The following is a 57,671-nucleotide window of genomic DNA, read 5'->3' as shown; positions in this document are numbered from 1 at the left end:
GGCTGCTGTGGCGTGTCGCTGCCGAAAGAACAACAACAGGAACTCAGGCGCCTGAAAGAAGGCGCCCAGGCAAAAAGAGCTGTCAAATGACAGCTCTTTTTAAGTACCGATGCTAAACGTACGTTCATGATACGATAAGTTTCTGAAAAAAACGTTATCAGGAGAACCTGGAAACAGGAATTGACAGGAAAGAACTGATACGATACACTAAACGTGATATAACGCACGACGGGGACACCACCTAGGGTGTCAGACGTCGTGCGTTTTTGATTTATCTGTGAGGTGTATTCGATGCATATTATACTCAATGGAAAACCTGATACCTGTGAAGAAACGAGTTTGTCAGCCCTGAAAGCGGCCCGCGGGTCGGGACGGGAAATTACCATCGTCAATGGATTTGCTACCAGTGAGGATCTGTCCCTTCAGGAAGGCGATGAAATTTACTTTATTCCCAAAGACCGGCTGCCACCTAAAGATGCGCTGGAAGCCATGATGTGCTCCCGGCATACGCCCCGGGTCCATCACAAAGTACGTGCCGGACATGTCGCAATATGCGGCCTGGGAGGCCTTGGTTCCAATGCTGCCATTTATCTGGCCCGTACTGGTGTCGGCCATCTCCATCTGCTCGATTTCGATACCGTCGATGCCAGCAACCTGAACCGCCAGTCCTATATGATCCGTGATTTGGGAGCCTATAAGACCGATGCCCTGGAAAGGCAGATACGGGATATCAACCCGTTCATCGATGTCCGGACGGACTGCGTGCGTCTCACCGAAGAAAACGCTCCCCGCCTTCTACAGGATGACTGGATCATCTGCGAAGCTTTTGACAATCCTGATGCCAAGACCATGCTGGTCCACACCATATTGGAACAATGCCCGGACAAATACATCGTTTCTGCATCGGGAATGGCAGGCTATGGAGACAGCAACGATATACAGACGAAAAAAATTACCAGCCACTTTTATATCTGTGGCGACCAGGCCCGCAATGCCCGGCCCGGAAGGGGCCTCATGGCTCCCCGTGTCGCCATCTGTGCAGCCCACGAAGCCAATCTCATTGTACAACTGCTCGTAGATGAGATGTAACAATAGAAAATTTATGGCAATAAAAGCATTTCCTGTTGTGGGAAGTGCTTTTTTTTGGAACATAGTTTAATTTTAATTGGGATACATACGGCCATCAATGCGGACCATGCAAATATTATTGATAGATACGGACCTTTAGTGTATAATCACTTGAATTTTGACGAAATTTTGTTTCAGTGAAACATGATGTGTATCAAAAAAGCAAGGGGTGACACATTTTACGGTGGTATCAGAAAAGAGCAACTCCATGAAATACAATATTTGTCTCGTTTCTCCCGATTCCAGTATTTCCCGTACGACAGAGCAGGTTGTTCAGGAATTGGGGGATGATTTGCGCTGTAACGTGATTATCATCGATGGGAATGTAAAAACAGCTGTTAGTCATGTGAAGCCCTATGTGGAGAAGGGAATCGATGCCATTATCAGCCGGGGCGGTACGGCTATAGCATTGACCAGAGCGTATTCTCAGATGCCGGTTATAGCTATCCAGATAGAAGCGACGGACATATTAAAAGCGATACAGGGCATTCCCGATGGCACAAAAATCGGCTTTATTAGCTATAGCGAAGTGATTTATCAATATCAGGCATTGGCCGAATTGATGGGAGTTCACAAAATCACCTTTTTCCGTTTGTTTCATTTGGGAGATGAAGATACAGTTATTGAACAATATGTCCGGGATGCATGGAAACAAGGAATAGAAGTACTTATAGGGAGTATTCATGTACGGGAATATGCAAAGAAATATAATTTGCGTTTTGTCTTTTTAGAATCCGGTAAGGGGGCTATTTTACGTGCTATACGGGAAGCAGCGTCTACCATATTGGTTCGCTGTCAGGACCGTGATGAATTTAAGCTGATTTCCAATATAGTAGACTATACGTTTACTGGTACGGCTGTTTTTGACAGCCGGGGGAGGTTACAGAAGTGGAATCCTGCTTTTGCATCCATGTTCGCCGGCGAATCCGGGACGGACTGGAAAGTCCGGATCCCCCTCATTTTTTCTTCCAGCCGCCTGCAAAAGGTTTTAGATGGCTCTGTCCCTGGTGGTGGGGAAATTCTCCGTACAGAAGAACGGGATTATGCTGTCACCTGGCAGCCCGTCTGGGAAGGGGCCCAGCTGGTGCGGGCCATTGCCTTCGTTCAGCCAGTGGAGCAGGTGCAATCTTACGCGCAGTCTATCCGCAAAAAGCAGCATGGGGAAGGATTGATTGCCTATTATACACTGGATGATATGATTGGAAAATCTCTGGCCATCCGGCAGGTCAAAAGAGAGATTTTGAAATATGCCGGTACTCATTCCAACGTTTTGATTACCGGTGAATCGGGAACAGGGAAAGAAATGATTGCCCAGGCGATTCATAATCTGAGTCAGTGCAGTAAAGGGCCTTTTGTGGCCATCAACTGTGGAGCTTTTACGGAAAGCCTGTTAGAGAGTGAATTGTTTGGGTATGAAGAAGGTACATTTACCGGTGCCCAAAAAGGCGGTAAAGCCGGTGTTTTTGAACTAGCTGATGGTGGGACACTGTTTCTGGACGAAATCGGGGACATGCCTTATATTTTGCAAAACCGCCTGCTCCGTGTTCTTCAGGAAAAGGCTGTCATGCGTGTAGGTGGCAGCAAAGTGATTCCTGTTAATGTCCGGATTATTGCAGCTACCAATCAGGAGCTGGAAAAGGCTATTGAAGAAAAGAAGTTCCGCCTGGATCTGTACTATCGTCTGGATGTGCTGCGTATCCGCGTACCGGCATTGCGGGAACGGGATGGAGATATTTCATTACTGGCCCGGATTTTCCTGGCTAATCTCAATAAAGAGTATGGCCGGAACAAAGAATTTGACAAAGATGTGCTGCATTATTTAACGACCCTTCCATGGCCGGGGAATATACGGCAATTAAATAATATAGTAGAGAGAATGGTGTTATTATCTGAAGGCAGAATCATCACTATGAATGATGCGGCAGAAGCGTTGGAACTGGGACATAATCCAGAAAAAGGAGCGTCTAAAAAAATTGATACAGAGCAAATAGAAGGTCTGCTCAGCGAAGGTAAGAGCTATGCAGAAATAGCGGAACTCCTGGGGGTCAGCCGCTCTACTTTATGGAGATACAGGCGCAAGAAAAAGTGAAGTATGCCGGTAATCAATCAGAAAGGAACTGAATATGGACTATAAAGTATGTGTCGTTGCGCCTAATGAGCATATTTCTCATACAGTACATGAGCTGGTGGAAGAACTAAAACACGAACTGCAGGGAAAAATTATCATCGTAAACGGAGATATGGAAAATGGTGTCCGCAATGCTAAAAGCGTCATTGAACGGGGTGTGGATGCTATCATCAGCCGTGGAGGAACAGCGTATTTATTATCACAGGTATATACCCGTGTTCCGGTTATTGCCATTCAAATCGACGCGTTGGATATATTAAAAACAGTACGCCGTATCGGTGAAGATAAACATATTGGGTTCATCAGTTATAGCAATGTCATTTATCAATACCAGGCAATGGCTGAAGTGCTGGGTGTCAATAAAATACCCTATTTTCAATTTGTCGATTACGGGGAAGAATATCGGATTGAACAATTTGTACAGGAGGCGAAAGAATGTGGTGTAGATATATTGATTGGCGGTGCCCATGTACAGGATTATGCGAAAAAGTATGGCATATCCTCTGTCTTTCTGGAATCAGGAAAGGATACGGTCCTGAAAGCAATCCGTGAAGCGGAAACAGCTATTATAGTAAGGCGGAAAGAGCAGGAAAATTTAAAAATCATTAATGATATCGTCGATCATGCTTATATAGGTATCGTCGTATTTGATAAGCATTGCCATGTAAAAAAATGGAATACGACTTTTCTCTCTATGTTTCCACAACTTTTGCAATTTGGTACGGAGAATCTGGAAGAACAAATCAGACATATTTTTGTTGCATCTCAAATAAAGGATGTATTAAAAGGGAAAATTCCCGACATGGGTGAAGTACTGAGTATAGGAAACCGTACTTATGCACTCCGTTGGCATACCATTCTGGACAAATACCGAATTACCGGGGCTACAGCCTTTATACAGGAAACGGAAGAACTGCAGTCATATGCCCGGTCCATGCGGAAAAAATTACAAGAAAAGGGATTGGTGGCCCGGTATACATTAGATGATATCGTAGGCCGGTCTCTGGCGGTCAGAAAAGTCAAAAGAGAAGCATTGAAATATGCAGGCACTCGTTCGACCGTTCTAATCACGGGAGAATCAGGTACAGGCAAAGAGATGCTGGCCCAAGCTATCCATAATTTGAGCGACCGCCGTCACGGACCCTTTGTAGCTATCAATTGTGGTGCTTTTACGGAAAGTTTACTAGAAAGTGAAATATTTGGATACGAAGAAGGGACATTTACCGGTGCAAGAAAAGGTGGGAAAGCCGGTGTTTTTGAACTGGCTGATGGGGGGACACTGTTTCTGGATGAAATCGGGGACATGCCCTACGTTTTGCAAAACCGGCTGCTCCGGGTCCTTCAGGAAAAGGCTGTCATGCGTGTAGGTGGCAGCAAAGTCATTCCTGTTGATGTCCGGATCATTGCGGCTACGAATCAGAAACTGGAACAGGCTGTGGAAGAAAAGAAATTCCGATTGGATCTGTATTATCGGCTGAATGTGCTGCGTATCCGCGTACCGGCATTACGGGAACGAACCGGTGACATTCCTTTGTTGTCCCGTGTATTCCTTGCTAGTCTGAATCAAAAATACAAAACAGAGAAATCCTTTGCTCCGGAAGTTCTGCGGTTTTTAAATAGTCAGGAATGGCCGGGTAATGTCAGGCAGTTGATGAATACGATTGAACGGATGGTACTGCTTTCTGATGGATATACTATTACGTTACAAAATGTACAAGGAGTATTAGATGTCGTGCCGGATAAAGAGGCGAGTGAAGAGCATATCACACTGAATAAGATAAGAAAATTATCGAAGGAAGGGAAGACGTATAGCCAGATTGCTTCTATATTAGGCATCAGCCGCTCAACATTATGGAGATTCCGGCAAAAAGAAAAAATATGATTGAAAGATAATCGATAAATAAACCGTTACATGTTTTATGCAACGGTTTGTTTGTTTCATAGATGTCTCTTTGAACCATTACCTAATAGCATGACATACTTGCCAATGCGATAAAATGCGTATTTTTTCACATAGATATAGTTGGTATGAATATTTCATATAAATTATCGATTGCATTGTGAATGCGCAAGATACACTAAAGGAGGAGTACTGTTATGATTAATGCAATGATTATCGATGAAAAAGACAACGTTGCTGTCGTCATCGAACCGGTAAAGAAAGGGGATACGGTTTCTTATGTGGACAAAAACAAGAAGACCGTTTCTTTTACTGCTGTAGAAGACATCCAGATTTATCACAAAATCGCTATCAAGGATATCCCTGCTGATGAACCAGTTGTTAAGTATGGTGAACATATCGGCCATGCTGCACGGGATATCAAACAAGGCGAACATGTACACGAACACAATGTCAAAGCCGTTCGTGAAAATTTGGGCTAAGAGGAGGAAATCATAATGAAATTTTGGGGTTATAAACGTCCGGATGGACGCGTAGGTATCCGTAACTATGTATTAATTCTGCCGGCCAGTGTCTGTGCTTCTGATACGACCCGGATTATCGCTTCCCAGGTTAATGGCGCCGTTACCTTCAACAATCAGAACGGCTGTTCCCAGGTACCGCCTGATCAGCAGTTTACGATGGACGTAGAAGCCGGCTATGCTGCCAACCCGAACGTCTATGGTACGGTCGTCGTTTCTCTGGGCTGCGAAAACTGTCAGATGGACCTGGTAGTCAAAGCTATCCAGGAACGGACGAACAAGCCGCTCAAACAGGTCATTATCCAGGAAGAAGGCGGTACGCTGAAAGCTATCGACAAAGCGGTCCGCTATGCCAAGGAAATGGTACAGGAAGCCAGCATGCTGCGCCGTGAAGAATGCGACATGAGCAAACTCATCGTCGGTACCGAATGCGGCGGTTCCGACCCGACATCGGGCCTGGCTGCCAATCCGACTATCGGCGAACTGAGCGACCGTCTCGTTGACCTCGGTGCTACGTCTATCCTGAGCGAAACGACGGAATTCATCGGTGCAGAACACATCCTCGCCCGCCGTGGTAAAGATGAAAAAGTAAAAGAACAGATCCTCGGTATCGTACACCGTTATGAACATGCCCTGCAGCTCGTCGGCGAAGAAGTCCGCGAAGGCAATCCGAGCCCGGGTAATAAAGCCGGTGGTCTGACGACGCTGGAAGAAAAATCGCTGGGATGCATCCATAAAGGTGGCCATCGCACGATTCAGGCTGTATATGACTACGGCAAACAGGTCGATACGACAGGCCTGGTCATCATGGATACTCCGGGGAACGACCCGTCTTCTGTAGCCGGCATGGTAGCAGGCGGCTGCCAGGTATGCGTATTCTCTACGGGCCGTGGCACACCGACAGGCAATCCGATCGTACCGGTCATCAAAATCACGGGTAACAAAATTACATTCCAGAATATGGAAGACAATATCGACTACGATGCCAGCCCGGTTATCTATGGCAAAAAGACCATGGGTGAACAGGGTGATGAACTCCTGGCTATGACCATGGAAGTCGTCAACGGCAAGCAGTCTAAAGCAGAATCTCTGGGCTATACGGAAATGGCTATTGCCCGTGTCTGCAACTACGTCTGATATCACTATCAAATCAGGCAGAATGAAGTAGAGAAGGGCCTGTCCAACAGGCCCTTCATACTGGATATGATGAATTCATTAGAGGAGAATAGCTATGATTAAGGATTTCTTAAATAAAGTGCCTGCCGGCATGATGGTTGTTCCCATGCTGATTTCGGCTTTTATTAATACTTTTTTCCCGGATTTATTTAAAATCGGCGGCTTTACCCAGGCCGTATTTACCACAGCTGGTACGGCTGGCATCATCGGTGCCCAGCTGGTCTGCATGGGTGCCCAGCTCCGTGTCACCGAATTATTTGCCGTTGTGCGCCGTGGCGGGACGTTATTGATTTCTAAATTCCTCATTGGTGCTGCCATTGGCATTTTTGTTGGTAAAGTATTTGGTATGGATGGTATCCTCGGTCTGACGACACTGGCTATCATCAGTGCCGTTACAAACAGTAATGGTTCCCTCTATCTGGCTCTCATGTGCACCTATGGTGATGAAGTAGACCAGACCTCTATGAGCCTTCTGTCTATCAATGACGGCCCGTTCCTGACGCTGGTAGCTCTCGGCGCTTCTGGCATGGCCAACGTTCCGTTTATCGCTCTGATTGCTGTTTTAGGACCTATCATCTTCGGTATGATCCTTGGCAACCTCGATAAGAAGATGACCGAATTCCTGGCTCCTGGCGTTACTATGCTGATTCCTTTCGTCGGTATCTGCCTCGGTGCCGGTATCAATATCTCGGCTATCGTAACAGGCGGTGCATCTGGTATTCTTCTCGGTATCATTACCATCTGCATCAGCGGCCCGTTCGTCGTCTTCTGCGACCGCATGATCAACCGTCGTCCCGGGTATGCTGGCTGGGCTGTTACGACGACGGCAGGCAATGCTATTGCCGTTCCTGCTATGGTAGCAGCTGTTGACCCGACCTGGGCCCCTTATGTAGCCATTGCAACGACGCAGGTAGCTGCATCGACTGTACTTACGGCTATTTGCATTCCCTTTATCACCAGCTGGTGGGCAAAAAAATATGGTTGTCCACAAATTCCCTTGAAAAAAGAGGAACCCAAACCAGCAGAATCATAAGTTCCTCATGATAGAATACAGTAATCTGTATTACTATAAACTACACATTATACCACTAAGGAAAACCGCAATGTGAAGCAATTTTGTTTCACGCTGCGGTTTTTTCTTTAGAGTTAAACGGGACGTTCATAGGTATATTGAAACGTTTGTTCGCATATGATATAATAAAACAGAACAAATGTTCTTACACAAGGGGGCGAAACAATGGGACGGATCTATGTTGCCATAGACTTAAAATCTTTTTATGCCTCTGTTGAATGCCGGGAGAGAGGGCTGGATCCATTGACGACATATCTGGTGGTAGCGGATCAGAGCCGTACGGATAAGACAATTTGTCTTGCCGTGTCGCCGGCTTTGAAGAGCTGGGGCGTTCCCGGCAGGCCACGGCTCTTTGAGGTCATACGGGCTGTTCAGGACATCAATGCCCGGCGAAAGGTAAAGCTGGGAAGAGAGTTTACGACGGTATCGTATGATGACCGGGATGTGCGGACCCATTCCGATGTAGGACTGGTATACCAGGTTGCCCGGCCGCGGATGGCGTTATATTTGCAGTACAGTACGAAAATTTATGGTATGTATCTTCGCTATGTGGCACCGGAAGATATCCATGTATATTCTATTGACGAAGTATTCATGGATGTGACGGCGTATCTGGGGCTGTATGGCATGACGGCCCGGGAGCTGGCAGAACGCATGGTACAGGATGTACTGCAGGAGACGGGAATTACGGCGACGGTAGGAATCGGGACCAATCTCTACCTGGCTAAGGTGGCGATGGATATCATGGCTAAGCATCTGCCCGGTGATTCCCATGGAATGCGCATTGCCAGTCTCGATGAAATTTCATACCGGCAGCTTTTGTGGCAGCACCGGCCGCTGACAGATTTCTGGCGTATCGGCCGGGGAATTGCGCAGAAGCTGGAAGAAAACGGACTATATACGATGAAAGACATTGCCCGGATTTCCCGGAAAGAGGAAGCATTTCTTTATAAACTGTTTGGCATTCAGGCAGAGCTTCTCATTGATCACAGTTGGGGATACGAGCCTTGTACGATAGAGGACATCAAACGATGGCGTCCCCAGAAACATAGTGTGGGTTCGGGACAGGTACTGCATCATCCGTATGATACGGAGAAAGCCCGCCTTATTGTTTGGGAAATGGCCGAAGCCCTGTCGCTGGAATTGGTAGACAAGGGGCTGGTGACAGAGATGCTGGTCCTGACTATTGGCTATGACCGGATCAGCCTAAAACAGGATAGGGCCTATACGGGGGATATTGTCCATGATTCCTATGGAAGAGCTGCACCCAAACATGCCCATGGTACGATACATCTGGGAGTACAAACCACTTCGACCAGACTGATTACTGAAGGAGCCGTACGTTTGTATGACCGGATTATCGAACCTCGATTATGGGTCCGACGCGTTTGTTTGACGGCTGAACATGTCAGGGATGAACGGGGTGTGTTGTATGAAATGGATACGCTGTTTGATAGTCCATCGGGGATGACCAGAGAAGAATCGGAGCGGGAACGGCGGCAGCAGCATGCGATTTTGCATATCCAGAAACGATTTGGGAAAAATGCCATCATCAAAGGACGGAATCTGGAAGAAGGAGCGACGACAAGAGACCGGAATGAACAGATAGGAGGGCATCGCGCGTGAGCGAAGAAGACGAATTATGGAGCTACCCATATGAGGGGGTGCGCTGTCATCGCCACATGTCCCGACAGGCGCGGGCAGCCCAGTTTGTTCCCTTTTCTGCATTGGAAGGGTATGAAGAGGCAGTAGCGGAGGCATCGCGATATACGGAAGATAAACCGGAATTCTCTGAAGAACAGCGGCAGGAACTGGACCAAATCTGGCAGAGTTTATGCAGACGGGGATTAGAACATTCCTGCCTGCGCATCACGTATTTTCAAGAGGATTTACGAAAACACGGCGGTATATGGCGTACGGCCATCGTTCAGTGCAAGAAACTGGACCGTATCAAACGGTGTCTGATTACCAGGGACGGGCAGAAAATCCCTTTGGACTGTATCTGTCAGGTCGGCCTGGCATGACAGGGAATATTCTTGTAAAAAAACAAAAAAATCTCCAGACCTGAAAGTCTGGAGATTTCTATAAATCATTGGTCGGAACGGCGAGATTTGAACTCGCGACCTCTTCCACCCCAAGGAAGCGCGCTACCAAGCTGCGCCACGTCCCGCTGACCTTTTAATTTTACTGAATTTGAAAGCACTTGTCAAGGATATATTTCAAAATTATTTTCCCTTCCTATACTTTATATTGGCAATGGACGGTGCACCCGTTATTCCAAAGCATGAAGAATCCGGTAGAGTTGTTTTTTCAGGTCTGTAACTTCTTCCGGTGTAAAGAGTTCGCCTTTGCGGTTTATGAGGCAGCCCATCGCATAGGGAACCTTTTCTGCTTTTTCGCGTAGTTCTATGCCTTCTTTCGTGATTTCCACGACGACGACGCGTTCATCTTCCGGTTTGCGGGACCGTGTCAGATAGCCCATGCCTTCTAATTTCTTCAGGACTGGGGTCAGTGTGCCTGAATCCAGGTAAAGCCGTTTACCCAGATCGTGCATGGTAATAGATTTTTCTTCCCAGAGAACCATCATGGTGACATACTGGGCGTACGTCAGGCCGATTTCTTTTAGAAATGGATGGTAGGCCGCTACGATTTTGCGGGCGCTGGCATATAAAGGAAAGCAAAGCTGATTGCTCAGTAATAAGGGATTACATTTTATAGATTCTGTCATAAGAAATTCCTCCGTATTATACATTCATTTATATCTATTATAACAAATAAATTATATGAAAACAAATTATATTTTGAAAAATTAAATTTGACAAAATATAATTTTTGTGTATAATAAGACATGTAAGCGAGGTAAGTACAAATACAGGGATGAATCAGGAGGACGCGATATGGTAAAAGTATATTCTATCAATGAGTGCCCATGGTGTGAAAAGACCAAGAAGTATTTAAAGAGCAGAAAGGTTGATTTTGAAGAACACAATATTGAATTGAACGATGATGACCGCGATGCCTGCTATAAGCTGTCAGGCGATTTGATGGTACCCGTTGTCACTGCCGATGACAAGGCGTATGTGATGGGGTTTGACAAAGCCAAACTGGATGAACTTTTGGGACTTTGATTTTATAGTCAATTTAATTTTGCAAAATAAAATTAGATTAAGAACAATCAGGAGGATACGACAATGAGCATTTATGGACAGACAAAAGGTACGGAACTGGAATCGATGATGAAAGCGATGATGCAGGCTGAAGCTAACGGCACGATGATGTATTATGCACTGGCCCGTATGGCGAAAGAACAGGGGGATGATGATCTGGTAGATATTTTTATCGAAGCTGCCAATCAGGAAGCCGTCCACGCTGGCTTCTATGCAACTATCAATGGAAAATATCCGCAGAATTTCTGGGGTCTCGTCCGGGGATTGCAGAAGGCGGAAACCGGCGGCGAAGCACAGGTCAAGGCCATGGCCGATAAGGTCCGTGCTGCCGGCTTTGACGAAGCGGCTGATGAAATGGAAGTGTTTGCCAAACAGGAAGGCCACCACGGCGTCATGATGGCAGAAATCCTTGCCCGGTATCCGCAGGAAAATCAGCCTGTCAAAGCCAAGAAAGTATACGTCTGTCCGGTATGCGGTTATGAATACGAAGGGGATATCAACGCGGAAGGCGATGATTATGTCTGCCCGATTTGCGGCCAGCCTAAGAGCGCTTTTCAGGAAAAAGCATAATCTGCAAGCGATATCGTAGAAGTAATCTGAGGGGGATAAAAAGATGGATAAACAGGCAATCATAGAATCTTTTCACAGAATGTAGGATAATTTTCCTGAACCGGTAATGCTGATTAAGAAAAACAGACAGATTTATGCTGTCAATCCCAAAACGGCTTCATTGGGCATGAATGATCAGATAAAATGCAGCAGTATGGGTGATCCGCAGCGGCATAAAGGCTGTCTCTGCAACCGGGCAGTAGATGAAAAACGGACGGTCTGTGTCGTATATGATGGTCCGGTTGGCAAAGCATACGTGTACTGGATGCCCGTAGCTGGAGCCGAAGAGTATATCCTTCATTTCAGCGTAGGGGCGTTTTCTATTCCCGAATGAAGATGTGGCGGTAGTTAGAATGAAACAGGGACGTGAGTGAACGGTGCTCACGTCCCTGTTTCGGTATAACCCATATGGTATCATCAAATATTGACGGTTATCTATATAAATGATATAATCCGTTACATAGATAAATATCTATGTAACGGAGGCGGTTTTATGGATATAATGGAGATTGCTAACATCAACAAAGCTCTCAGCAGTCCTGTCCGGCTGCAGATTATTGCCATGCTGGCCGGTGGAGAACAGTGTGCCTGCCGCATTCTGGAACGTTTCGCTATTACCCAGCCGACGCTGTCCCATCATATGCATGTCCTCTGTGACTGTCATCTAGTCCGGGACCGCAAACAAGGCCGCTGGCATTATTATGCTCTCGATGAAGAATGTATCCGTTGTCTGGCTTCGTTTTTTCAGGAACTCGTCCAACGGGAAAAGCGGGAAGGGCAGACACCTTGTGATGAATGCTGATAGGAGGAATATACTGTGAATGAAATCGTAGAACAAGTCAAAGAATATTATGGTAAGGTGCTGGATGGAACGAAAGACCTCAAAACGAAAGCCTGCTGCTGTTCTTCCACGGGACTGCCCAAAGAAGTGCGGGAAGCGCTCAGCCTCATTGATGATGAAATCGTGACTCACTATTATGGCTGTGGGTCACCGATTCCTCCCCTGCTGAAGGGCATGACCGTACTGGATCTGGGATGCGGCACTGGCCGCGACGTTTACGTAGCCAGCAAACTGGTCGGCGAAAAAGGCCATGTCATCGGCGTCGATATGACCCAGGAACAGCTCGATATTGCCCTGCGCCATGAAGAAGAGCAGTACAAGCGCTTTGGGTACAGGGCCTCGAATGTGGAATTTAAAAAAGGCTACATTGAAGATTTGAAATCTCTGGGAATTGCTGATAATTCCATCGATGTGGTCATTTCCAACTGTGTCATCAATCTGTCACCGTACAAGCAACAGATATTTAACGAAATCTGGCGTGTCCTCAAACCGGGTGGTGAACTGTACTTTTCCGATGTCTTTACAGACCGCCGCATTCCCGATGAACTCTATGCCGACCCGGTACTGCACGGTGAATGCATCAGCGGTGCCATGTATTTTGAGGATTTCCGACGCATGCTGAATAAAGCGGGATTCATGGATTTCGTCTACATGTCTATCCGCAATTTTGACCTGGGGAATGAAGCGATTGAAGAAAAAGTCGGCTTTGCCCATTTTTCGGAACGGACGGTTCGGGTATTCAAACTGACTGATTTGGAAGATGCCTGCGAGGATTATGGTCAGGCAGCGGTGTACCGCGGTACGATCCCCGGTCATCCCCACGCCTTTGATTTCGATATGAATAACCACTTCGTGACGGGAAAGCCCATGCTGGTCAGTGGCAATCTGGCCTCCATGCTTTCGGAAACGCGGTACGCTCCGGCCTTTACCGTCTACGGTGACCGGTCCGTCCATTTCGGTCCCTTTGGCGTTACTCCCGTGGCAGATGACGCCGGAGATAGTGGTTGCTGCTGTTAACAGAAGAGAGGAGTAGAATATACATGATTCAGCGTACGATTACTGTAGAAAAAGAAAAATGTATTCATTGCGGTTTGTGTATCCGGGACTGCGTAGCCGCTTGTCTGGAATTTGACGAAGAAAAGATTCCCCGCTATCTGCCCGGAGGCGAACAGCGGTGCCTGGCCTGCCAGCATTGTATGCTCGTCTGCCCGAAAGGAGCTCTGTCCTTTGGCGGACTGCAACCGGAACAATGTGGTACTGTATCCTATGGGAATCATGAAGAGTTGCTGAAGCTGATAAAATCGCGGCGTAGCACCCGGGCTTATAAAAAAGAAGATTTGTCACAGGAACAGCTGGACAAACTTACGGAAATGCTGGCGTATGCGCCGACAGGGGTCAACGCGCCATCTGTTCGCTTTTCTCTGGTAGCGACGCGCAAAAAAATGGATAAAATCCGGAAGATTACATACGATTGCCTGAATACTGTTCGTGCCGATTCGCCTCTTTTTATCATAAAAGAAATGGCAGAAGCCAGCAAGCGGGCAGGGAAGGATCTGGTGTACCGGGGAGCTCCGGCCTTAGTTGTCGCTTCTGTCGATACAAAAACGGCGGCATCGGTCTGCCAGACCGTCGATCCGGTCATTGCCTTATCGTACCTGGAACTCTATGCCACCAGCCTGGGACTGGGCACGGTCTGGGACGGCATTGCCGTAGCACTGGCCCGGACATTTCCTGAAATCGAAGCGCAGTTCCAGATTCCCCAGGGATGCAAACTGAGCTTCCTGATGGCGCTGGGAATCCCGGACATTTCCTACCAGCGGACGCCCCAGAGGACAACCGACCGGATTACCATCATCCGATAACACTATTTTGATGAACTATGAAAAGAGCTGTCTTGCGGGGGCAGTTCTTTTTTGTATATAATGAGATTATAACAATAGTGAATATCAAATCATGATATATACGAAAGGGGATGTTGTTATGGAAAATGCTGTCATAGGGATTCTTATTCCCTTTGTCGGAACGTCTTTGGGAGCGGCCTGCGTCTATGCCATGAAGCAGGAATTGGACCGCCAGGTCCAAAGGGGGCTGACGGGCTTTGCGTCGGGTGTCATGATCGCTGCTTCAATCTGGAGTCTCCTGATTCCGGCCATGGAAGAATCGGCGCCGTTGGGGAAATTCGCTTTCGTGCCGGCTGTGGCCGGGTTCTGGCTGGGCATCTTCCTGCTCCTGACCCTGGACCGGCTGGTACCGCATCTGCACATGTACAGCGAGGAGGCTGAAGGGCCACACAGCCATTTGCAGCGGACGACGATGCTCGTTTTGGCCGTGGCGCTGCACAATATCCCCGAGGGCATGGCCGTCGGTGTCGTCTATGCAGGTCTCCTGGCCGGTCAGACGGGTATCAGTACTGCCGGGGCATTGGCCTTGTCGCTGGGCATCGCTTTGCAAAACCTGCCCGAAGGGGCTATTATCTCCATGCCGCTCAAGGCCGCCGGTGTGGGCAGGCATAAAGCCTTTCTCGGAGGCGTCTTATCGGGCATCGTAGAACCCATCGGAGCGGCCCTGACCATCGCACTGACGGCCTTCGTCGTTCCGGTCCTGCCTTATCTCCTCAGTCTGGCCGCCGGGGCCATGTGCTACGTCGTCGTCGAAGAACTCATTCCGGAAATGTCGGCTGGCGAACACTCCCATATGGGCGTCCTGTCCTTTGCCCTGGGATTCACACTGATGATGGCCCTGGATGTGGCCTTGTCGTGAGATGTTTTTCATGAAGGAAAAGAGGTATCAGTGTGAAAGTACGCATTACCGATGAATTAGCTCAGCAGATTGTCGATTCAGCCAAGGTAGTCGTCGGCTGGGACGTCAATTTTATTGACTGTCATGGGCAGATTATGGCCAGTACCGATGACAAGCGCATTGGGACGTATCACAAGGCCGGCCACGCCGCCGCCCGGACCGGTCAGGTCCAGACCGTACAGGATGACCGGCCGACAGATGGTGTCAGTAAGGGCGTCAATTATCCGATCATCATGGATGGACTGGTACTGGGTGTAGTCGGGATTACGGGGGAACCGGCTGTTGTCGGCCAGTATGGTTTTTTGCTGACGAAAATATGCGAGGTATTTCTCAAGGAATACCGGCTGAGCCAGGAGGTGTTCAGCGAAGAAGAACACCGCAGCCGTCAGGTCATGGCTCTGATTTATCATGACGATGACATGGTGCAGCAGCTGGCTGAAGACCAGCCGGCATTGGCGGGCAGCCAGTATGTCGCAGTGGTGTTCCGCTGGCATGAAGGTACACGCCGGGCCGGGGATTTCCGCCAGAAGATGGCAGAGGATTGCCAAAGCCTGGGGATGACCTTATACACGTATATTTATCCCAGTACCGTTGTCGTGCTCATTCCCAGCAAGGTCTATCCGGATTGGGACCGGAAACTGCCACGCTGGAAAGAATGGTTCTACCCGGGCATTTTTGCAGGAATCGGGACAGAAGAATCATTTCACCGTATCCACGAATCGTACCGTTTTGCCAAAATGGCCTTGCAGTCGGCAGAGGACCGACAGATTTTCTGCGTTCATGCCGACGAGATGAAGTTAGCTTTCTTGCTGCAAAGCCTGGATGGCCCGATACGCCGCCGCTATCAGAAGGACATTTGTCAGCATTTGACAGAACGAGATATTCATCTGCTACAGGTCTATTACCAACAGAATTTATCCATACAGGAGACGGCGCGGATTCTCTGTATCCATAAAAATACTCTGCAATACCGGCTGAAACGGATTGGTGAGGCGACGGGGCTCAATCCGCGGGTATTCCACGATGCCGTGACGCTTTACATTGCTACCCTTCCATGGCTTTAAGCACAAAAATATGATATATTTTTGTGCTTTATAACATAGGAAGATCATCCTCTTTTTGCTACACTGTAGGCATAGAGAAATACAGTCTTACGAGTTCGCACATAGAGGAGAGAGTATCATGAAAGTCGTCGTAGCCATTGATTCCTTGAAAAATAGTCTGACTTCTGTTGAAGCTGGCCGGGCCATTGAAGCCGGTATCCGCAAAGCTTATGGCGGTTATCCCGTCCAGGTCATCGTCAAGCCCCTGGCTGACGGTGGGGAAGGAACCGTTGAAGCCCTCGTCGATGGACTGGGCGGACAGCTCCGCTATGCCGGTGTCCAGGGACCTTTAGGGGAAGCCGTGTCCTGTGCGTATGGCTGTCTGCCGGACATGGAGACGGCCGTTATTGAAATGGCCGGGGCTGCCGGATTAGGCCTAGTACCGTCTGCACAGCGCAATCCCCTGCACACGACGACGTATGGTGTCGGTCAGGTCATGGCGCAGGCTATAGAAACGGGCATCCGCCATTTCATCATCGGACTGGGAGGCAGTTCGACCAGTGACTGCGGCGTCGGTATGCTTCAGGCTCTCGGTTATATTTTCCGCGATGCTCAGGGCCAGCCTGTCGGCACAGGCGGACAGGAAGTAGGGCGCATTGCCTCTGTCGATGATTCCCGGGTCCTGCCGGCACTGAAAGACTGCACGTTCGACGTTGCCTGTGATGTGACCAATCCGTTATTCGGGAATTGGGGCGCTGCCTATATCTTCGGGCCTCAGAAAGGTGCGTCGCCACAGGATGTCAACGTACTGGACGATGCCAGCCGGTCCTTTGCCGCCGTAACCCAGATGTATACCGGCCATGATTTCAGCCAGACCGCCGGTGCCGGCGCGGCTGGTGGCATGGGCTTTGCTTTCCTGGCGTATCTGCACGGACGTCTGCGTTCAGGAATCCAGATTGTCCTCGATTCCATCCGCCTGGCCGATGCTGTCAAAGATGCCGATTATGTCATCACTGGCGAAGGACGCCTCGATGCCCAGACGGCCATGGGTAAGGCCCCCATCGGCGTAGCGAAACTGGCCAAACAGTACGGCGCCAAAGTCATCGCTCTGGCAGGATGCACGACGGCTGATGCAGTCGAATGTAACCGGCAGGGTATCGATGCTTTCTTTTCTATCGTCGATAAAGCCATGCCGCTGGAAGAAGCCATGAATAAGGAAACGGCCCTGCGCAATATGACCAACACAGCGCAGCAGGTCTTTAACCTTATCCGTGCTGTCGGCTGACTTAAGATGTCCTAATTGTATAAATTCAAGGAGAATATAATATATATGCTGAAAAAAACAAAGATTGTCTGCACCTTAGGCCCAAGTTCCAATACTCCGGAAATTATCGAAAAGATGATTCAAGCCGGTATGAACGTTGCCCGTTTTAATTTCTCCCATGGTTCTCATGCAGAACATAAACAGCGCATCGACATGGTCCGCGCTGCCTCCCGGAAACTAGGCATCCCGGTTGCATTGCTCCTCGATACGAAAGGCCCGGAAATCCGCCTGGGCAAATTTAAGAATGGTTCGATCATGATGGAAGCCGGCAATGACTTTATCTTGACGGCCCGAGATGTAGATGGCGATGAAACCATTGCCTCCATGAACTATAAAGAATTACCGCGGGACGTCAAAGCCGGCGACCACATTCTCTTATCAGACGGTTTAGTCAACTTAGAAGTTGTCAGCGTCGAAGGCGAAGACATCCATACGAAGATTCTCAACAGCGGCAAGATGAGTAATCGCAAACGCGTTGCCGTACCGGGCATTGCTATTAATTTGCCAGCTGTTTCCGAAAGCGATGCCGACGATATAGAATTCGGCTGCCGTATGAACATGGACTGGATCGCAGCTTCCTTCATCCAGCGCGGCAAAGATGTCCTGACGATTCGCAAGATTTTGGAGAAACACGGCAGTCATATGAAGATTGTCTCTAAAATCGAATGTCAGACAGCTGTCAACAACATCGACGACATCATCAAGATGAGCGACGGTATCATGGTTGCCCGCGGTGACCTCGGCGTCGAAGTACCTGCTGAAGAAGTGCCGATGCTCCAGAAAGTCCTCATCCACAAATGCCAGACTGCGGGCAAGCCGGTCATTACGGCTACGCAGATGCTGGAATCTATGTGCAATTACCCGCGTCCGACCCGTGCCGAAACGAGCGACGTCGCCAATGCCATCTTCGACGGTACGGACGCCATCATGCTCAGCGGTGAAACGGCTGGCGGTCTCTATCCGGTAGAAGCTGTTGAAACCATGGCCCGCGTCGCTGTCTTTACGGAAAGCAACTTCACGCCGAAAGCATATGAAGACGCCAGTTCCGAATCGACGTCAACGACTGAATCCATCGGCAAGGCTGTCGTCAAGATTGCCAAAGACCTCCACGCTGCCGCTATCATCGCCTCGACCGAACGTGGCGGCACAGCTCAGATGATTTCTAAATTCCGTCCGGACTGCTCCCTTATAGCCGTATCGCCGCATGAAGCCATTGTCCGTCGATTGCAGCTCAACTGGGGCGTCCAGGCTGTTATCGGAAAAGAAGCCAGCGATACCGATGCTGTCGTCGATAACGCCATCTTTGCAGCTCTCGACAACGACCTCATCAAAGCCGGCGATCTTGTCGTTCTTACAGCCGGTGTTCCCGTTGCTACAGCCGGTTCGACCAATATGATCCGCGTACAGGTCGTTGGTGACGTCCTTCTCCGCGGTACCGGTATCGGCCGCAATTCCGCTATTGGAAAAGTCTGCATCGCTGAATCGAAAGAAGACCTGGAAAAGAACTTCAGCGACGGCTGCATTCTCGTCCTCCGTTCGGCTTGTGCTGACTTTGCAGACTATATGAAACGGGCCAGTGCCATCGTCTCTGAAGAAGCCGGACTCACCAGCGAATCGGCTATCGTCGCCATTACCCTTGGTATTCCGACTGTCGTCGGTGCAGCTCATGCCTCAGACACACTGGAAAACGGTGAAATTGTCACTGTAGATGCCAGCCGCGGCACCATTTTTCGCGGCGAAGCAAACGCACGGTAGTAAATAACCGGGGAGGGCTGATAATGAATCTGACAATCTTAGGGACGGGAAATGCGACGGTGACTCATTGTTATAATACGTGTTTTGTCCTCGATGAAGGTGATCAATACCTGCTCATCGATGGCGGCGGCGGGAACGGTCTCTTGCAGCAGCTGGAAAAGGCTCATTTGCGCTGGCGGGATATGCGGACGGTCTTTGTCACGCACAAGCACATGGACCATCTTCTGGGGATCCTCTGGCTCATGCGTATGATGTGCCAGTCCTGGCGGCGCGGGACCTACGATGGCGAAGCCATCATCTACGGTCACGAGGAAGTCGTTTCCCTGTTGCACGTGATGGGAAACGCCCTGCTGTCCTCGAAAGACAGTGCTTTCCTCGATGACCGCCTGCATTTCGTTACGGTATCCGATGGGGAGACACAACAGCTTATTGGCCACGACGTGACCTTTTTCGATATCCGCTCGACGAAGGCCAAGCAATTCGGCTTTTCCCTGCAGCTCTCTGATGGTAAACTGACCTGCTGTGGTGATGAACCGTATCAGCCTTGGGAAGAAGGCTATGTCCGGGACAGCAAATGGCTCCTTCACGAAGCCTTCTGCCTCGATGCTGAAGCGCATATCTTTCATCCCTATGAAAAGCACCATTCCACCGTCAAAGACGCCTGTGAAACGGCGGCCCGGATGGGGGTACAGAACTTGATTCTGTACCACACGGAAGACAAGGACCTGACCCATCGCCGCCAGCGTTACTATGATGAAGGACACCAATATTACCAGGGGAATCTGTACATTCCCGATGATTTGGAACTTTTTCGGAACCTGTAAAGAATTTATAAGAATACTATGATGAAAGTAGACCTCAGGGTCTGCTTTTTTGGTACGCCCGGAATGGGCGCACTTTAATGGGTGGAAGTCCTTGGGCCGTCTGGTAGAGGAAAGGCCATAGCTAAGAGCAAGGGTGCCCATCATCAAAATATTGTAAAATATCTCTTTTTGGGGATACTAATTGAAATATAATATTTAACAGAATATTTATTCATAAAACATAAGAATATAAAAGAATTTAAAAATATATAAATATTAAAGAATATCAGCGCATAGATGGTGCGCTGATATTCTTTTTTTGCTATTTTGTATCAAATACAGTTCGATTTATTTTTGCAACTAAAAATCAAAATAAGTGAATATATAGTGCATAATGTACCGTTTTAACGTGAAAAATATCAGCATATTGTTATGATAAACTTATCCTAGTCTTACGAAAATATGAGGAAATATGTTGTGAAATAGAAATATAAATGATAAAATGAAACAAAACATATGTATGAGATAATAAAGTAAAATAAAATAAATTTACTTTATTAATGCATATTTATTTAAAAAGGAGGCGATTATATTGAATAGAATTTATAAGATTATATTCAATCGATCTAAAGGGCAATACCAGGTAGTTTCAGAACTGGCAAAAAATGGCGGGAAAGGATCTGCAAAATCGTTATTGAGAACGATTGTCGGTTATCGGGGGGGGGGTATTTACTAGAACGGTATTAACCGCGTTATTGATGTTTGGGAGTGCCTATAGTGTCCAGGCTGCGAGTGTCCATGACGGTGACTTGTTGAATGGTGGAACTAATATTACGGTAACGAAAGATGATGGAACCAATACGATTACTATATCGGCAGATGGTGTGGCGACCACTACAGAATTGAATACGGTAAAGGCTGTTGTACAGAAGAATCAGGATGATATTGCTGGAAACACTACAAAGATTAGTGGAAATACTGACAATATTACCGCTAACAGTACCGCAATAGCTAACAATAAGGCCGGAATCAGCCAGAATTCCAATGAAATCCAGCAAAATAAAACAGATATTGCAGTGAACAAAAAGGCAATTGCAACTAACAGCGGAAAAATCGACAATAATACGGCCGATATTACAGAGCTAAAAAATGTAAACTCTGCATTGGGACTAGACAAAACGAAACCGGGAATGAAGTACTTCCGTGCTAATTCTACAGGAGAAGACGCTGAGGCTGCGGGAAAAGATGCTGTTGCCATTGGAGTCAGCGCAAAAGCGAATGGTACAGGCTCGGTTGCGCTGGGCGATGATGCCCGGTCTGCTTCCTCGGCTGGAAACAGTATTTCCATTGGCCGGAAAGCTGTCAGCGGCTCCTTTAATGGTATGACCGCTGACGGTGACAGTTCCACTGTGGTCATAGGCGGAGGAAAATCCAGCATATCTATCGGTGATGCGGCCAATGCCCGGGGAAATTCCTCTATTGCACTAGGTGATGGAGCGACAGTTTATAATGATGGGACCAATGCCCAGCTCAACAGCAGCAGCGTGGCAATTGGAACTGAGGCCAGTACGGTTGCTTCGAATCATGCAATTGCGATGGGCAATAACGCTGGTGTAACGAAAAATAGTCATAGTGCCGTGGCAGTGGGAGACAGTGCAAAGGCCGGTGCAGAAGGTGCTTTGGCCTTTGGCAAAAGTGCAGCTGCTTCCGGTGTAGACAGCATGGCAGCTGGAACAGAGGCTGCAGCGACTGGAGCAGATGCCCTTGCTATGGGTAAGAGTGCACAAGCTAGTGGGACCGATGCCGTTGCTATTGGGAACGGAGCCGCTGCTGGTAGCAGTGCTTCTGTGGTTTTAGGTAAAGATGCCAGTGCCAATGCCGTCCGGTCTGTCATACTTGGTCCTGACGCAGGGGTAGGTATGGTAGGGGACGTATTAGGAGCAAAAGGATCCCATGTAGTCATTGGAGACGGTGCCGGCAACAATATTGACGGACAACAGAATATTGCAATTGGATATAAAGCGGGAAGTGATGTCAAAAGCGATCATAATGTAGCCATTGGCTCTGAAGCTGGGACAAATATCGGATCAGGCGGAAACACATCGGAAGGAAAAAATGTCTCCATTGGTTATCATGCCAATAAAAACGATTCCGCTGTATCACGGATTCAGTCTACGGCCCTTGGCAGTGAGACAAACGCTTCTGATGACGCTGTAGCCGTAGGCTATCAGGCCCAGGCGAGCGGAAATGGATCTACAGCAGTTGGATTTAACGCCCAGGCTGCAGATGCAGCCAGTGTGGCTTTAGGGCAGGGAGCACAGGCTTCTGGTGGGAATGTTGCCATCGGCAATGATTCCGTAGCGAATGCCTCTATGATCAGTGGAACCGGATATCTGACGGGGCAGGCAGCCCCTAAAACGGCTGTTTCAGTCGGCAATGCATCGGCTTTGCGCCGCATCACCAATGTTGCTGATGGGGCACTGGATCAGGATGCCGTTACGGTGGCACAGCTCAAAAAATCAATCGACGCTACAGTAGCCCAGGTCAATGCCAATGTTTCTTCGGCAACGGCAAGTGGAGTATATTATGATACGGTCACTTCCGGAGATGGAGACAGCATTACTCTTCGTAATACTGATAATAAAGGAACAAAAATCCATAATGTTGCTGCAGGGACACTGGGGACCGATGCAGCCAATGTAGCCCAGGTCAATGAACTTGTGGATACAGCAAAGACCCATTACTATTCTGTAAAATCTACCAATCTGAATAACTATGACAACGATCTGGCTACGGGTGAGGATTCCATGGCAGCTGGCGTAAGTGCCAAAGCTTTAGGGGACAGGAGTGCTGCCCTGGGAAATAATACTGAAGCGCAGAGCCTTGGCAGTATCACAGTGGGAGCCGGCTATGAAGATCCGGATAACCCGGGCAGTCTGAAACAGACTTTAGCCATCAGCGGTTATCAATATAACACGGCAATTGGGGCTGGTGCTCAGGCTGCCGGAAATCATTCTCTGGCTATAGGGACTTTGGCAACTTCCTCTATAAAAAATGGTGGAAGCAGCGTAGATAAAGCTGTGGCCATTGGCTATTCTGCTGGCGTTTCTGATGACAAAGCCATCGCCATCGGCAGCGATGCCAAGAGCAACAGCAAAAGTGCTTCCGCTATGGGTGATACGGCTCAGGCGCTGGCAGAAAATGCTCTCGCAGTGGGGACAAATGCACAGGCAGAAGGTGTTTCTTCTGGGGCAATCGGCACTAAAAACCGGGTTACGGGAGCAAATACCTATGTTTTGGGCAGCCAGAACAGTACGGCTGCAACAGGTACAGCTGCTGATGTAAGTGCTTCGAATTCGGGGATCTTTGGGAATGAAAACCGAATGGAAGGGGACAGCAATCGCATTGTTGGGAATCAAAACGTACTGAAAATGGAATCCCTTTCCAATAATCCTGCCAACCCGAAAACCTTTGAAAATATTTTTGTAACGGGCAATCAGAATATGGTTACCGGGGATCCGGATACAAGTACAGCAGGCGATGCAGGGAATGTATCTGATATCGTTATTACCGGTTCAAAAAACACCATCCGGGCCAAAAATCAGAAAAACAAGGATTTGACGGATATCCAAATCCTTGGCAGCCAGAATACCCTTGATGCCACGACTCAGAATACGGATTTGTCCAATACCCAGATTTTAGGCAGCCATGTAACAGCAACTTTGGGGAATTCCGTCTATCTTGGCAGTAATTCTGCTTATACTGTATCGGGAGCTACTACGAAAGGAAAGGATGCTTACAGCAGCAACGGAACCTATCAATATGCCGGGGGGACGCCTGCTGGTATTGTAACGGTGGGATCCGTGGGGAAAGAACGGCGCATCCAGAACGTTGCGGCTGGTCTGGTCAGTGTAAAGAGTACGGATGCTGTGAACGGAAGCCAGCTTTACAGCATGACGCGGCCTCTGCGGTTTGCCGGTGATAATTCGACTATTGGAACTGCTTCGGAAGCAGATGTCAATGTACTCCATCGCGGTTCTGATCAGGCTATGTCCCTTTTGGGCGGTGCTGACAGCAGCAATTTAAGTGATAATAATATTGGTGTAGTCGCTGATTCTGCCAATAATACGATGAACGTGAAACTGGCAAAAGATGTGGTTGGGCTGAACAGTATTACATCAAAAACGGTAAACGCTGAGACGGTAAAAGCCGGAGATACAACGATAAACAATCAGGGAGTGGCCATAACTGGCGGACCTTCTGTGACCAAGGAAGGAATCAATGCGAACGGCACGAAAATTACTAATGTGGCTGCTGGTACAGTGGATACAGATGCTGTCAACGTAAGTCAGTTGACGAAACAATCTGCTGATTTAACGGAAAAAGGGTTCGGATTAAAGGATCAGGATGGGAATATCGTCCACAAGTCTCTGGGAGAGGATATTGAAGTTACCGGGGACGGCAAAAATATTTCTACGAAAGTGGAAAACGGAACGATGAAAGTGGTCCTGAACGATGATTTAAACGTGAACAGTGTGACGACCACCGACGCAGACGGAAATCAGACCGTGACCCAGGGAAGCGGCATGACCATTACGAATAAAGACGGAAATAAGACAGTCATTGATGCCAGCGGTATTACGATTACTCCGAAAAATCCTGCAGCCGGGACTTCAGCAGTTTCTTTGACAGAAAAGGGGCTGGATAATGGTGGCAATCAGATTCACAATGTGGCTGCCGGTACTGCTGGAACGGATGCGGTGAATGTCAGCCAGCTGAAAGATGAAATTGCCAAGAACGCCACTAAATTAGTAGACGGAAAAAATACTACCGTTACTGGCACTGGTAAAGCAGAAAATCCGTACATGGTTAATATCAATGACAATCTCAACCTGGGTGAAAAGGGCGAAAATGGCAAAGACGGTTCCATCGGTGTGGCTGGCAAAGATGGCTCAGCTGTTACCATCAATGGGAAAGATGGCTCTATCGGAATGAATGGAAAAGACGGAAAAGATGGACTTACCATGAAATCGGCCAAGGGCCAGGATGGCGTGGATGGTATTAATGGTGCCGATGGTATGACCCGGATTGTCTACGAAGATGATGCACAAGTCGCCCATGAAGTTGCCACGCTCAATGATGGACTGAAGTTTGCTGGAAATACAGGATCTGTAGCTAAAAAACTGAACAGCACCATGACAATCAAAGGAAATGGCACAAAAGCAGATACGGAATACGATGCTTCCAACATCAAAACTGTAGTGGATGCAGATGGAAACCTGGTTATCGGACTGGATAAGAATCTGAAAGCAGATACGGTTACCGTGGGCGGTCAGGGCAAAGACGGCGCTGATGGCATCAATGGAGCTATGGGGGTAAAAGGTGCCGATGGCAAAGATGGGGTTACCATTTCTTCTGTAGGTAAAGACGGAACCAATGGTACGGATGGTCATATTGGCATCAATGGCAAGGACGGTGCTTCTGCTGACATCCATGTTGTCAAAGGTGCGAATGGAGTAGATGGCACCGATGGTTACAATGGTACTGGCGGTATCGACCGGATTGTCTATGAAGATCACAATGGGAATACCCAGACGGTTGCCACGATGAATGATGGTATGAAATATGGCGGCGATGTAGGAAATGTAATCAGTAAAAAACTCAATGGTCAGGTAAATGTAGTCGGGGGCATTACGGATTCCTCCAGACTGACAACGGAAGACAATATCGGAGTGGTATCTGATGGCAGCGATAACCTGAAAGTGCGCCTTTCAAAAGATTTAAAAGGACTGGATACGGTTACGACGAAGACCGTTACAGCAGATACGGGGAATATCACGACGGTTAATGCCAGTACTGTCAACGTGGGAGACACTACCGTAACGACGGGAGGGATGACAATCCAGAATGGTTCTGCCGGTCAGGATATTACCCTCAATAAAGACGGGCTGAATAATGGCGGAAATAAGATCACCCATGTAGCTCCTGGAGATATTTCATCGACCAGTACTGATGCCGTAAACGGGAGTCAGTTATACCGGGCGGAAACACGAATCAGTAAATTAGGAAATCAGGTAAACCGTGTCGGTGCCGGCGCAGCTGCCCTGTCAGGGTTGCATCCGTTGGATTTTGATCCTGATGACAAATGGGACTTCGCTGTCGGTTACGGTAATTATAAAGATGCCCATGCCGTAGCTGTCGGGGCATTTTACCGGCCCAATGAGGATACGATGTTCAGCGTAGGTGGATCCTTCAGCGGAGGAGAAAACATGGTGAATGCAGGAATTAGCTGGAAATTTGGTCAAAAGAGCCATGTCTCCCGCTCCCGTGTTTCTATGGCCAGGGATATGCTGGCCATGAAAGCCCAAATAGAAGTGCTCACTAAAAAACTGGCTGCTTATGAATCGGGGCAAAATGTCAAAGCTGTTCCCAATCCAGCCAATAGCATGATGTTCCCCGATGTACCTGAAAACCACTGGGCTTACCAGTACGTGAAAACACTGGCCGAAAGAGGCTATTTACAGGGATATCCGGACGGAGAATTTAAGGGTGACCGGGCCATGACCCGTTATGAATATGCTGCGATCATTTATCGGGCTTTGCAGAATGGAGCACCTTCTGATGGTGATATGGCTCGCTCCGTGGATGAGTTTGGACCTGAATTGGTTAAAGTGCAAAATATTGACCGCTTCCGCGTAGATCGTATTTCCGGCAAGGACAATGACCGGCATAAGGTAGAACGCGTCCGTATTAATGATAAAGACAATGAAGCTCAGAATGATTATCGTGATGTATATGGATCACATATCCAGAAATCACAAGAAACAGTAAGATAGGTAAAAAGAATGGGGCTAAATGATATGCTTCCCCTATGATGACAGTTTTATTTTTTTACTGTCCCTCATAGGGGGGAGCATATCAAAAACTCATTTTGTTACAGACCCCAATTTGGCAAAAAACAAGAGGAACGCTCAATAAAGTCGAAGAATCATATCGTGAAATAGGGAACTCTTTCTTTATGATGTCGGATTAGGGGACATTGTATTCACGATTCATAGGTATAGCCCATGAAAATACCCTCCTTACCGGGACATCCGGTAAAGAGGGTACATGTTACTTGCATACACCTTTTTTATCTGAAAATTTTTCTCTTAGCATCTGGTTGATTTCGTCTCTCTCTTTTCCCTGTTTTTCCATCTGTTTAATCAGCTTATACGCATGAAACAGGGGAGACGGAGCAATTTCCGAACTGAAGAAGCCGATGCCCATATTCCAGGCCAGTTGTTCAAACACGTCGTCCAGGGCTCTGGAATCCAGCCCGTTGGCATAGGCTTTCAGCAGTTCCCGCATGGCCTGCCGCATCCTTCCGGCACCGACGGCATTGGCCAGAGAGAGCAGGAGCCGGATGTTGTAATCGAGATATCGTTTTTCGCTTTTCCAGGTCATATCCCAAAATTCTACAGCCAGCTCGCCCAGTTTTTCATCGATCATGGGATAATTGGCGATGACTGCCGGCCGTTCCGGCGCATCTTCTACGTTCCCTTTTTCCTCGGTCCGATAGAAATAAGCGTGATACTCATGTTCCGCTGTTTTTTCTGTATAGTGAACATATCCCAGCATTTCCATGATTTCATAGAGGGGAATGGGTTCAAAACTTTGAATGACTTCTATCCCTTCGCCGACGGGGAGCTTTGCCGCCTGTTTTTTCAGCCCATCAAGGAAATTACCGGCAATGCCGCGCACATCAATTTTTTTAAAACTTGCTACTTTATCTTTCCATTCTATATTTTTCATGAGGTCTGCCCCTTTCTGTTGCCTATTCATGATACAGTCATCATAGGCGTTTTTTATTGGTTTCTTTGTCTTTCTGGAATCAGTATATCATGGCCGGGGAGACAAGTATGTTGGTTTTATAACAGAATCTGCTATTCGATAGGGTGGAAAAATGTGATGACTGGTATATCACAGCTTTGGTGATTTCATAATAAAGGAAGTGCAAGACGTAATAATTGTACAATTAGTACTTGTATTCCTCTTTAGTGAATCGTTAACTGATAGCTTGTGTCAATGAACTCCAAGATTCTTTCATCCGGTAAGGTTTCATCCAGCACCACTGAAATCCACGTCTTGTGGTTCATATGATAAGCGGGGTAGATGCCGGGGATGCGGTGAAGCTGTTCTGCTTGTTCAGGTCTGATTTTTACGTTGATGATATCAACTTGACCGGAATTGCCGTCTTTATCCAGCACACCTCTTTTTACATTCATGATGAGGGCGAACCATTTCCGGTTGGAAGAATGACGAAAGGCTCCGTACGACTGATATCGTGCGGAATGATTCCAGGGAAAATCCGGCCTGACCTGAAAGTTGTCCAAAATGGCCTGGGTCAGCCGGTTTGCCTGAGTTGAGGCAAATAGGACATCGCCGCAGCAGGAAGTGGCAATTTCTTTAAGCAGGGACAGATAAGCAGAACGGACCGTATGGACATAGGCGCCATCGGAGGTTTCCTGACGCAACTGATAATATTCATCCTGGGTCATCCGGTCCATGACCTTACCCGTAACCAGCCCTTTTGAGGTAACGGAAAGGATGGCTTTGAAATTCCCGTCAAGAAATGGTTTTTCAAGTATATACGTTTCATTTGTTTTATGAAATCCATAAGCGAGCATCTTACTTTCTATCCAGCGTTTACGGGCAAAGACCGTTTCTTCGATTTGTATCATAATGGTTGCACATCCTTGATTAATTTTTGCCTAATTCATAGATTGTGTCAAGAGTTTTGTGTAAACTTTTCTTCATAGCGTTGTAGCTAAGCCTATGGTTTTGGAAACATATCTAACAGCTCAGCTGTTGCTTCTCTGAAGCCTCTGTGAGCCTTTTCTCCTTACTTGCGGTTGTATTCGCTGTAAAAAGTGCAGACGAACCGTTCAAGGGATTCTTCGTTGGGGAATTGCTCTTTCAGCTTTGCATGATGCTTCAAACCCTTGTTGTTATTTTCAATCAAGTTGGATGTATAGATCGTAGGACGGATGCTCTGAGGGAATTCGTAAAAAGTGAACAGGCTGTCATGGAGTTGGAATACCTTCTTCAGTCGAGGATATTTGCCGCAGAATCGCTCCAGAAAGGCTTCCAGTGCCTGCCGGGCAGCCTCGGCATCGTCTTGATGATATACTTCCTTCAGAACCGCCAAGACCTCCTTCCTGTCCTTCTGCCGGACTAGGCGAGCCACGACTCTGGCCAGGTGCACCCAGCAGCTCTGATGCCTGGCCTGAGGAAATTCCTGTTTCACGGCATCCGGCAGGCCGACCAGGCCGTCAGAGACGAATAACAGGACATCTTTCAGACCCCGTGTTTTCAGCCCTTGCAGCATCTCGGCATAATTAGTTGCAGACTCACTCGGATAGATGGCATAGTCTAGGACTTCCTTGTTCCCTTCCGGCGTAATGCCGAGCAAAACATGCAGCGCTTCCTTGGCCACGCTGTCACGGCGCAGATTCAGGTAGGTGGCATCACAGAAGATGACGGCATATCGCGCAGCAACCTGTCGGGAATGGAAGGCTTGGACTTGCTCGGTGACGGCTGACGAGATATGCGAGATAGTGGCTGGCGAGTAATATCGTCCATACATCTGCTCGATGAGATCTGCAATCTGACGGGTGGTGACGCCGCGCTGATAAAGCTGGATGACCGTAGTCTCCAAAGCATTGGTGTGCTGAAGATAGCGTGGCAACGTGGGCGAATGGAAATCGCCGTTCCGATCTCGCGGGACTTCCAGATGCAACTCTCCATAGCGTGTCGCTAGCGTGCGCTTGTAATAGCCGTTGCGGCTGTTGCCTGTGTTCCAACCGTCCGAATCATGCTTCTCATATCCGAGGAAGGCGGCCAGCTCCGTCTTCAGGAGAGCATTGATGGCGGCTTCCAATTCGGAACGAAAAAGCTCGGTGGTGGCAGGATTGAATAGCGTTTGAATAAATTCTGTGTTAAAATCAGGCATGAGGAACCTTCTTTCCTAGTGTTTGGTTTGAGCACTTAACACTATAAAGGAAATGGGTTCCTTTTACTATACCCATCCAACGTTTACACAAACTATTTTACACTATCTGAAATTAATAAGAATAGGTTGTCAACTCTGCAAAAATATTATATTATATTTGTATAAATATCAGGTATAAAATTTATAATACGGGAAGGAATGTTTGTTATGAAATCGAGATGTAGTTTATCGAAGACAATTGCTTTAGCCCTTATGTTAGGAGTTACGTGGGGGGGGGTAACAACTGTTTCGGTCTTCGCAACAGACGTTGAATCAGACAATTTCTTTAATAGCGCTGATTCTAACAAAGTAATTACGGTAAAAGATGACACGGTGGTAGCGCCTCCTGATAGTGTAAAAAGTATGTCAACGAAAGACGTGGATAACTATTATAGTGTGGGAGGCTATACGATTAATGTACAGGATGGTAAAAGTTTGACATTAAAGAACCTGTATATGAATAATCCTGTAATTACGGGGAATGGTGACATCACTCTTCAGGAAGATGAAGAGTCATTGGTTCATAGTGGCGAAACTGGTAAAAACAATGGACGCTATGGGAATAGCTTACTTATAATCGGACAAGACCAAAAATCTGAAATCCAGGGGAAAAATATTAGCATTATCAATAATAGAACTACTGGATATAACGGTGATCGTAATGGTATTTTTATGGCGGATGTCAAAAATAGTGATCTTGTTATCACTGCAAAAAATAAGGTGTATGTTAAAGGCGGGTATAACGGAATTGCATCAGAAAACGGAACTAGCGGAAATATATCTATAACTGCTGATTCTATGGACATTAAAGCTGATTCATCATATGGTATATTCATGAACGGGGCCAATGAAGTGGACATTAATGTGACGAATGATTTTAACGTAGATGGCTCTAGCGGTATTTCGAATAATGGTAGTGAAGCTATTACGGTCAAATCTACGGACGGGGATACACATATCAAGGCTAGGCTATATTATGGCGCAACAGCTGGAAGTGGTGATGTAAACATTACGGCTAAGAGCAATATTATTGAAGTAGGGGAAGAGACGGGTTTTGTATCCCAGTTTGCCGGTATACGTAGTGGTGGAGCCAATATTAACGTTACTGCTACAGAAGGGGATAATACCATTACGACGGGAAAAAATGTGACTGGTGTTGTCAGCTATTTGAGTGACACGGGAAATGCAACCGTAACAGCAGCTAAGAATAATACCATCACAGCAAAAAGAGATGGTGCGTATGCCGATGCCGGTACTATTACCATTAAAGCTTTAGGTGATGCAAATAAAATTACGGCTGATCGGAATGGATTAATGGCAACGGAAAGGGTAAACAATAAAACACAAAAAAGATACACGGGTACAATTACCCTGGATGCCGCCAAATCTAATACCATCAAAGCGGGCGTGAACGCCATGTATGCGGCGAATGGTGGTGTTATTACTGTCAAATCGAAAGAAGAACGCAGCATGATGGAAGGGAATGTCGTCGCGGAAACAAAGGGCCAGATTAGCGCTGATTACAATACGAGTGATTCCTATCTCTTGGGGACGGTTAAGACATATTATAATGGGAAAACTTATAATGGGAAAACGACGGATTCTTTTACAACGTTGAATTTCCAGAATGGCGGCAAGTGGCTGGTAACCGGTGACAGCAATGTAACGAATGTCGATTTTTCCGACGGCATCATCAATATGACCCAGAACAGCAAGGGCAATGCTCATCAGGTGTCTATTGATAATGCTTTGAACGGCAGCGGCACATTCATGATGGATTTGAAATACCTGGGGAATTCCGTTGATACGTATAAAACTGCATCGGACAGTGATTTCGTTTATATTCACGGCGGCGATGGCAGTACGCAGCAGTTGGCATTCACGCCGGGCGGAGATAATCTCGGTTCCATGCATTCGGGCGATAAATTGTACTTTGCTGAAATCGCCAATGGTGCAGCAAATTTTGCCAGCGATACGGTGACAAACGCCAATAAATCCGGTATCTACGATCAGCAGTTCATGATCAATTCGGAAGGTACATCGTCCAATTACAAGGATTGGTTCATTACCTGTCTGGGCAATACAATCAACCCGAATGGCGATACGCCGATTGCTTCTCACCATGCCGGCTTTGCCCTCTGGCGCGACGATGATACGCTGCTCAAACGGTTGGGCGAACTCCGTTATTCTTCTCCGGATGAACAAGTGGAAGATGGCATCTGGGCTCGTCTGATTGGCAAGAAACTCAGCTATCAGCATTCGGATTACGGCTTTGTTACCCATGCCAAAACACTGGAAGTCGGCTATGACAAGAAGAAACATACTCAGGACCAGAAAGGGACCTGGTGGCGCGGCGTCGCTCTGGGCCATACATGGGGCCGGACTGATTTCAACGGCGGCAGCGGTGATAATGATTTCACAGATTTTAAATATTACAGCACCAATATTCGTCAGCACGATCATTATACGGACTTTGTTGCCCGCATAGGCCGTTTGGATTCAGATTATGACACGACCTATGGTGATCACGCAGATTACAAGAACTGGGCCGGCAGCCTCAGCTTCGAATATGGCCGCAAGAAGAAAATCAACAAGAGAAACTGGTATATTGAACCGCAGAGCCAGTTGACTTACAGTTATATCTGGGGACGCGATTACACGACAAAAAATGGTATTTCTGTTCATCAGGACGATGCAGACAGCCTCGTTGGCCGCCTGGGCTTCGTATTGAGCCGTGAATTTGGTGACAAACGTCCGGATCACAACCGACTCTATTTTAAAGCCTCTGTCCTGCATGAATTCTTAGGCGGTAATGACGATTACCTGTACTATAATGATACGTACCTGCACGACAGTACGGATTTAGACGGTACCTGGTACATCCTTGGCGCCGGCTTCAATGCAGACATCAGCGACAACTGTAACTTCTATTTCGATATTGAAAAAGCATACAATTCGGATATCGATCTATCCTATCGGGTAGAAGGAGGATTCCGTTGGGAATGGTAAATTCCTAAAAAAGTAAATAGGAATCAATAAAGACCAGGCCTGATTAACGACAGCGTAAAACGGGAAGCCCTTTCTCGCTGTAACAAGGCATAATCTATAGCATGAAAAAGAGAAGGGGCTGTGACATAATGTCGCCTTTCAAATCGCAGGCCGCAGGCCGTCAATCTATGAAGCTATGGAGCCGTGAAGCTGTGAAGCTTTAAAGTCGTCAAACGTACTTGGCCGCAAGGCCCGCGTCACAGCATCACAGCTTCATAGCTTTATAACTGTACTCACCACTAATCACTCATAACTGGCCGCAGGCCACATAGGCGCAGCCGTGTGTTCCCTTGGAGGGCAAGGGAAAGGGACCTGGTCCTATGTCAAGTTTGAGTACAAGTTAAATTGAGGTTTTTATCAATCAGTTATCCAGCAATCAAAGCTGCCTTTTTCTTGTAGTTTGCATATAATTTCTCATAGTCATTTGGTGACATATAGTTACAGTGACTGTGAATTCGAACGGTATTATAAAACGTGTTAATGTATTCAAACACCAGCATATAGGCTTGTTGATAATTTTCAATCTTAAATCGATTCAGCCATTCTCGCTTAATCAAGGCGTGGAATGATTCTATGCAGGCATTATCCCATGGATAGCCTTTCTTCGAATAGCTGCGGCACATCTGTGCGGTTTCCTTGATATAGGATTGCGAAAGATATTGACAACCGCGGTCAGTGTGAATTACTACCAGACGGCCTGGATTCCTGGTTTGCTTTGCCGTTTGAAGCATCCTAATAATGCCAGATGCATCCAACTTCCGGGATAAATTCCAGGCAATGATTTTTCGAGAAAATAAATCCATGATACTGGCCAAATACACAAATCCTTCAGTGGTCCAAATATAAGTAATATCGCTGCACCAGATCGTATCTGGTCTTGGCGGATTAAATTGTTCTTGCAGAATATTAACTAATATGGCATCAAAACAACTGCTCTGGGTCGTAACGGTATAATGCTTGACCCAACAAGCACGAATCCCCATCTGCCGCATGTAAAGGCCCACTGTCCTTTCGGAAATACATTCACCTTTCTGTTGAAGCAATTTAGTAATTTTGGGTGCTCCATAGATTTGCTTTGAATCTTCGTAAATGGTTTGAATCTGTTTTTTTACCTCCTTACGGTGCGTAGCTTGTTTGGATAATTTGCGATGACTCCATCCATAGTAACCTGATGTAGAAACGCCCAATTCTGCCAGCACTCCAGATACCGAAAAATGGCGTTTCCCCTGATGGGCTTTTTCGGCTTCCTGTTTGACGCTATGGTAAATGGCGGGGATTATTTGTCTAGAATGCTGATAGCTTTTTTTAAGACATTGATGGCATCCTTGGCATCTCGTAATTCACGTTTCAAACGAGCGATTTCCTTGGCTTTATCAGATGCATAGTTTCCGGATCCGCGATATGGCATTTCCCCATTATCCCGTAATTGCTTTTGCCATCGTGACAGTGTCTGTTGGGAAATTCCTAAATTATGGGCACACCCAATCAGTCCTAAGTCACGATGATCATGGTAATATTGGACAGCATCCATTTTAAATTGTTTGTCGAACTTCGTCATACTAAGGCCCCCTATATATACTTTTATTGTATCACTTTATGGAAAACCTCAGTTTGACTTGTCCTATTTATATGCTAGCATCAAACCGCTTGCGGGTATGGGTTGTGAACGCTGTCTGCAAAGCAAAGTATAACTGCCGCGACAGCCCCCCGTGGGTGCCGTCGCTGATTCAAGTAAAATAAGTTCCTCAAGAAGTGGAGCTGGCCCAGGAACAGCAGCAAAAAGAAATAGAAAACGTCCGGAAAGAACTGGAACAGGTAGGAGAAATTCAGCCTAAAATCATCCCGTTCCGAAATAAGGCGTAACCTATTGAATTGAGAAGGTTCACAGTCAGATTGATTGTGAGCCTTTTTTTGCTGATGAAAGGCATTGAATTTTCTGTTACAATAAAAGAGCAAAAATTTTCTACAGGAAAAATTACGGTAGTACGAATTACTCCTTTTACTACCAATTTTACTACTTAAGGCAGCCGTGTTATGCCATGTTATGCCGAATTATGGATGATTCGGCATAAACACCTCTGATGGGGAAAACCGCAGTAAATCGGCATTTCACGGCATATTTCGGCATAGAAGGGAGCTTAAAAATATTGATAAAGATACTTTTCGTGTGCCACGGCAATATCTGCCGGTCGCCCATGGCGGAGTTTGTGTTCCGGCAAATTGCGGAACGGGCAGGTCTGGCGGATCAGTTTGATGTAGCTTCAGCTGCTACGACGGATGAGGAAATCTGGAACGGTTACGGCAATCCCGTCTATCCGCCGGTAGAACGACTGCTCCGGGCCCATGGTATGGATCCCAGTGAGAAGCGGGCGGCGTTGCTGACGGCTGGCGATTACGATGTTTATGATTATTTCATCGGCATGGATAACGAGAACCTGCGGGATATGAAGCGCATTTTTCACGGTGATCCTCTTCATAAGTGTTCGCTTCTCATGGATTACACAACCAATCCCCGTCCCGTAGCCGACCCATGGTATACGCGGGATTTCCAGCGGACTTGGAACGACGTCCAGGAAGGCTGCCGTGGTCTGCTGGACGTTTTGAAAAGCAGGAAAGATGGCGATTGAGATGGACGAGCAGGAATGGGAGCATATACTGGGTATCAAGACGGCCGGACGAGATGACAGTCAGTCTGATGGGGAGCATCACCCCTATGAACCGACGGATTATTGTGTCCTTGAGCGTCTGGCCAATAGTGGTTATATGGGAAAAAAGAATACACTCATCGACTACGGCAGCGGTAAAGGGCGGGTCAGTTTCTTTCTGGCCTATCAGACGCGTTGTCACGCCATTGGGGTAGAGTATGACTGTCGTTTGTGGGAAAAGGCTATGACCAATAGTCGTACTGCCGTGTCAGGGTGCCGCGTGACATTCGTCTTGAAAGACGCAGCAGTATACGAGGTCCCGACAGAAGCGGATTGTTTCTTTTTCTTCAATCCCTTTGGACTGCATACGCTGAAACTGGTTTTAAAGCAGATGTTTGATTCCTATTATCGTTTGCCGCGGACGATGCGCCTCTTTTTCTATTATCCCTATGAACAAACAGAAGCATTCCTGACACACCATGACGGACTTATCGTCGAAGAGCGGATAGACTGCCGTGACCTGTTTCTAGAAGACGATGACCGGGAGCAGATTCTGGTCCTGCGCCTGCAACCGGATTACCGTGCCTGATAATGCAAGCAAATAGAAAACTCCCTCATATAGCTGCCTGAACAGGCGGAGTATGAGAAAATTTTCTGCTTTTTTATTAGCAGATTACAGCAGAATAAGGAGAAGCAAAAATAGTCTTCTGACTGTCCTTTTCCGTAGACAGACAGGAGACTATTTCTGATTTATCCCATTAAAACCCAAAAATAAAGCCAGTCATGGCCATGGATCCGAGATTACACGTATTGTTAAATATGGCAGCCGTTTCACCCTGTGCTGCGCCCAGTGTCATCACAAGGGGCAGGAAGTGATCCGGTGTGGGAACGGCATAAGCAGCATCGGGATGATTAGCATAGTGGATGACTGCGTCATCGTTGCGATTTTGTACGGCATTGATGATGTAGTCATTGAAACGCAGTGCTTGAGGCGTACCGCCGGGATTGTTCCATTCGACGCGTCCCAGGTTGTGGACGACGTTGCCACTGGCGAAAATCAGGTATCCCTGATTGCGCAGTGGTGCCAGTTTCTGACCGAGGTCGTATAGTTCCTGCGGCGTGAGATCGCGGTTTACGGAGAGCTGGACGACGGGGATATCAGCGTCAGGGAACATATGGATTAATATCGTCCAGGTACCGTGGTCGATGCCCCACTGGTCATTGATGGATACAGCGGGTCCCAGTAGGTTTTGTACAGACCGGGTCAGACTGGCATCGCCCGGTACGGGATAGGTGACCTGATACAGCTCTTCTGGAAATCCATACATGTCGTAAACCTGGCGCGGCTGGGGTGCGCTCTGGATAAATGTGCCGGGAACATACCAATGGGCAGAAATAGCCAGAATGGCCCGGGGCGTGCCGTGGCGGGAGCAAAGCTGGCCACCAATCCGGCTCAGATTGCGGGTAATATCATTGTGCTGAAGGGCCAGCATGGGGCTGCCATGGCCGGAGAAGATGACGGGAAATGGTTGCTGTATCATAAAAAAAGGCCTCTCTTTCATGGTGAATATGTAGGATATATTTTTATAATAGTATACGTGGCATTCTGAAAATATACAAGAGAATTAGCAAATTCCATGACATATGTAAAAAACAATAGCCACGAACGGTGATATTTGTTATAATGAATTAAACACGTCATCCCAACGGATTTCCTGCGGGAGAACGTCATGCAAAAGCTGTCGTACTTTTCTGTAAAGGTGTCCTGCACAGATGAGGCGGAAAGCACATCTTACACACAACGTGTCTGTCGTCCTGTGCTTTTGGCATGGGATTTTTTTTATGAGGTGATACATATGGAAACGAGAATCGCACTGATTGGTATTATCGTTGCAGACCGCAATGAGTCGGGGAAGCTGAATGAAATCCTCCATGCATATGGCCAATACATTGTCGGCCGCATGGGAGTTCCTTATAAAGATAAGCATGTCAATGTCATCAGCATCATCGTCGATGCCCCCCAGGATGTCATCAGCGCCCTGTCGGGAAAGCTGGGCATGCTTCCCGATGTGAGTACTAAGACGATTTATCCGCCGTTGCCGCAGTAGGGTGGAATGATGATGGAATATAAAGATACACAGCCTTATGCTATTACCGTAGGTGACCTGGTGCAGAAAGGAAAAGACCATATCCCGGAAGAACTTCTATCCTCGAAGCATCTGATTTACAATTCGCCGGCAGCACTGGCTTTTAATTCCCCGGGAGCACAGGGGTTCGGCGTAAAACGGGCGGGCCTTTCTATACCGGGATCTATCATGCTCCTCATCGGTCCCGGCTGTTGTGGCCGCAATACGACCATTTTGGGCGAGCAGGGAGGCTATCAGGACCGGTTTTACTTCTATATCCTCGATGAAACGGATATCGTCACGGGCAGGCACTTGCAGAAGATTCCGCAGGCTGTCGCGGAAATCGTGGAGTCCCGACGGGAGAAGCCATCGGTAGTCATGCTCTGCATGACCTGCGTCGATGCCCTCCTGGGAACGGATATGGAACGGGTCAGCCGGAAAGCGGCTTCGGTCTGCGGCGTCTCTGTCGTGCCGTGTTACATGTACGCTCTGACGCGGGAAGGGCGCAAACCGCCGATGGTCGATGTACGCCGTGCCCTCTATTCCCTGCTGGAAAAGCAGCCGCGTCATCGCCGTACGGTCAATCTGCTGGGATTTTTTTCTCCCCTGCAGGATGATTGCGAGCTGTATCCTATCCTGCGTCAGACAGGAATCAAACAGATACAGGAACTAGCCCGCTGCCGTAATTTTGAAGAATATCTGGCTATGTCCCAGGCTAATTTTAACCTCGTCCTCCATCCGGAGTCGTGGCTGGCGGCGCAGGATATGGAAAAAAGACTGGGTATCCCGTCTATTACCCTGACACGATTGTATCAGGTATCACAGATTCACCGCCAGTACATGGCCTTGTCCCGCGTTCTCGGTGCCCCTATTCAGGATGAATCGTGGCTGGAACAGGCCCGCCAGGCTGTTGAAGCAGTCCGCGCCCGCTATAGTGGTACGACTGTGGCTATAGGTGGCATGCAGAATGGCAATGCTTACGAAATGGCACTGGCTCTGACACGGTACGGGTTTACGATCAAAGAAATATATGCTAGTCTCAGTCCGGATGATTTTGTCTATCTGCGTCATCTGGCACAATGGAGCCCGGAAACAAAGGTATACTCCAACTTGTCTCCTACCATGCTCTACTATGAAGGAGCATCCCATCCGGTCGATCTGACCATTGGCAAGGATGCGGCCTGGTATCATGAAACGGCTGCCCACGTGAATTGGGATGACGATATCCAGCCTTTCGGATATGCTGGCGTCCTTTCTCTGTTGCGGCATATTGGATTGGCTCTGGACGAAAGGGGGAAAAACGGGCGATGAAAGGATTGTGGAAATATTTGTCTCCCTTTGCTCCGGACCAGTCAGGAGCGGCCGCCGTACTCTACGGTCTGGGTGGCATCGTCGTTATCTGTGATGCCGGTGGCTGTGCCGGGAATATCTGCGGCTTTGATGAACCGCGCTGGTTCAGCGGTAAAAGGAGTGCCGTTTTTAGTGCAGGACTGCGCGACATGGATGCCATCCTCGGCCGCGATGATCTGCTCGTACGCAAAGTGTGCGCAGCGGCAGAAACGGTGAATGCTGCCTTTGTGGCACTGGTGGGTACTCCCGTTCCAGCTGTCATCGGTACGGATTTCAAGGCGCTGTGCCGTATGATATCCCGTACACTCAACATACCGGCACTGGCCGTCCCGACGACAGGAATTGGCTATTATGACGACGGGATGCAGGCAGCTTACAACGCGCTGCTTCCTGTCCTGGCCCAGCCGGAGACAGTGGTGGAACGAGGCCGGGCCGGTGTCCTAGGGGCAGTTCCCCTGGAAATGGCTTCCCCGGATGAACAACAGGCCCTCATGGAGACACTGCATGGGGAAGGCTGGAAGCAGGTAATACTTTTTGACTGCCGGGAAGCGTATGAACAAGCTGGCAGGAATGAGAAGAATTTTGTCGTATCACCGGCAGCACTGGAAGGAGCACGCTACCTGTATGAACGGTTTGGGACCCCTTATGAAGTACGCTATCTGGGACGGCCCCTGCCGGAAGATATCCGGGCTGCCGTAACAGGGAAGCGGGTACTGGTCGTCCATCAGCAGGTTACGGCCAATGCCATGGCAGAAGCGGTACGGAATGCTGGTGCGGCTTTGGTACAGACAGCAGGATGGTTCCGGACGGAATCGTCTTGTATCCGGCCGGGACATGTCCAGCTGAAGGAAGAAGACGACTGGTGCCAGCTGGCCGATAATGATAACTTCGATGTCATCCTGGGTGATATCTATTTCAAGCGGGCCCTGTCTCATTTCCATGGCCTGTATGTGGATGTGCCTCATTTCGCCGTATCGGGGAGGTATTGATGGAAACAGTTCGGATTTGTGTACTCGGTATCGTGCAGGGAGTCGGGTTCCGGCCGTTCGTCAGCCGGCTGGCCCATTCCTGTCACGTTCGTGGCACGGTCTGCAATAAGGGGTCTTATGTAGAAATATTGGTCCAGGGGCCAGAGGAGGCCCGGAAACAGTTTCAACAGAAGTTACCTGAAAAAGCGCCGGCACGGTCAGCAATTCTCAAAATCATAACGGAGCAGACGGATGTACCGCCCTTTCCTGATTTTTCTATTGTCGAAAGTGAAGCAGAGGAAGGAGACGTCTTTGTGTCTCCTGATATCGCCATCTGTGACGATTGCAAAAAAGAGTTGTTTGATCCGCAGAACCGCCGCTATCTCCATCCGTTCATCAACTGCACGGCCTGCGGGCCCCGCATGACCATCCTCGATGCCATGCCCTATGACCGGGAACGGACGAGTATGGCAGAATTTCCCATGTGCTCCCAATGTGAATATGAATATACCCATCGGGAAACACGGCGCTATGACGCTCAGCCGGTATGCTGCCCCGATTGCGGACCGGAAGTCTATATACTGGATAGTACAGAACGGGGGCGGGATGCAGTCACGGCTGCCCGGCAGGCTCTTGTATCGGGCCGTATCATAGCTGTCAAAGGCATCGGAGGATATCATCTTTGTTGTGATGCATTTCAGGAAAAAACTGTACAGCGCCTGCGCTGTCTGAAACACCGGCCGGCAAAACCCTTTGCCGTCATGATGAAGGATATGGCTGCCGTGGACCGTCACTGTGTCATACCTGCCGGGGCAGACCGGGTGCTGGACGGGCATGAAAAGCCCATCATTCTGTTGGAAAAACGGTCTGATACTACGCTGGCACCTTCGCTGGCACCGGAAAACCCTTTTTTGGGCGTCATGCTCCCGTACACGCCTCTTCATCTGCTGCTCTTTACGTATGATGATGGTCTGGACGTACCGGATGCGCTGGTCATGACCAGCGCCAATGTATCGGGTGCTCCCATATGCCACGATGAAGCAGAAGCACGGCAGGAACTTCCTGACTTGTGTGATGCCATTCTCAGCCATAACCGGCGGATCCGGCTGCGGGCCGATGATTCCGTAATAAACTGGTATGATGGCAGTCCGTACATGATACGCCGTTCCCGCGGCTATGCGCCGTTGCCGTTTTTCTATGGCAGGGAAACGGGGACGGTTCTGGCACTGGGCGGAGAACTGAAAAATAGCTTTTGCCTGGTCAGGGACCGGCTGTATTACTTGTCTCCATATATCGGGGACATGGCCGATGTCCGGACCGTACAGGCCCTGCGGGATGGTGTTTCCCGGATGAAAACGCTCCTTGAAATAGAACCGGCCTGCGTGGCCTGTGATCTTCATCCCCGGTATAATACGACAGCTGTTGCTCAGGAAATGGGGCTGCCTGTCATTCCCGTCCAGCATCATTTTGCTCATATCCTGTCCTGTATGGCAGAAAACGATTGGGAACAGCCTGTCATAGGTGTAGCTTTTGACGGGACCGGGTATGGAACCGATGGCACCGTATGGGGAGGAGAAATACTTCTCTGTGACTGTCATGGATTTCACCGCAGTGCGTCTATCGCACCTTTCTGGCAGCGCGGTGGTGATGTGGCAGCCCGGGAAGGATGGCGCATTGCCGTCAGCCTTATCAGCCATTTGTATCCAAAGACGGATGAGGCTGTGGCTGTAGTGGACAGACTGCGCCTCTGTAGCCGGAAAGAATGGCAGATGCAGTCTTTTATGGCGCAACAGGGTATAAATAGTATTTTGTCTACCAGTGCGGGCCGCTTGTTTGATGGCGTCAGTGCTATTCTGGGTCTGGCGCGGCAGTCGTCGTTTGAAGGCGAAGCGGCGATGAAGATTCAGTTTGCAGCCCGGCGATGGATGAAAGATCATCATACCAGACCGGAGACCCTGATACCGCCTCAGAAGGAAAACGGCCGGTGGATACTGCCGACGATGGAGCTGGTGCAATATCTGGCGGAAGAAAAAATGGCTGGCAGAGATTCGGATTTCCTGGCTTATATTTTCCATTGCCGGCTGGCCGGACAAATTGTCGGTGCCTGTTTGCAGATTTCGCAGGAAACGGGTGTGAAGACCGTGGCTCTGAGTGGCGGCGTGTTTCAGAATACGCTGCTCCTGTCCTTGTGTGAACAGGCATTGGGACAGGCAGGGCTGGGCGTTCTACGCCATCATCTCGTTCCTGTCAATGATGGTGGTATTGCCCTGGGACAGGCTGTATATGCCATGATGAACCAGGAACGGCAATGGGATAGAACGATTCAGAGACCAATTTAATTAAAAATTTAGTATATATTAATATACTGTATATACAATATTATTATAAATATCTATTTACTGCATGTAAGGAGGAATCGCCATGTGTGTCGGATTACCTGCACGGGTCGTAAAAGTGCATCAGGGAATGGCTTTGGTCGATGCATCCGGAGCCAGAAGGGAAGTATCGGCAGCACTGCTGGACGAACTGGATCCCGGTGATTATGTCATGGTCCATGCCGGAATGGCTATTGCCCGGATTACCGGGGATGATGAAGAAGAAATGGATGATATTCTGGAGGACCTGGACTGATGGGAAATGAATATACACAAACGGCACTTCAGATAATACGTTCGTATGATGGCCCGCCTGTACGGATTATGGAAGTCTGCGGGACTCATACTCATGAAATTTTCCGGCTGGGAATCAGACAGATTTTGCCGGAAGCGGTGGAAGTCATTTCCGGACCGGGCTGCCCGGTCTGCGTGACGCCTGTCCGCTACATAGACGAAGCCATCTGGCTGGCTCTGGAACGGAAGGTGACCATTTGTACGTTCGGCGATCTCGTCCGTGTACCGGGGAGCACACAGAGCCTGGCCGGGGCGCGGAGCATGGGAGCCCATGTAGAAATTGTCTATTCACCCCTCGACGCCTACGACTATGCCCGGCAGCACCGTGATGAAGAAGTCGTATTTTTGTCCGTAGGATTTGAGACGACGACGCCGCCCTCCTGCCTGGCCGTCCGGACAGCCAGAGCAGAAGGGGTGATGAATTTTTCTCTCCTCACGGCCAATAAAACAATGCCCCGTGCTTACGAAGCGATGAAGGATAGCGCCGATGCATTCCTGTATCCCGGCCATGTCTGTGCCGTCATGGGGACTGGTGATTGTGAAGCTATGGTACAGCAGGGCGTTTCTGGTGTCGTCGCCGGTTTTACGGCAAAAGAACTGATGACAGCCTTTGCCGTTATCCTGAAGAAAATACGGCAGGGCAGGCCATTTTTTAAAAACTGCTATCCCCGCGTTGTCACCAGAGAAGGAAGCCGGACAGGTAAAGAGCTCATGGCAGACGTCATGGAGCCATGTGATGATGAATGGCGCGGTCTGGGCTGTATTCCCCAATCGGGACTGCGGCTCCGCCCTGATTACGCAGCCTGGGATGCCCGCCGTAAATACAGCGTGCCGCCCATGAAGGGAAAGGCCAATCCGGCCTGCCGTTGTGGTGATATCCTGCAGGGAAAATGCACGCCACCCCAGTGCCCGCTGTTCGGTACGGTATGCACACCGGAACAGCCGGTCGGAGCCTGCATGGTATCTCATGAAGGTGCCTGCTCTGCGTATTATACGTATGGAGGAAAGATACGATGAACGATGTGATTACGCTGGCCCATGGGGCCGGTGGCAGACAGACGGCCGAACTGATCGACCGCGTATTTAAAGCCCATTTTTCCAACCCTCAGTTTACCGGTGATGATGCGGCTGTCCTTTCCATCGGCGGTGCCGACCTGGCGTTTACGACCGATGGATTTATCGTTTCCCCGCCGGATTTTCCCGGTGGCGATATTGGCAAGCTCAGCATCTGTGGCACGGTCAATGACTTATCTTGTATGGGAGCACGGCCATTGTATCTGTCCTGTGCTTTTGTCATCGAAGAAGGATTCCCTCTGGCTAAGGTCGAAAAGTATGCCGCATCTATGGCCCGTACGGCTGCCGAGGCGGGGGTGCGCATCGTAGCTGGCGATACGAAAGTAGCGGGAAAAGGGCAGGTAGACCACTTGTTTATTACGACTACGGGAATCGGACAGTGCCTGGCTGGCGTCCATACGTCCGGTACGCTGGCACGCCCTGGCGATGTAGTCATCGTCAGTGGCGATGTAGGCCGCCACGGTTGTACGATTTTGCTGGCACGGAATCAGTTTGGAATTGACGCTGATGTGACCAGTGACTGTGCTCCCTTATGGGGAACGGTAGAAGCCATGCTCGGTCAGACGAAGGATATCCACGTTATCCGCGATGCCACCCGGGGTGGCGTGGGAACGGTCCTGTATGAAATCGCCAGCCAGAGCCATGTCGGCATTCATCTGGACAGCCAGTCTGTACCGGTGCATCCCTCCGTCCGTGGCGTCTGTGGCATGCTGGGACTGGAACCGCTCTATCTGGCCTGTGAAGGCCGTCTGGTTATCGTCGCGCCAGAATGTGAAGCGCCGGCGATTCTGGATGTGCTGCACAGGCAGCCTTATTCTCAAGATGCCGCTGTCATCGGACAGGTCACGGCAGAACAGCCGGGCCGGGTCATATTGCGCACGGAAATCGGTGCGGAAACGATGCTCCCGCCGCCGGGGGGAGAATTGCTGCCCCGCATATGCTGACCGAGGAGGGAGAGCATGATTTACGAAAATGAAATCCATCCGCCTCAGGTGCCCCGATATACGGTTACGCCGGATGGTGCCGAAATTTCCATAGGCAGGGCGGATTTTCCCAAACCGTTTTATATTGGCCTGCAGTATGCTTCACCGGCCCGGGGCCACTGGACCATCGCCCACTCGCCTATGCTCATTCCCCAGTGCCATGAAATATACGTCTGCTGTGCCTGCTGTCTTCACGGCGTCGTCTTATCGGCTGATGAAATCCCCGATGGCGCCGGGCGTTTTTCCATGGTGACCCTGACCAATGAAAATCTCATCAAAGGCAATCTGGAAGACATGATGATCGACGGTATATCCCGGATTATAGAAGAATTGCCGGAACGGCCCCGCTGCGTCGAAGGTTTTACGAGCTGCATGCAGCATTTCCTCCATATCGATGTCCGCATCGTCTACGACAAGCTGCGCCAGCGGTTTCCTGACATCGATTTCATCGACGGCTATATGACGCCCACTTTGCAGCGACGGTATACGCCGGATATTCTGGGACGGCGGCAGCTGATGCGGGCCGTGACGAAAATGCCGCCACGCCGGGCCGTGAATTACATCGTCAATTATTACCCTGTCGATGGAGATAATGAATTGACAGCCATGCTCTGTGCTGGCGGGTATGCCATTCACGATTTTGCGGACTGCCGTACGTATGATGAATATAAACAGATGGGGGAATCGGCAGCCAATATTTATTTCCTGGAAAATGCTGCACCGGCAGCCCGCGACATGAAGCGCCGTCTGGGACAGGATGCCCTGTATCTGCCGTATGCCTACGACTATGGGACATTGCGGAAGAACCTGCAGACGGCAGCGGATGTACTGCACCTTACCATGCCTGATTGCGATGCCTTTGAACAGCAGATAGAAGAGAAGGCGATGAAATTGCATAATATACTCGGGCAGACGCCGATTGCCATCGATTTTACAGCGACACCGCGGCCTCTGGGACTGGCACGGTTCCTGCTGACTCATGGATATAACGTGTATGCCGTGTATCTCGATGCCATTTCACCAGATGAAAAAGACAGTTTCTTTTTCTTGAAAGAACATTATCCAAACCTGTCCCTGCGTTCGACCATGCATTTCAAGCGGCGTCTCCTGCCGCGGGATGACAGCCGGAAATATGGAAAAGTCCTGGCTATCGGCCAGATGGCAGCCTACTTTACGGATACGAAGTATTTTGTCAATGTCATTGAAAACAGCGGCCTGTATGGGTATGTGGGTCTTATGAAGCTGCTGGACTGGATCGGTGATGCCGCTAGTAAAGAAAATCCGGACATGAGAGAGATTATTCAAGTCAAAGCCTGGGGGTGTCATGGATGAAACAAGCACAACGAGTCTTATCTACCTATGCCGTAGATATGTTTGGCATCGCTTCGGCCCTGTTTGAACTGGGCGGGCTGGTTGTCATGCACGATGCATCGGGCTGTAATTCGACGTATGATACCCATGATGAGCCGCGATGGTACGATACACAATCCATGGTGTACATATCAGGACTCAATGAAATCGACACTATTCAGGGCAACGACCAGCGGCTCATCCATGATATTGCCGAAGTAACCGATGCCGTCCATCCGGCTTTTATCGCTATCGGAGGCAGTCCCATGCCTAATGCAATCGGGACGGATTTCCGGGCCATTGAAAAAATGGTACAAGAACGGACGGGTATTTTTACGATGGGATTCCGGACGGACGGTATCCACAGTTATCTTCCCGGTGCGGGGAATGCTTACGTCCGCCTGGCGCAGCATTTCCTGAAATGTCCGGTCAGACAGCCACAGCGGCCGGCACGGAGAGTCAATATCCTGGGGCTGACACCTCTGGATTTTTCTGTCGTCGGCAATGCAACTACTATCAAAACCATTTTGACAGAAGCGGGATTCATCATACAGAGTTCGTGGTCTATGGGAGATACGCTGGATAATATGGCTGGTGCGGCCAATGCCGATGTCAATGCCGTCGTCTCTTCCACGGGGTTGTATCTGGCCCAATATATGCGGGAACAATACGGGATTCCCTATGTAGCCGGCATCCCTATGGGAAAACAAGGAACAGCAGACTGGCTGCAGGCATTGCGTGAAGGGAATACATCGTATCTGACAGGACTTACGGGAAGAGAGCCCCGGGAAAAGCCGCAGTACGCTCTGGCCGATCTCAATGCCTGGAAGACGGAAACGGTGTATGATGACCAGCCCTGTGATGCCCTGGTCATTGGCGAACCCGTATATCTCCTTTCCATGGGAAATCTGCTGCGCCATGAGCTGGGTCTTTCTACGGTGCGGCTCTTATGCCCGCTGGCCGATGCGCCTCAGCTGCTCCTGCGCCATATAGAAACGGTCAGTGTCGAACCGGTCATTCGCGAAGAATGCCGCAAGGCGCAGCATGTCCTGGCAGACCCCATTTATGCCCGGCTGCTTCCGGAAAAACAGGATGCATTTATTTCTCTGCCCCACGAAGCGTATTCTGGGCGCCACTATCACGATGAAATGCCTGTGATTGCTGGGCCGGACATAGCGGACTGGTTGCGGGATCGTTTGAAATAGGAAAGGAAATACGATGAGAAAATTTGCGATTTATGGAAAAGGCGGCATCGGCAAATCGACGACAGCTGCCAATATTTCGGCTTCTCTGGCCAGACTGGGGAAGAAGGTCATCCAAATCGGCTGCGATCCCAAGGCCGATTCGACGTGGAATCTCCTTCATGGCGAGCCTGTCATGCCGGTCATGGATTATTACCGGACCTATACGGAAGAACCGGATTTCGAGCATATCGGTAAAACCGGGTATGGCGGTGTCTTCTGCATCGAAACGGGCGGACCTACGCCGGGGCTGGGCTGTGCAGGAAGAGGTATCATTGCTACCTTTGATCTCATAGATGAACTGGAAGTCTTCGACCGGATCCAGCCGGATGTCGTGTTGTATGACGTACTGGGCGATGTCGTGTGCGGTGGCTTTTCGGCTCCTATACGGGATGGGTACGCCGACGAAATCTTCATTGTCACGTCGGGAGAAAAAATGGCTCTGTATGCTGCCGGCAATATCATCAAAGCAGTAGAAAATTTCAAAGACCGGGGATATGCCCAGGTCCGGGGAATCATCCTCAACAGGCGCAACGTAGAGAATGAGTATGATATCGTACAGGCTTTTGCCAACAGCCATAATCTGCCCATTATAGCCGATATACCGCGCAGTAAAGAAATCCAGTATTATGAAAACCAGGGCATGACCGTCGTCGAAGGTAATCCGGATCTGCCCGTGAGCCTCCTGTACCAGGAACTGGCCCGGAAACTGATGGATACGCCGGCAAGTGACGCCAGATAGTTGACAGGTGTTTTTCTTTATGATACGATTGGTATGATTTTGGAAAGATGACAGAACAGGTCTTTTCAAAGCAATTGTACGGGACCACTTTTTTTAAAGTTCAGGCCATACGGACAGCCGGGTCCACTGCCGATTGGCGGCATGATTGCTGCCTTATTGATTGAGCTGTATGCTCAGTTTTCAAGAGTTGGTTACTTCATAACCGAAATGTGCGCAGGCACACTTGTGAACCGATCAATAGGAGTAGTAAAAGTAGAATTGCTATATAGACTCTGATCATATTTTCCACTAAGACGGATGACGGACAGGATGTTTCCATCGTCTTAGTATATTGGAATTGTCAGGACGCAAGTTGTGCAGCAGCGCAGCTTGCGCTTTTTTTATGCAGGCAATGGGGGGAGAATATGGTAATGTCAAAACAAGCGGCCATATCACAGCAACGGGCACCAATATATGAAGCTCTGCAGCGATTCCGTGAGATGCGTGTTGTCCCTTTTGATGTACCGGGACATAAGAGAGGCCGGGGAAATCCGGAACTGACGGCTTTCCTCGGGAAACAGTGCGTCGGCGTCGATGTCAACAGTATGAAACCGCTGGATAATCTGTGTCATCCTGTTTCTGTCATCCGCGAGGCGGAAGAACTGGCAGCAGAGGCCTTTGGGGCCGCCCATGCCTTTCTGATGGTCGGCGGAACGACCAGTGCCGTGCAGAGTATGGTACTGACCGTCTGTAAGCGGGGAGATAAAATCATCCTGCCGCGCAATGTCCATAAAAGTGTCATCAATGCTCTGGTGCTCTGTGGAGCCATACCTGTATATGTCAATCCGGAAGTCGATGCACGGCTGGGCATTTCTCTGGGTATGCAGCGCCAGCAGGTAGCGCGGGCCATCGAGGAAAATCCTGACGCCGTAGCCGTATTGGTCAATAACCCGACCTATTACGGAATATGCAGTGACCTGCGGGCCATTGTCTGCATGGCTCATGATGCGGGGATGCGATGTCTGGCCGATGAAGCACACGGGACGCATTTCTATTTTGGCCATGGCCTTCCCGTATCGGCCATGGCAGCTGGTGCCGATATGGCAGCCGTATCGATGCATAAGAGCGGTGGCAGCCTGACCCAGTCCAGCTTCCTTCTGACCGGGCCGGATGTGCATGCAGGCTACGTACGGCAGATCATCAACCTGACTCAGACGACATCGGGAAGCTATCTTCTCATGTCCAGTCTGGATATCAGCCGTCGCCACCTGGCACTTCACGGCCGTGAAATTTTCCATAAAGTCGTCGATATGGCCGATTATGCCCGTCAGGAAATCAATGCCATCGGCGGATATTATGCCTTTGGGCGGGAATTGATGAATGGCGATTCTGTCTTTGATTTTGACAGTACGAAACTTAGTGTCCATACCCGTGACATCGGGCTGGCAGGTATTGAAGTCTATGACCTCCTGCGCGATGAATACGATATTCAGATTGAGTTCGGTGATATTGGCAATATTCTGGCCTATCTGTCGATGGGAGACCGCATACAGGAACTGGAACGGCTGGTCAGTGCCCTGGCAGAAATCCGCCGCCATCATCAGAAAGATCCGGCAGGAATGCTGACTCAGGAATATGTGGAACCGGAAGTCGTCATGAGCCCCCAGGACGCGTTTTATGCTGATAAGGTCAGTCTGCCTCTGGCACAGAGTGAAGGGCGCGTATGCAGTGAATTCGTCATGTGTTATCCTCCGGGCATTCCCATTCTGGCGCCGGGCGAACGGATTACGGCAGAAATCCTGGAACACATATGTTATGCCAAAGAAAAAGGCTGCAGCATGACCGGATCAGAAGATCCCGATTTGCAGCACATCAATGTCCTGGCGTGAAAGGAAGGAATATCATGGAATTTTGGTTTAGTGAATTTCATACGCCCGATGTCAAGCACAGTATTCGCGTCAACCGCCATCTGTATTCCCGGCAGAGCGAATATCAGCGCATCGATATTTTTGAAACACCGGAATTTGGCCGCGTCCTGACCCTTGATGGCAACGTCATGCTTACCGAACGGGATGAATTTATCTATGATGAAATGATTACTCATGTGCCCATGGCAGTACATCAGCAGTGCCAGGATATCCTGGTCATCGGTGCCGGGGACGGCGGAGTCGTGCGGGAATTGACGCGCTATGACCGGGTACGGTCTGTCGATCTGGTAGAAATGGATCCGGCCGTTGTTGAAGCCTGCCGCAATTATCTGCCGGGCAATGCCTGCCGCCTCGATGACAGCCGCGTTCATATCCATTTTGAAAATGCCCTGAAGTTTATCCGCAGCTGCGAAGCGGAATATGACCTGATCATCGTCGATTCGACCGATCCGTTCGGACCATCTGAGGGGTTGTTTACGAAGGAATTTTATGGCAGCTGTTATCATGCCCTGCGCGATGACGGCATCATGGTCAATCAGCAGGGGAGCCCATTTTATAAAGAAGACGCTCTGGCCATGCAGCGCAGCCACCAGCGCATCGTCAGTACCTTCCCTATCAGTAAGGTCTATCAGGCTCATATCCCGACCTATGCGGCCGGATACTGGCTGTTCGGATTTGCCAGCAAAAAATATCATCCCGTCAATGACCTCGACGCGGCGGCGTGGGAAAAGCTCCATCTCCATACGCGGTACTATACGACGCGGCTCCATGTCGGTTCATTCTGGCTGCCGGCATTTCTGGAAGACATGCTCCAGGAGGTAGAACCCTGATGCTGAAACCTAATGTAGAAACATTCCTGGCCTGTGATGCTTCCTATGAAGAATCACGCATCGTCCTTTACGGTGCTCCCTTCGATTCGACGACGAGTTTCCGCCCCGGCGCCCGCTTTGGCCCGCCGGCCATACGTCATGAAAGTTTTGGCCTGGAAACGTACAGTCCGTATCAGGATAAAGATCTGGAAGACTGCCGGATTTTTGACAGTGGCGATATGGAATTGTGTTTCGGCAGTTCGGAACAGGCCCTGGCCGATATAGAAGAACGGGCGTCGGTGATTCTTGCTGATGGTAAGCTGCCTCTGCTCCTCGGCGGGGAACATCTGGTGACACTCGGTGCCGTACGGGCAGCTGCCCGGCAGTGGCCGGATCTGCACATCATCCATTTTGATGCCCATGCCGATCTGCGGGACGACTATCTGGGAGCAAGGCTCAGTCATGCCTGCGTGCTCCGGCGATGCCATGACATCCTGGGAGATGGGCGGATCCATCAATTCTGTATCCGCAGCGGGGAACGGGAAGAGTTCCGCTTTGCCTGGGAGCATACGGACATGCATCCCTTCGGATTCGGAGGACTGGAACAGGTCGTTGACAAACTGAGGAAACAGAATCTTCCCGTCTATGTTACGATTGACCTCGATTGCCTGGATCCGGCGGCGTTTCCCGGAACGGGGACGCCAGAAGCGGGCGGCGTCTGGTTTCCCGCCCTGCTCAGAGCCATACAGCTCGTTTCCCAGACCCGTGTCATCGGTGCCGATGTGACCGAACTGGCGCCGATGCTGGATGCCAGTGGCGCGTCTACGGCACTGGCCTGCAAAGTCGTGCGGGAGCTGATGCTGGCACTGTATCCGCTGTCATAGTTGAAAATATATGTAGTTCACTATAGATTTCCATATATCTGTTTTTTTGTTCAAACTGAAAGGAGACTACTATGAGTAAAGTTCTTGTCATTGGTTGTGGCGGCGTTGCCTCCGTAGCGATTCAGAAATGCTGTCAGGTGAGTGATGTATTTACGGAATTGTGTCTTGCCAGCCGTACAAAATCCAAATGTGATGACCTGGCTGCCAAATTGAAAGGCCACACGGATACGAAAATTACGACAGCCCAGGTAGATGCTGATGACGTAAACCAGCTTATTGCCCTCATCCAGAAGGAAAAGCCGGATCTGGTCATGAATGTGGCGCTGCCGTATCAGGACCTGACTATCATGGATGCCTGCCTGGCCTGCGGCGTCAATTACATGGATACGGCTAACTACGAACCGGAAAATACCGATGATCCCCAGTGGCGTGCCATCTATGAAAAACGCTGCAAAGAAGCGGGTTTCTCGGCATATTTTGATTACAGCTGGCAATGGGCATATCGCAAAAAATTCGAAGATGCCGGTCTCATGGCCCTCTTAGGCTGCGGCTTTGACCCGGGCGTAACCCAGGCATATTGTGCCTATGCCAAAAAACATGAATTCGATCATATCGATACGATTGATATTCTCGACTGCAACGGCGGTGACCACGGCTATGCCTTCGCGACTAATTTCAACCCGGAAGTAAACCTCCGCGAAGTATCGGCTCCCGGCAGTTACTGGGAAGACGGACACTGGATTGAAATACCGGCCATGAGTATCAAACGGGAATACCATTTCGATCAGGTCGGGGAAAAGGATATGTACCTCCTGCACCATGAAGAAATCGAAAGTCTGGCCCAGACCATCCCTGAAGCGAAGCGGATCCGTTTCTTTATGACCTTTGGACAGAGTTATCTCGATCATATGAGATGTCTGGAAGATGTGGGAATGTTATCTACGACGCCGGTTGAATTTGAAGGCCATCAGATTGTGCCGATTAAATTCCTGAAAGCCCTGCTTCCTGATCCTGCCAGCCTGGGACCGCGGACGAAAGGCAAGACCAATATCGGCTGCATCTTTACGGGAACGAAAGATGGCAAAGATAAGACCTGGTATATTTACAATGTCTGCGATCATCAGGAATGCTACCATGAAGTGGGCAGTCAGGGCGTCAGCTACACGACGGGCGTACCGGCCATGTGCGGTGCACTCATGATGCTTACGGGAAAATGGCAGAAACCGGGTGTCTATACGGTAGATGAACTGGATCCGGATCCGTTCCTCGATGCACTGGACAAATATGGCCTGCCCCGCAGCATTGATGAAAACCCGGTACTGGTACCGTGATGGGCGATACGATGTATACGCCGCCGTTCCGCTATCTGGAGGGAGGTACTCCCGAGGACTGGTTTGGCCGGCTGCCGACGCCGTGCTATATCCTGGAGGAGCGGGCTCTGCGGCATAATGGAGAAATCCTGGCCGGACTGGCAGAACGGACGGGCTGCCGGGTCCTCCTGGCGCAGAAAGCCTTTTCCAACTACGACCTGTATCCGGTTTTGGAACCCTATCTGGCCGGTACGGAGGCGAGCGGCTTGTATGAGGCCCGTCTTGGGGCAGAGAAGATGCCCGGCAAAGAAGTGCATGTGTTTTCGGCGGCCTACCGGGATGACCAGTTTGTGGAACTACTGCACTATGCAGACCACATCGTATTCAATTCGCCAAGCCAGCTCATGCGTTTCGGGCGTCAGGCAAAAGTAGCAGGCCGGAGCATCGGCCTCAGGATTAATCCTGAATGGTCTACTCAGGACGGGCATGATATTTATGACCCCTGCGCTCCCGGCAGCCGGCTGGGAACGACACGGGAGCAGTGGAACGCCTTGATGACCGACGAGGGGAAAGCGCTCCTCGACGGACTCCATTTCCATACATTGTGTGAACAGGATGCGGATGATCTGGCTACGACCCTGAAAGCAGTAGAGACGACATTCGGTGATATCCTGCCTCAGATGAAGTGGCTCAACATGGGCGGCGGTCATCACATTACCCGTCCCGGATACCAGATAAATCTTCTCGAAGACTGTATCCGCACGGCGCAAAAAAAGTGGAATGTCCAGGTCTATCTCGAACCGGGAGAAGCCTGTGCCCTTCATGCAGGCTATCTGGCAACGCGTGTGCTGGATGTGCTGACCAATGGCAATACGAAGATTGCCATTGTCGATACCAGCGCGGCCTGCCATATGCCGGACGTACTGGAAATGCCATACCGGCCGCCACTGTTTGGAAGCGGAGAAGCCGGCGCGCGTCCTTATACGTATCGTCTGGGCGGGCCGACCTGCCTGTCTGGTGATGTCATAGGAGATTACAGCTTCGATAAGCCTCTTGAAGCAGGTGATTTGCTCCTTTTCGGTGACATGGCTATTTATACAACTTGTAAAACTAATACATTCAATGGTATGCCTCTTCCGGACCTCTACGTTCGCCATGAAACGGGCACGATAGAAGAGTTATGCCATTTCGGTTATGACGATTTCCACTATCGTTTGGGAAAATAGGAACCAAAAAACTTGCCGCACAACGATTTTTACCGTTGTGCGGCAAGTTTTTTTGTGCGTTCAGTCTGTTAGCAATTTGCTGGACAGGTTGTTTTGCAATGGCGTATCCAGATGGAGTATCATCTTTTCCTGACTCAGGACGGGATCGCCGGTGCACAAGGCTTCGTAGATGGCCTTGTGTTCTTTCAGGGTCCGCTCTATGACGCCTTCTTTACGCAGGGAAACGAGAGAGAAATCACTGCTGCGGACGCGGTTGTTTTTGATGATATGGTAAAAATGCTTATTTTTTGTCGAGGAAATAATGATATTATGGAATTCCATATCAAGGATATAATATTCGTCGGCTGACTGATGGTCGTATACGGCCTTTTCCTGGAGTTTCAAATTTTTATCGAGCATGGCTATTTCACTACGGGATGAATCTGCAGCATAGCAGGAGGCCAGGAAAGCGGCACAATACCCCTCGATGGCACAGCGCAGCTGGTAGAGTTCGATGATTTCCCGGCGGGTCACTTCGTGGAGCTGGAATCCCCGGCTGGGAAGGACATCGACGAGGTTTTCCTGACTGAGGCTGAGAAGCGCATCGCGGACCGGCGTGCGCGACATATTCAATGAGGCTGTGATGGCTGCCAGAGAATAGATTTTTCCCTTTTCAAAGGCTCCGTCCATAATCTGGGCTTTTAAATATTCATAAGCTTTATCTTGTAATGATTTGCGTGATTGCATGACATCACATCCTTTTGTTTTTTACGTCTACCCTTTTTATTATATACTTACAGGCCGTCTATTTCCAATAGGATGGTTAAAACTATTTTGTATAATAATATAACCAGCAATGATATTTTAGCAATATAACTATTATTGACAAACATATATGAGCGATTATAATAATAGTATACCGGTATATCGGTATACCGGATGTGCGTAAATTATAAATTTTAGAATATTATTTTAGAGAGGAGAGAGTATTATGTTCAGGTTCATGCACACAAAGCTCCCGGAATTTATCAAGAAAATGTATGTTGCTGTCCACGATGTGGACGACACAAAGACGATGGAAGTCCATGGTCTGGAAAGTCTGCACAGCGCCAAGATGCAGTCACTGCGTACGGGCCGCATTGAAGAAGCTGTTCATGAAATCGCCGGACGGGATGATGTCAAGCATGTAGAAGTTCTGGTTCTGCCCCGTGTCCCCGAAACGATGCATACGGTTCTCATTAAGGGCAAAGATGAAAACGGCAAGACGACCAAGATTATTATGGAAGTCATCAATATTATCCATCCGACGGAAGAAACGGAATTTGACGGTTGTACGGATATTGAAGACAGAAGACCAAAACTGGGTCTGCACTAAGGAGGCGCATACATCATGAAATATAGAGTTCTTCCCGGCGGGGATATAGATGATAAGATTATACCTGTATCGGTCGTATTTCTCGATGTCAAGGAAATTGAAAAAAGTGGTCTTTCCCAGGATGATGCTATCCGCAAAGTAGCAGCTACCATTCAGGGACCGGCAGCTATCAATGTATTTGATATGGATGCTGTGACGACTACTAGTGACGGCATTGTCGTCGAAGGGGCCATCGTCCGCATGGGGGCCTCCGATAATGGTAAAGTTAATAATGAATTCGGCATCCTGCCCATGCAGGAAATCATTCTCTCCGATGAACTGGTAGAAAAGGAACCCCATCTGAAACAGTGGAAGAAATTGTTCCCTGAAAAGAAGATGTTCCGCGGGCCGAATCCGAAAGATAAGAAGATTCCTGTCCATAACGTCGTCATTACCGGCCGGGCGTCCAATAATAATTCGGCAACAGAAATGATGAATATCATCACTATGGATGAAGTCCTGTTCCCGATTCTGGGCCAGCTCGAATGCATGCATCACGGCGATGTCCTCGTAGGCATGACCGGCCAGGTCATTTCGGTCGGTATCGGCATGACCGTTGCAGAAATGTATGGCCGTGTATTCCCTCATCCTCAGTTTGAAGCCGGCGATACGGCTCATGGCTCCGGTGCCTATGCCAAGACGCTGAAACAGTACATTCCCTGCATCGTCTGCGATAAGAAAGTCATTGCCCGCCTGACCATCCGTGCTCTCCAGTGCGGCTGTGTACCGGCCCGGGATATCGGCTGTTCGCCTGTTGTTCTGTCCATTGCCCGTGCTATGGGGACTCCTATTGATTTCGACCGCATCACACCGGCTGCTCAGGCTGAACTGGACAGTGTCGGCTGCACGCGCGAATGGATGAAACAGACCTCCCATATGACGGCAGAGGAAGTCATCGCTCACGCCGATGAAATCCTGCCGGGTGTGGAACAGGCCAAGAAGTATCATGCAGATGATCTGCTGGTAGAAAAAGAAATCTGATAGAAACAGGGGATTTGCCATGGCTGATGAAAATATTATTGTCTATACGGATAAAACAGTCGTCAAAGTGCAGGGCCTCGATGTCAAGGGACTGGATACGCGGGCGCTGGAAAAAATCCTGATGGATAAATTCCATTCTGTCGTCCGGGTCATCGGCGTTACCGGTTCATCTATCGATATGGATATATACGGCATCGATCCGGAACAAATAGAGAAAGATGAACATGGCCTGATCCAGGCCATCTCAACGACAGAAGGTGTCACAGCGACAGAACTGGCCAAGCTGGCAGGGGCAGAAAAAATTGTGCCTGTCGATATCAATCACATTCCTCAGCGGGATCATGACTACTGTGCCCGGGAAAGGTGGCTCCATCATGATTGATACGGCGACGATTATTCCTACGGGTGACGAAATCAAAGCGGGTATTGTCTTTGATACGGACAGCGCGGCCGTCGTACAACAGCTGGTGCGCTACAATCCGGAAATGCAGATTACCCGCATCGCACCGGTAACGGATGAAGAAGATAAAATAGAACAGGCTATCCGCAAGGCAGCTGCCGCATCGGATCTGGTCGTTCTCATCGGGGGAAGCGGTGGCGGACACCGCTATAGTTCTACACTGGGAAAAGATTTTACTCATACGGCGTTGGAAGCGATGTTATCGC

General features: G+C 49.1%; 51 protein-coding genes, 1 tRNA gene and 1 pseudogene (2 of these 53 only partly in view). 44 read left to right on the top strand and 9 right to left on the bottom strand.

The window, feature by feature from the left end:
* The 9 genes from ACGTIC_RS11535 to ACGTIC_RS11495 all read left to right on the top strand — a co-directional run.
* Window positions 1-90: the 3' portion of a hypothetical protein gene (locus ACGTIC_RS11535; protein WP_257536652.1), read on the top strand. 78 nt of this gene lie to the left of the window's left edge; only the last 90 of its 168 coding nucleotides appear in the window; its start codon lies off the left edge, out of view; it ends in the stop codon at window positions 88-90.
* A 201-nt stretch (window positions 91-291) separates the two neighbouring features.
* Complete coding sequence (gene thiF / locus ACGTIC_RS11530) at window positions 292-1,089, top strand: sulfur carrier protein ThiS adenylyltransferase ThiF (protein WP_113855578.1); 798 nt, start codon at window positions 292-294, stop codon at window positions 1,087-1,089.
* A 247-nt stretch (window positions 1,090-1,336) separates the two neighbouring features.
* The gene (locus ACGTIC_RS11525; protein ID WP_113855579.1) at window positions 1,337-3,217 is read left to right on the top strand and encodes a sigma 54-interacting transcriptional regulator; all 1,881 of its coding nucleotides are present in this window, start codon (window positions 1,337-1,339) and stop codon (window positions 3,215-3,217) included.
* Window positions 3,218-3,251: 34 nt separating this feature from the next.
* Window positions 3,252-5,138: a sigma-54-dependent Fis family transcriptional regulator gene (locus tag ACGTIC_RS11520; protein ID WP_113855580.1), complete on the top strand. Its 1,887-nt coding sequence runs from the start codon at window positions 3,252-3,254 to the stop codon at window positions 5,136-5,138.
* A 215-nt stretch (window positions 5,139-5,353) separates the two neighbouring features.
* Complete coding sequence (locus tag ACGTIC_RS11515; protein ID WP_059075476.1) at window positions 5,354-5,638, top strand: UxaA family hydrolase; 285 nt, start codon at window positions 5,354-5,356, stop codon at window positions 5,636-5,638.
* Window positions 5,639-5,653: 15 nt separating this feature from the next.
* Window positions 5,654-6,814 (top strand): UxaA family hydrolase, encoded by a 1,161-nt coding sequence (locus ACGTIC_RS11510; protein ID WP_059075475.1) that lies wholly within the window; start codon window positions 5,654-5,656, stop codon window positions 6,812-6,814.
* 94 nt (window positions 6,815-6,908) lie between these two features.
* Window positions 6,909-7,886, top strand: coding sequence for a 2-keto-3-deoxygluconate permease (locus ACGTIC_RS11505; protein WP_059075474.1), 978 nt, complete (start codon window positions 6,909-6,911; stop codon window positions 7,884-7,886).
* A gap of 204 nt (window positions 7,887-8,090) precedes the next feature.
* Window positions 8,091-9,551, top strand: a complete 1,461-nt coding sequence (locus tag ACGTIC_RS11500) for a DNA methylase (RefSeq protein WP_113855581.1) — start codon at window positions 8,091-8,093, stop codon at window positions 9,549-9,551.
* Complete coding sequence (locus ACGTIC_RS11495) at window positions 9,548-9,949, top strand: hypothetical protein (protein ID WP_113855582.1); 402 nt, start codon at window positions 9,548-9,550, stop codon at window positions 9,947-9,949. The genes ACGTIC_RS11500 and ACGTIC_RS11495 overlap by 4 nt, the downstream gene beginning before the upstream one ends.
* Before the next feature lie 69 nt (window positions 9,950-10,018).
* Here the strand turns inward: ACGTIC_RS11495 and ACGTIC_RS11490 are convergent.
* Window positions 10,019-10,095 (bottom strand) — tRNA-Pro (locus ACGTIC_RS11490).
* Window positions 10,096-10,197: 102 nt separating this feature from the next.
* Complete coding sequence (locus tag ACGTIC_RS11485) at window positions 10,198-10,653, bottom strand: MarR family winged helix-turn-helix transcriptional regulator (protein WP_113855583.1); 456 nt, start codon at window positions 10,651-10,653, stop codon at window positions 10,198-10,200.
* Between the two features lie 169 nt (window positions 10,654-10,822).
* On the opposite strand from ACGTIC_RS11485, the gene ACGTIC_RS11480 reads away from it, so the two are divergent.
* The 13 genes from ACGTIC_RS11480 to ACGTIC_RS11420 all read left to right on the top strand — a co-directional run bounded on the left by ACGTIC_RS11480 (window position 10,823) and on the right by ACGTIC_RS11420 (window position 27,102).
* Window positions 10,823-11,053, top strand: a complete 231-nt coding sequence (locus tag ACGTIC_RS11480) for a glutaredoxin domain-containing protein (protein ID WP_113855584.1) — start codon at window positions 10,823-10,825, stop codon at window positions 11,051-11,053.
* A 63-nt stretch (window positions 11,054-11,116) separates the two neighbouring features.
* Complete coding sequence (locus ACGTIC_RS11475) at window positions 11,117-11,662, top strand: rubredoxin-like domain-containing protein (protein ID WP_113855585.1); 546 nt, start codon at window positions 11,117-11,119, stop codon at window positions 11,660-11,662.
* Between the two features lie 106 nt (window positions 11,663-11,768).
* The gene (locus ACGTIC_RS11470; protein ID WP_257536653.1) at window positions 11,769-12,035 is read left to right on the top strand and encodes a hypothetical protein; all 267 of its coding nucleotides are present in this window, start codon (window positions 11,769-11,771) and stop codon (window positions 12,033-12,035) included.
* Between the two features lie 159 nt (window positions 12,036-12,194).
* Entirely contained in the window at window positions 12,195-12,503 is a 309-nt protein-coding gene (locus tag ACGTIC_RS11465) for a helix-turn-helix transcriptional regulator (RefSeq protein ID WP_113855586.1), read from the top strand.
* 15 nt (window positions 12,504-12,518) lie between these two features.
* Window positions 12,519-13,559 (top strand): methyltransferase domain-containing protein, encoded by a 1,041-nt coding sequence (locus ACGTIC_RS11460; protein WP_113855587.1) that lies wholly within the window; start codon window positions 12,519-12,521, stop codon window positions 13,557-13,559.
* 23 nt (window positions 13,560-13,582) lie between these two features.
* Window positions 13,583-14,404, top strand: a complete 822-nt coding sequence (locus ACGTIC_RS11455) for a nitroreductase family protein (protein ID WP_113855588.1) — start codon at window positions 13,583-13,585, stop codon at window positions 14,402-14,404.
* A gap of 118 nt (window positions 14,405-14,522) precedes the next feature.
* Window positions 14,523-15,302, top strand: a complete 780-nt coding sequence (locus ACGTIC_RS11450; RefSeq protein WP_113855589.1) for a ZIP family metal transporter — start codon at window positions 14,523-14,525, stop codon at window positions 15,300-15,302.
* Window positions 15,303-15,334: 32 nt separating this feature from the next.
* Window positions 15,335-16,405, top strand: coding sequence for a sugar diacid recognition domain-containing protein (locus ACGTIC_RS11445; protein ID WP_113855590.1), 1,071 nt, complete (start codon window positions 15,335-15,337; stop codon window positions 16,403-16,405).
* A 118-nt stretch (window positions 16,406-16,523) separates the two neighbouring features.
* Entirely contained in the window at window positions 16,524-17,669 is a 1,146-nt protein-coding gene (locus ACGTIC_RS11440; protein ID WP_113855591.1) for a glycerate kinase, read from the top strand.
* 45 nt (window positions 17,670-17,714) lie between these two features.
* Window positions 17,715-19,463 carry a pyruvate kinase gene (pyk, locus tag ACGTIC_RS11435; protein WP_113855592.1) on the top strand — a complete coding sequence of 583 codons (1,749 nt, stop codon included), beginning with the start codon at window positions 17,715-17,717 and terminating at the stop codon, window positions 19,461-19,463.
* A 23-nt stretch (window positions 19,464-19,486) separates the two neighbouring features.
* Entirely contained in the window at window positions 19,487-20,287 is an 801-nt protein-coding gene (locus tag ACGTIC_RS11430; RefSeq protein WP_113855593.1) for an MBL fold metallo-hydrolase, read from the top strand.
* A gap of 571 nt (window positions 20,288-20,858) precedes the next feature.
* Entirely contained in the window at window positions 20,859-21,002 is a 144-nt protein-coding gene (locus ACGTIC_RS11425; RefSeq protein WP_206085064.1) for an ESPR domain-containing protein, read from the top strand.
* A gap of 76 nt (window positions 21,003-21,078) precedes the next feature.
* The gene (locus ACGTIC_RS11420) at window positions 21,079-27,102 is read left to right on the top strand and encodes a YadA-like family protein (protein WP_257536655.1); all 6,024 of its coding nucleotides are present in this window, start codon (window positions 21,079-21,081) and stop codon (window positions 27,100-27,102) included.
* Window positions 27,103-27,379: 277 nt separating this feature from the next.
* Here ACGTIC_RS11420 and ACGTIC_RS11415 read toward each other — a convergent pair whose 3' ends face one another.
* The 3 genes and pseudogenes from ACGTIC_RS11415 to ACGTIC_RS11405 form a co-directional block, all read right to left on the bottom strand.
* Window positions 27,380-28,060 (bottom strand): DUF2249 domain-containing protein, encoded by a 681-nt coding sequence (locus ACGTIC_RS11415; RefSeq protein WP_059075463.1) that lies wholly within the window; start codon window positions 28,058-28,060, stop codon window positions 27,380-27,382.
* A 242-nt stretch (window positions 28,061-28,302) separates the two neighbouring features.
* The gene (locus ACGTIC_RS11410; protein WP_113855594.1) at window positions 28,303-28,989 is read right to left on the bottom strand and encodes an MmcQ/YjbR family DNA-binding protein; all 687 of its coding nucleotides are present in this window, start codon (window positions 28,987-28,989) and stop codon (window positions 28,303-28,305) included.
* A gap of 164 nt (window positions 28,990-29,153) precedes the next feature.
* Window positions 29,154-30,260 (bottom strand): annotated as a pseudogene (locus tag ACGTIC_RS11405) (IS256 family transposase); the annotation flags it as partial.
* 837 nt (window positions 30,261-31,097) lie between these two features.
* Here ACGTIC_RS11405 and ACGTIC_RS11400 point away from each other — a divergent pair.
* Window positions 31,098-33,308, top strand: a complete 2,211-nt coding sequence (locus ACGTIC_RS11400; RefSeq protein ID WP_394542132.1) for an autotransporter outer membrane beta-barrel domain-containing protein — start codon at window positions 31,098-31,100, stop codon at window positions 33,306-33,308.
* A 404-nt stretch (window positions 33,309-33,712) separates the two neighbouring features.
* On the opposite strand, the gene ACGTIC_RS11395 is transcribed toward ACGTIC_RS11400, so the two are convergent.
* Both ACGTIC_RS11395 and ACGTIC_RS11390 read right to left on the bottom strand, forming a co-directional pair.
* A complete protein-coding gene (locus tag ACGTIC_RS11395; RefSeq protein ID WP_394542149.1) occupies window positions 33,713-34,615 on the bottom strand; it encodes an IS3 family transposase in 903 nt (300 codons plus the stop codon).
* 8 nt (window positions 34,616-34,623) lie between these two features.
* Window positions 34,624-34,905, bottom strand: coding sequence for a transposase (locus ACGTIC_RS11390; RefSeq protein ID WP_113855176.1), 282 nt, complete (start codon window positions 34,903-34,905; stop codon window positions 34,624-34,626).
* A gap of 589 nt (window positions 34,906-35,494) precedes the next feature.
* On the opposite strand from ACGTIC_RS11390, the gene ACGTIC_RS11385 reads away from it, so the two are divergent.
* Together ACGTIC_RS11385 and ACGTIC_RS11380 are read left to right on the top strand one after the other, a co-directional pair.
* Entirely contained in the window at window positions 35,495-35,974 is a 480-nt protein-coding gene (locus ACGTIC_RS11385) for a low molecular weight protein-tyrosine-phosphatase (RefSeq protein ID WP_307788810.1), read from the top strand.
* Entirely contained in the window at window positions 35,964-36,581 is a 618-nt protein-coding gene (locus tag ACGTIC_RS11380; RefSeq protein ID WP_113855597.1) for a class I SAM-dependent methyltransferase, read from the top strand. Before ACGTIC_RS11385 ends, ACGTIC_RS11380 begins: the two co-directional genes overlap by 11 nt.
* A gap of 169 nt (window positions 36,582-36,750) precedes the next feature.
* Here the strand turns inward: ACGTIC_RS11380 and ygiD are convergent, their stop codons facing one another.
* Complete coding sequence (ygiD, locus tag ACGTIC_RS11375; RefSeq protein WP_059075447.1) at window positions 36,751-37,533, bottom strand: 4,5-DOPA dioxygenase extradiol; 783 nt, start codon at window positions 37,531-37,533, stop codon at window positions 36,751-36,753.
* Window positions 37,534-37,848: 315 nt separating this feature from the next.
* On the opposite strand from ygiD, the gene ACGTIC_RS11370 reads away from it, so the two are divergent.
* The 15 genes from ACGTIC_RS11370 (at window position 37,849) to ACGTIC_RS11300 (ending at window position 54,631) form a co-directional block, all read left to right on the top strand.
* The gene (locus ACGTIC_RS11370) at window positions 37,849-38,100 is read left to right on the top strand and encodes a TM1266 family iron-only hydrogenase system putative regulator (RefSeq protein WP_059075446.1); all 252 of its coding nucleotides are present in this window, start codon (window positions 37,849-37,851) and stop codon (window positions 38,098-38,100) included.
* 12 nt (window positions 38,101-38,112) lie between these two features.
* Window positions 38,113-39,429 carry a nitrogenase component 1 gene (locus ACGTIC_RS11365; protein ID WP_113855598.1) on the top strand — a complete coding sequence of 439 codons (1,317 nt, stop codon included), beginning with the start codon at window positions 38,113-38,115 and terminating at the stop codon, window positions 39,427-39,429.
* Window positions 39,426-40,457, top strand: coding sequence for a nitrogenase component 1 (locus tag ACGTIC_RS11360; RefSeq protein ID WP_113855599.1), 1,032 nt, complete (start codon window positions 39,426-39,428; stop codon window positions 40,455-40,457). Before ACGTIC_RS11365 ends, ACGTIC_RS11360 begins: the two co-directional genes overlap by 4 nt.
* A complete protein-coding gene (gene hypF / locus ACGTIC_RS11355) occupies window positions 40,457-42,775 on the top strand; it encodes a carbamoyltransferase HypF (protein ID WP_113855600.1) in 2,319 nt (772 codons plus the stop codon). The genes ACGTIC_RS11360 and hypF overlap by 1 nt, the downstream gene beginning before the upstream one ends.
* Window positions 42,776-42,857: 82 nt before the next feature.
* A complete protein-coding gene (locus ACGTIC_RS11350) occupies window positions 42,858-43,067 on the top strand; it encodes a HypC/HybG/HupF family hydrogenase formation chaperone (protein WP_059075442.1) in 210 nt (69 codons plus the stop codon).
* The gene (hypD, locus tag ACGTIC_RS11345; protein ID WP_113855601.1) at window positions 43,067-44,122 is read left to right on the top strand and encodes a hydrogenase formation protein HypD; all 1,056 of its coding nucleotides are present in this window, start codon (window positions 43,067-43,069) and stop codon (window positions 44,120-44,122) included. Before ACGTIC_RS11350 ends, hypD begins: the two co-directional genes overlap by 1 nt.
* Window positions 44,119-45,123, top strand: coding sequence for a hydrogenase expression/formation protein HypE (gene hypE, locus ACGTIC_RS11340; protein ID WP_113855602.1), 1,005 nt, complete (start codon window positions 44,119-44,121; stop codon window positions 45,121-45,123). The genes hypD and hypE overlap by 4 nt, the downstream gene beginning before the upstream one ends.
* Window positions 45,124-45,138: 15 nt before the next feature.
* Entirely contained in the window at window positions 45,139-46,494 is a 1,356-nt protein-coding gene (locus tag ACGTIC_RS11335) for a nitrogenase component 1 (protein ID WP_113855603.1), read from the top strand.
* Complete coding sequence (locus tag ACGTIC_RS11330) at window positions 46,491-47,717, top strand: nitrogenase component 1 (RefSeq protein ID WP_113855604.1); 1,227 nt, start codon at window positions 46,491-46,493, stop codon at window positions 47,715-47,717. Before ACGTIC_RS11335 ends, ACGTIC_RS11330 begins: the two co-directional genes overlap by 4 nt.
* 13 nt (window positions 47,718-47,730) lie before the next feature.
* Window positions 47,731-48,495, top strand: coding sequence for an AAA family ATPase (locus ACGTIC_RS11325; RefSeq protein ID WP_059075437.1), 765 nt, complete (start codon window positions 47,731-47,733; stop codon window positions 48,493-48,495).
* 410 nt (window positions 48,496-48,905) lie between these two features.
* Window positions 48,906-50,363: an aminotransferase class I/II-fold pyridoxal phosphate-dependent enzyme gene (locus ACGTIC_RS11320; protein ID WP_113855605.1), complete on the top strand. Its 1,458-nt coding sequence runs from the start codon at window positions 48,906-48,908 to the stop codon at window positions 50,361-50,363.
* Window positions 50,364-50,377: 14 nt separating this feature from the next.
* Window positions 50,378-51,232: a polyamine aminopropyltransferase gene (gene speE / locus ACGTIC_RS11315; RefSeq protein ID WP_059075435.1), complete on the top strand. Its 855-nt coding sequence runs from the start codon at window positions 50,378-50,380 to the stop codon at window positions 51,230-51,232.
* Window positions 51,232-52,095: an agmatinase gene (gene speB, locus ACGTIC_RS11310; protein WP_113855606.1), complete on the top strand. Its 864-nt coding sequence runs from the start codon at window positions 51,232-51,234 to the stop codon at window positions 52,093-52,095. The genes speE and speB overlap by 1 nt, the downstream gene beginning before the upstream one ends.
* A 71-nt stretch (window positions 52,096-52,166) precedes the next feature.
* The gene (locus ACGTIC_RS11305; RefSeq protein WP_075581339.1) at window positions 52,167-53,426 is read left to right on the top strand and encodes a saccharopine dehydrogenase family protein; all 1,260 of its coding nucleotides are present in this window, start codon (window positions 52,167-52,169) and stop codon (window positions 53,424-53,426) included.
* Window positions 53,426-54,631: a carboxynorspermidine decarboxylase gene (locus ACGTIC_RS11300; RefSeq protein ID WP_257536656.1), complete on the top strand. Its 1,206-nt coding sequence runs from the start codon at window positions 53,426-53,428 to the stop codon at window positions 54,629-54,631. Before ACGTIC_RS11305 ends, ACGTIC_RS11300 begins: the two co-directional genes overlap by 1 nt.
* A 60-nt stretch (window positions 54,632-54,691) precedes the next feature.
* Here the strand turns inward: ACGTIC_RS11300 and ACGTIC_RS11295 are convergent, their stop codons facing one another.
* Window positions 54,692-55,357: a GntR family transcriptional regulator gene (locus ACGTIC_RS11295; protein ID WP_059075432.1), complete on the bottom strand. Its 666-nt coding sequence runs from the start codon at window positions 55,355-55,357 to the stop codon at window positions 54,692-54,694.
* Window positions 55,358-55,601: 244 nt separating this feature from the next.
* Here ACGTIC_RS11295 and ACGTIC_RS11290 point away from each other — a divergent pair, with 244 nt between their 5' ends.
* The 4 genes in view from ACGTIC_RS11290 to ACGTIC_RS11275 are tightly spaced (at most 19 nt apart) and all read left to right on the top strand, a layout consistent with a single transcriptional unit that may run on beyond the window.
* Entirely contained in the window at window positions 55,602-55,985 is a 384-nt protein-coding gene (locus ACGTIC_RS11290) for a hypothetical protein (protein WP_059075431.1), read from the top strand.
* Between the two features lie 15 nt (window positions 55,986-56,000).
* On the top strand, window positions 56,001-57,005 hold the full coding sequence (locus ACGTIC_RS11285; protein WP_113855607.1) for a hypothetical protein: 1,005 nt from the start codon (window positions 56,001-56,003) through the stop codon (window positions 57,003-57,005).
* A 19-nt stretch (window positions 57,006-57,024) separates the two neighbouring features.
* Window positions 57,025-57,387: a hypothetical protein gene (locus tag ACGTIC_RS11280; RefSeq protein ID WP_059075429.1), complete on the top strand. Its 363-nt coding sequence runs from the start codon at window positions 57,025-57,027 to the stop codon at window positions 57,385-57,387.
* Window positions 57,380-57,671, top strand: the 5' portion of a protein-coding gene (locus tag ACGTIC_RS11275) for a molybdopterin-binding protein (protein WP_059075428.1). Its footprint extends 212 nt past the window's final position; the window shows 292 of its 504 coding nt (coding positions 1-292); it begins with the start codon at window positions 57,380-57,382; its stop codon lies beyond the right edge, outside the window. The genes ACGTIC_RS11280 and ACGTIC_RS11275 overlap by 8 nt, the downstream gene beginning before the upstream one ends.

The organism is Megasphaera hexanoica, from assembly GCF_043520715.1.
Lineage (GTDB): Bacteria > Bacillota > Negativicutes > Veillonellales > Megasphaeraceae > Megasphaera > Megasphaera hexanoica.
The sequence above is the reverse complement of the archived record's forward strand: the minus strand, read 5'-3'. Positions and strand labels throughout refer to the sequence as shown.

Bases quoted from the DNA above. Each gene is read 5' to 3' on its own strand.
- ACGTIC_RS11455 (WP_113855588.1), top strand. From the start codon at position 13,583: ATGATTCAGCGTACGATTACTGTAGAAAAAGAAAAATGTATTCATTGC.
- ACGTIC_RS11350 (WP_059075442.1), top strand. From the start codon at position 42,858: ATGTGTGTCGGATTACCTGCACGGGTCGTAAAAGTGCATCAGGGAATG.
- ACGTIC_RS11400 (WP_394542132.1), top strand. From the start codon at position 31,098: ATGGACATTAAAGCTGATTCATCATATGGTATATTCATGAACGGGGCC.
- ACGTIC_RS11380 (WP_113855597.1), top strand. From the start codon at position 35,964: ATGGCGATTGAGATGGACGAGCAGGAATGGGAGCATATACTGGGTATC.
- ACGTIC_RS11390 (WP_113855176.1), bottom strand. From the start codon at position 34,905: ATGACGAAGTTCGACAAACAATTTAAAATGGATGCTGTCCAATATTAC.
- ACGTIC_RS11300 (WP_257536656.1), top strand. From the start codon at position 53,426: ATGGGCGATACGATGTATACGCCGCCGTTCCGCTATCTGGAGGGAGGT.
- ACGTIC_RS11335 (WP_113855603.1), top strand. From the start codon at position 45,139: ATGATTTACGAAAATGAAATCCATCCGCCTCAGGTGCCCCGATATACG.
- ACGTIC_RS11525 (WP_113855579.1), top strand. From the start codon at position 1,337: ATGAAATACAATATTTGTCTCGTTTCTCCCGATTCCAGTATTTCCCGT.
- ACGTIC_RS11285 (WP_113855607.1), top strand. From the start codon at position 56,001: ATGAAATATAGAGTTCTTCCCGGCGGGGATATAGATGATAAGATTATA.
- ACGTIC_RS11485 (WP_113855583.1), bottom strand. From the start codon at position 10,653: ATGACAGAATCTATAAAATGTAATCCCTTATTACTGAGCAATCAGCTT.
- ACGTIC_RS11370 (WP_059075446.1), top strand. From the start codon at position 37,849: ATGGAAACGAGAATCGCACTGATTGGTATTATCGTTGCAGACCGCAAT.
- ACGTIC_RS11415 (WP_059075463.1), bottom strand. From the start codon at position 28,060: ATGAAAAATATAGAATGGAAAGATAAAGTAGCAAGTTTTAAAAAAATT.
- ACGTIC_RS11330 (WP_113855604.1), top strand. From the start codon at position 46,491: ATGAAACAAGCACAACGAGTCTTATCTACCTATGCCGTAGATATGTTT.
- ACGTIC_RS11515 (WP_059075476.1), top strand. From the start codon at position 5,354: ATGATTAATGCAATGATTATCGATGAAAAAGACAACGTTGCTGTCGTC.
- ACGTIC_RS11510 (WP_059075475.1), top strand. From the start codon at position 5,654: ATGAAATTTTGGGGTTATAAACGTCCGGATGGACGCGTAGGTATCCGT.
- hypF (WP_113855600.1), top strand. From the start codon at position 40,457: ATGGAAACAGTTCGGATTTGTGTACTCGGTATCGTGCAGGGAGTCGGG.
- ACGTIC_RS11360 (WP_113855599.1), top strand. From the start codon at position 39,426: ATGAAAGGATTGTGGAAATATTTGTCTCCCTTTGCTCCGGACCAGTCA.
- ACGTIC_RS11480 (WP_113855584.1), top strand. From the start codon at position 10,823: ATGGTAAAAGTATATTCTATCAATGAGTGCCCATGGTGTGAAAAGACC.
- ACGTIC_RS11470 (WP_257536653.1), top strand. From the start codon at position 11,769: ATGCTGATTAAGAAAAACAGACAGATTTATGCTGTCAATCCCAAAACG.
- ACGTIC_RS11475 (WP_113855585.1), top strand. From the start codon at position 11,117: ATGAGCATTTATGGACAGACAAAAGGTACGGAACTGGAATCGATGATG.
- ACGTIC_RS11410 (WP_113855594.1), bottom strand. From the start codon at position 28,989: ATGATACAAATCGAAGAAACGGTCTTTGCCCGTAAACGCTGGATAGAA.
- ACGTIC_RS11290 (WP_059075431.1), top strand. From the start codon at position 55,602: ATGTTCAGGTTCATGCACACAAAGCTCCCGGAATTTATCAAGAAAATG.
- ACGTIC_RS11305 (WP_075581339.1), top strand. From the start codon at position 52,167: ATGAGTAAAGTTCTTGTCATTGGTTGTGGCGGCGTTGCCTCCGTAGCG.
- ACGTIC_RS11500 (WP_113855581.1), top strand. From the start codon at position 8,091: ATGGGACGGATCTATGTTGCCATAGACTTAAAATCTTTTTATGCCTCT.
- ACGTIC_RS11280 (WP_059075429.1), top strand. From the start codon at position 57,025: ATGGCTGATGAAAATATTATTGTCTATACGGATAAAACAGTCGTCAAA.
- ACGTIC_RS11430 (WP_113855593.1), top strand. From the start codon at position 19,487: ATGAATCTGACAATCTTAGGGACGGGAAATGCGACGGTGACTCATTGT.
- ACGTIC_RS11440 (WP_113855591.1), top strand. From the start codon at position 16,524: ATGAAAGTCGTCGTAGCCATTGATTCCTTGAAAAATAGTCTGACTTCT.
- ygiD (WP_059075447.1), bottom strand. From the start codon at position 37,533: ATGATACAGCAACCATTTCCCGTCATCTTCTCCGGCCATGGCAGCCCC.
- ACGTIC_RS11325 (WP_059075437.1), top strand. From the start codon at position 47,731: ATGAGAAAATTTGCGATTTATGGAAAAGGCGGCATCGGCAAATCGACG.
- speB (WP_113855606.1), top strand. From the start codon at position 51,232: ATGCTGAAACCTAATGTAGAAACATTCCTGGCCTGTGATGCTTCCTAT.
- ACGTIC_RS11365 (WP_113855598.1), top strand. From the start codon at position 38,113: ATGGAATATAAAGATACACAGCCTTATGCTATTACCGTAGGTGACCTG.
- ACGTIC_RS11320 (WP_113855605.1), top strand. From the start codon at position 48,906: ATGTCAAAACAAGCGGCCATATCACAGCAACGGGCACCAATATATGAA.
- hypE (WP_113855602.1), top strand. From the start codon at position 44,119: ATGAACGATGTGATTACGCTGGCCCATGGGGCCGGTGGCAGACAGACG.
- hypD (WP_113855601.1), top strand. From the start codon at position 43,067: ATGGGAAATGAATATACACAAACGGCACTTCAGATAATACGTTCGTAT.
- thiF (WP_113855578.1), top strand. From the start codon at position 292: ATGCATATTATACTCAATGGAAAACCTGATACCTGTGAAGAAACGAGT.
- speE (WP_059075435.1), top strand. From the start codon at position 50,378: ATGGAATTTTGGTTTAGTGAATTTCATACGCCCGATGTCAAGCACAGT.
- ACGTIC_RS11505 (WP_059075474.1), top strand. From the start codon at position 6,909: ATGATTAAGGATTTCTTAAATAAAGTGCCTGCCGGCATGATGGTTGTT.
- ACGTIC_RS11465 (WP_113855586.1), top strand. From the start codon at position 12,195: ATGGATATAATGGAGATTGCTAACATCAACAAAGCTCTCAGCAGTCCT.
- ACGTIC_RS11450 (WP_113855589.1), top strand. From the start codon at position 14,523: ATGGAAAATGCTGTCATAGGGATTCTTATTCCCTTTGTCGGAACGTCT.
- ACGTIC_RS11295 (WP_059075432.1), bottom strand. From the start codon at position 55,357: ATGCAATCACGCAAATCATTACAAGATAAAGCTTATGAATATTTAAAA.
- pyk (WP_113855592.1), top strand. From the start codon at position 17,715: ATGCTGAAAAAAACAAAGATTGTCTGCACCTTAGGCCCAAGTTCCAAT.
- ACGTIC_RS11520 (WP_113855580.1), top strand. From the start codon at position 3,252: ATGGACTATAAAGTATGTGTCGTTGCGCCTAATGAGCATATTTCTCAT.